Annotated in this window: 57 protein-coding genes (1 of these 57 cut by a window edge); 23 read left to right on the top strand and 34 right to left on the bottom strand. The window is 67.3% G+C overall.

Annotation, left to right across the window (positions count from 1 at the left end; genetic code table 11):
• Together AUL34_RS06835 and AUL34_RS06830 are read left to right on the top strand one after the other, a co-directional pair.
• A protein-coding gene (locus AUL34_RS06835) for a protein-disulfide reductase DsbD domain-containing protein (protein ID WP_192845705.1) crosses the window boundary here: on the top strand, positions 1-727 show its 3' portion. The gene continues 47 nt to the left of window position 1, outside the view; only the last 727 of its 774 coding nucleotides appear in the window; the start codon falls outside the window, past its left edge; the stop codon is at positions 725-727.
• A 42-nt stretch (positions 728-769) separates the two neighbouring features.
• Positions 770-1,255: a peroxiredoxin gene (locus AUL34_RS06830; RefSeq protein ID WP_061932550.1), complete on the top strand. Its 486-nt coding sequence runs from the start codon at positions 770-772 to the stop codon at positions 1,253-1,255.
• A 3-nt stretch (positions 1,256-1,258) separates the two neighbouring features.
• Here AUL34_RS06830 and rnhA read toward each other — a convergent pair whose 3' ends face one another.
• From rnhA to coxB, 10 genes are all read right to left on the bottom strand, one after another.
• Complete coding sequence (gene rnhA, locus AUL34_RS06825) at positions 1,259-1,726, bottom strand: ribonuclease HI (RefSeq protein WP_061932548.1); 468 nt, start codon at positions 1,724-1,726, stop codon at positions 1,259-1,261.
• Entirely contained in the window at positions 1,723-2,703 is a 981-nt protein-coding gene (locus tag AUL34_RS06820) for a homoserine kinase (protein WP_061932546.1), read from the bottom strand. The genes rnhA and AUL34_RS06820 overlap by 4 nt, the downstream gene beginning before the upstream one ends.
• A 1-nt stretch (position 2,704) precedes the next feature.
• Positions 2,705-3,736 (bottom strand): 4-hydroxy-3-methylbut-2-enyl diphosphate reductase, encoded by a 1,032-nt coding sequence (ispH, locus tag AUL34_RS06815; RefSeq protein WP_061932544.1) that lies wholly within the window; start codon positions 3,734-3,736, stop codon positions 2,705-2,707.
• 50 nt (positions 3,737-3,786) lie between these two features.
• Positions 3,787-4,575 carry an SURF1 family protein gene (locus AUL34_RS06810; RefSeq protein WP_082653203.1) on the bottom strand — a complete coding sequence of 263 codons (789 nt, stop codon included), beginning with the start codon at positions 4,573-4,575 and terminating at the stop codon, positions 3,787-3,789.
• A gap of 89 nt (positions 4,576-4,664) precedes the next feature.
• Positions 4,665-5,543 carry a cytochrome c oxidase subunit 3 gene (locus tag AUL34_RS06805; protein WP_061932542.1) on the bottom strand — a complete coding sequence of 293 codons (879 nt, stop codon included), beginning with the start codon at positions 5,541-5,543 and terminating at the stop codon, positions 4,665-4,667.
• 109 nt (positions 5,544-5,652) lie between these two features.
• Complete coding sequence (locus AUL34_RS06800) at positions 5,653-6,261, bottom strand: cytochrome c oxidase assembly protein (RefSeq protein ID WP_061932540.1); 609 nt, start codon at positions 6,259-6,261, stop codon at positions 5,653-5,655.
• Positions 6,258-6,413, bottom strand: coding sequence for a hypothetical protein (locus AUL34_RS06795; protein WP_061932538.1), 156 nt, complete (start codon positions 6,411-6,413; stop codon positions 6,258-6,260). Before AUL34_RS06795 ends, AUL34_RS06800 begins: the two co-directional genes overlap by 4 nt.
• The gene (locus AUL34_RS06790) at positions 6,403-7,353 is read right to left on the bottom strand and encodes a heme o synthase (protein WP_061932536.1); all 951 of its coding nucleotides are present in this window, start codon (positions 7,351-7,353) and stop codon (positions 6,403-6,405) included. The genes AUL34_RS06795 and AUL34_RS06790 overlap by 11 nt, the downstream gene beginning before the upstream one ends.
• A gap of 116 nt (positions 7,354-7,469) precedes the next feature.
• Positions 7,470-9,068 carry a cytochrome c oxidase subunit I gene (ctaD, locus tag AUL34_RS06785; protein ID WP_061932535.1) on the bottom strand — a complete coding sequence of 533 codons (1,599 nt, stop codon included), beginning with the start codon at positions 9,066-9,068 and terminating at the stop codon, positions 7,470-7,472.
• Between the two features lie 23 nt (positions 9,069-9,091).
• Positions 9,092-10,036: a cytochrome c oxidase subunit II gene (gene coxB, locus AUL34_RS06780; protein ID WP_370539028.1), complete on the bottom strand. Its 945-nt coding sequence runs from the start codon at positions 10,034-10,036 to the stop codon at positions 9,092-9,094.
• 316 nt (positions 10,037-10,352) lie between these two features.
• Between coxB and AUL34_RS06775 the strand changes: the two genes are divergently transcribed.
• Both AUL34_RS06775 and tldD read left to right on the top strand, forming a co-directional pair.
• Positions 10,353-10,850 (top strand): invasion associated locus B family protein, encoded by a 498-nt coding sequence (locus tag AUL34_RS06775; RefSeq protein ID WP_061932533.1) that lies wholly within the window; start codon positions 10,353-10,355, stop codon positions 10,848-10,850.
• A gap of 78 nt (positions 10,851-10,928) precedes the next feature.
• Entirely contained in the window at positions 10,929-12,344 is a 1,416-nt protein-coding gene (gene tldD / locus AUL34_RS06770; protein ID WP_061932622.1) for a metalloprotease TldD, read from the top strand.
• A gap of 15 nt (positions 12,345-12,359) precedes the next feature.
• On the opposite strand, the gene pdxH is transcribed toward tldD, so the two are convergent.
• Positions 12,360-12,977 (bottom strand): pyridoxamine 5'-phosphate oxidase, encoded by a 618-nt coding sequence (gene pdxH, locus AUL34_RS06765; RefSeq protein WP_061932531.1) that lies wholly within the window; start codon positions 12,975-12,977, stop codon positions 12,360-12,362.
• Between the two features lie 79 nt (positions 12,978-13,056).
• On the opposite strand from pdxH, the gene AUL34_RS06760 reads away from it, so the two are divergent.
• The 4 genes from AUL34_RS06760 to AUL34_RS06745 all read left to right on the top strand — a co-directional run bounded on the left by AUL34_RS06760 (position 13,057) and on the right by AUL34_RS06745 (position 16,098).
• A complete protein-coding gene (locus AUL34_RS06760; RefSeq protein WP_061932529.1) occupies positions 13,057-13,476 on the top strand; it encodes an RT0821/Lpp0805 family surface protein in 420 nt (139 codons plus the stop codon).
• Between the two features lie 139 nt (positions 13,477-13,615).
• Entirely contained in the window at positions 13,616-14,560 is a 945-nt protein-coding gene (locus AUL34_RS06755; RefSeq protein ID WP_061932527.1) for a DnaJ C-terminal domain-containing protein, read from the top strand.
• A gap of 108 nt (positions 14,561-14,668) precedes the next feature.
• On the top strand, positions 14,669-15,487 hold the full coding sequence (gene fabI, locus AUL34_RS06750) for an enoyl-ACP reductase FabI (RefSeq protein WP_061932525.1): 819 nt from the start codon (positions 14,669-14,671) through the stop codon (positions 15,485-15,487).
• Between the two features lie 14 nt (positions 15,488-15,501).
• Positions 15,502-16,098, top strand: a complete 597-nt coding sequence (locus AUL34_RS06745) for a histidine phosphatase family protein (protein ID WP_061932523.1) — start codon at positions 15,502-15,504, stop codon at positions 16,096-16,098.
• Here the strand turns inward: AUL34_RS06745 and AUL34_RS06740 are convergent.
• A complete protein-coding gene (locus tag AUL34_RS06740) occupies positions 16,095-16,319 on the bottom strand; it encodes a DUF1344 domain-containing protein (protein WP_061932521.1) in 225 nt (74 codons plus the stop codon). The genes AUL34_RS06745 and AUL34_RS06740 overlap by 4 nt on opposite strands.
• 190 nt (positions 16,320-16,509) lie before the next feature.
• Here AUL34_RS06740 and aroC point away from each other — a divergent pair, with 190 nt between their 5' ends.
• The 7 genes from aroC to AUL34_RS06705 all read left to right on the top strand — a co-directional run bounded on the left by aroC (position 16,510) and on the right by AUL34_RS06705 (position 23,515).
• A complete protein-coding gene (aroC, locus tag AUL34_RS06735; RefSeq protein WP_061932519.1) occupies positions 16,510-17,601 on the top strand; it encodes a chorismate synthase in 1,092 nt (363 codons plus the stop codon).
• A 53-nt stretch (positions 17,602-17,654) separates the two neighbouring features.
• Positions 17,655-18,581, top strand: a complete 927-nt coding sequence (locus AUL34_RS06730; protein WP_061932517.1) for a histone deacetylase family protein — start codon at positions 17,655-17,657, stop codon at positions 18,579-18,581.
• A gap of 33 nt (positions 18,582-18,614) precedes the next feature.
• Positions 18,615-18,884, top strand: a complete 270-nt coding sequence (locus tag AUL34_RS06725) for an exodeoxyribonuclease VII small subunit (protein ID WP_061932515.1) — start codon at positions 18,615-18,617, stop codon at positions 18,882-18,884.
• A 100-nt stretch (positions 18,885-18,984) separates the two neighbouring features.
• A complete protein-coding gene (gene dxs / locus AUL34_RS06720) occupies positions 18,985-20,901 on the top strand; it encodes a 1-deoxy-D-xylulose-5-phosphate synthase (protein ID WP_061932513.1) in 1,917 nt (638 codons plus the stop codon).
• A 10-nt stretch (positions 20,902-20,911) separates the two neighbouring features.
• Complete coding sequence (locus AUL34_RS06715) at positions 20,912-21,658, top strand: TlyA family RNA methyltransferase (protein ID WP_061932511.1); 747 nt, start codon at positions 20,912-20,914, stop codon at positions 21,656-21,658.
• Positions 21,655-22,881, top strand: coding sequence for a class I SAM-dependent RNA methyltransferase (locus AUL34_RS06710; protein ID WP_061932509.1), 1,227 nt, complete (start codon positions 21,655-21,657; stop codon positions 22,879-22,881). The genes AUL34_RS06715 and AUL34_RS06710 overlap by 4 nt, the downstream gene beginning before the upstream one ends.
• A gap of 10 nt (positions 22,882-22,891) precedes the next feature.
• A complete protein-coding gene (locus tag AUL34_RS06705) occupies positions 22,892-23,515 on the top strand; it encodes a DedA family protein (protein WP_061932507.1) in 624 nt (207 codons plus the stop codon).
• Here the strand turns inward: AUL34_RS06705 and AUL34_RS06700 are convergent.
• The 6 genes from AUL34_RS06700 to purD all read right to left on the bottom strand — a co-directional run bounded on the left by AUL34_RS06700 (position 23,512) and on the right by purD (position 33,185).
• Positions 23,512-24,252 carry a crotonase/enoyl-CoA hydratase family protein gene (locus AUL34_RS06700; protein WP_061932505.1) on the bottom strand — a complete coding sequence of 247 codons (741 nt, stop codon included), beginning with the start codon at positions 24,250-24,252 and terminating at the stop codon, positions 23,512-23,514. The two genes, AUL34_RS06705 and AUL34_RS06700, sit on opposite strands and share 4 nt — an antisense overlap.
• An 8-nt stretch (positions 24,253-24,260) precedes the next feature.
• Entirely contained in the window at positions 24,261-26,033 is a 1,773-nt protein-coding gene (locus AUL34_RS06695; protein WP_061932503.1) for an acyl-CoA dehydrogenase, read from the bottom strand.
• 80 nt (positions 26,034-26,113) lie between these two features.
• Positions 26,114-28,198: a 3-hydroxyacyl-CoA dehydrogenase NAD-binding domain-containing protein gene (locus AUL34_RS06690; RefSeq protein WP_061932501.1), complete on the bottom strand. Its 2,085-nt coding sequence runs from the start codon at positions 28,196-28,198 to the stop codon at positions 26,114-26,116.
• Between the two features lie 65 nt (positions 28,199-28,263).
• A complete protein-coding gene (locus AUL34_RS06685; RefSeq protein WP_061932499.1) occupies positions 28,264-29,547 on the bottom strand; it encodes an acetyl-CoA C-acetyltransferase in 1,284 nt (427 codons plus the stop codon).
• Positions 29,544-31,820, bottom strand: a complete 2,277-nt coding sequence (locus AUL34_RS06680) for an acyl-CoA dehydrogenase (RefSeq protein ID WP_061932497.1) — start codon at positions 31,818-31,820, stop codon at positions 29,544-29,546. Before AUL34_RS06680 ends, AUL34_RS06685 begins: the two co-directional genes overlap by 4 nt.
• A 105-nt stretch (positions 31,821-31,925) precedes the next feature.
• Positions 31,926-33,185 (bottom strand): phosphoribosylamine--glycine ligase, encoded by a 1,260-nt coding sequence (gene purD, locus AUL34_RS06675; RefSeq protein ID WP_061932620.1) that lies wholly within the window; start codon positions 33,183-33,185, stop codon positions 31,926-31,928.
• A 155-nt stretch (positions 33,186-33,340) separates the two neighbouring features.
• Here purD and ubiA point away from each other — a divergent pair, with 155 nt between their 5' ends.
• Complete coding sequence (ubiA, locus tag AUL34_RS06670) at positions 33,341-34,321, top strand: 4-hydroxybenzoate octaprenyltransferase (protein WP_244492472.1); 981 nt, start codon at positions 33,341-33,343, stop codon at positions 34,319-34,321.
• A gap of 4 nt (positions 34,322-34,325) precedes the next feature.
• Here ubiA and AUL34_RS06665 read toward each other — a convergent pair whose 3' ends face one another.
• From AUL34_RS06665 to AUL34_RS06640, 6 genes are all read right to left on the bottom strand, one after another.
• Positions 34,326-34,901, bottom strand: coding sequence for a DUF6101 family protein (locus AUL34_RS06665; protein WP_061932493.1), 576 nt, complete (start codon positions 34,899-34,901; stop codon positions 34,326-34,328).
• 175 nt (positions 34,902-35,076) lie between these two features.
• Positions 35,077-36,507, bottom strand: a complete 1,431-nt coding sequence (locus AUL34_RS06660) for an FAD-binding oxidoreductase (protein WP_061932491.1) — start codon at positions 36,505-36,507, stop codon at positions 35,077-35,079.
• A gap of 37 nt (positions 36,508-36,544) precedes the next feature.
• Complete coding sequence (locus AUL34_RS06655; RefSeq protein ID WP_061932489.1) at positions 36,545-37,510, bottom strand: L-threonylcarbamoyladenylate synthase; 966 nt, start codon at positions 37,508-37,510, stop codon at positions 36,545-36,547.
• 108 nt (positions 37,511-37,618) lie between these two features.
• On the bottom strand, positions 37,619-39,058 hold the full coding sequence (locus AUL34_RS22725; protein ID WP_244492471.1) for a glycoside hydrolase family 25 protein: 1,440 nt from the start codon (positions 39,056-39,058) through the stop codon (positions 37,619-37,621).
• Positions 39,059-39,412: 354 nt separating this feature from the next.
• Positions 39,413-41,536 (bottom strand): glycine--tRNA ligase subunit beta, encoded by a 2,124-nt coding sequence (gene glyS / locus AUL34_RS06645; RefSeq protein ID WP_061932485.1) that lies wholly within the window; start codon positions 41,534-41,536, stop codon positions 39,413-39,415.
• A gap of 93 nt (positions 41,537-41,629) precedes the next feature.
• Positions 41,630-42,517, bottom strand: coding sequence for a neutral zinc metallopeptidase (locus AUL34_RS06640; RefSeq protein WP_061932482.1), 888 nt, complete (start codon positions 42,515-42,517; stop codon positions 41,630-41,632).
• Positions 42,518-42,665: 148 nt separating this feature from the next.
• On the opposite strand from AUL34_RS06640, the gene AUL34_RS06635 reads away from it, so the two are divergent.
• Complete coding sequence (locus tag AUL34_RS06635; RefSeq protein ID WP_061932480.1) at positions 42,666-43,079, top strand: DUF4112 domain-containing protein; 414 nt, start codon at positions 42,666-42,668, stop codon at positions 43,077-43,079.
• Positions 43,080-43,082: 3 nt separating this feature from the next.
• On the opposite strand, the gene AUL34_RS06630 is transcribed toward AUL34_RS06635, so the two are convergent.
• The 3 genes from AUL34_RS06630 to AUL34_RS06620 form a co-directional block, all read right to left on the bottom strand.
• Positions 43,083-44,303 carry an alanine racemase gene (locus AUL34_RS06630; protein ID WP_061932478.1) on the bottom strand — a complete coding sequence of 407 codons (1,221 nt, stop codon included), beginning with the start codon at positions 44,301-44,303 and terminating at the stop codon, positions 43,083-43,085.
• Between the two features lie 373 nt (positions 44,304-44,676).
• Positions 44,677-45,579: a methylenetetrahydrofolate reductase [NAD(P)H] gene (gene metF / locus AUL34_RS06625; protein ID WP_061932476.1), complete on the bottom strand. Its 903-nt coding sequence runs from the start codon at positions 45,577-45,579 to the stop codon at positions 44,677-44,679.
• Positions 45,580-45,590: 11 nt separating this feature from the next.
• Positions 45,591-46,598, bottom strand: coding sequence for a metalloregulator ArsR/SmtB family transcription factor (locus tag AUL34_RS06620; RefSeq protein WP_061932473.1), 1,008 nt, complete (start codon positions 46,596-46,598; stop codon positions 45,591-45,593).
• Between the two features lie 78 nt (positions 46,599-46,676).
• On the opposite strand from AUL34_RS06620, the gene tsaA reads away from it, so the two are divergent.
• Both tsaA and AUL34_RS06610 read left to right on the top strand, forming a co-directional pair.
• Positions 46,677-47,180 (top strand): tRNA (N6-threonylcarbamoyladenosine(37)-N6)-methyltransferase TrmO, encoded by a 504-nt coding sequence (gene tsaA, locus AUL34_RS06615; protein WP_244492470.1) that lies wholly within the window; start codon positions 46,677-46,679, stop codon positions 47,178-47,180.
• Positions 47,181-47,558 carry a DUF2293 domain-containing protein gene (locus AUL34_RS06610; RefSeq protein ID WP_061932471.1) on the top strand — a complete coding sequence of 126 codons (378 nt, stop codon included), beginning with the start codon at positions 47,181-47,183 and terminating at the stop codon, positions 47,556-47,558.
• 7 nt (positions 47,559-47,565) lie between these two features.
• Here AUL34_RS06610 and AUL34_RS06605 read toward each other — a convergent pair whose 3' ends face one another.
• Both AUL34_RS06605 and AUL34_RS06600 read right to left on the bottom strand, forming a co-directional pair.
• Positions 47,566-48,156, bottom strand: coding sequence for an MOSC domain-containing protein (locus AUL34_RS06605; protein ID WP_061932469.1), 591 nt, complete (start codon positions 48,154-48,156; stop codon positions 47,566-47,568).
• Entirely contained in the window at positions 48,156-48,800 is a 645-nt protein-coding gene (locus AUL34_RS06600) for a DedA family protein (RefSeq protein WP_061932467.1), read from the bottom strand. Before AUL34_RS06600 ends, AUL34_RS06605 begins: the two co-directional genes overlap by 1 nt.
• A 297-nt stretch (positions 48,801-49,097) precedes the next feature.
• On the opposite strand from AUL34_RS06600, the gene AUL34_RS06595 reads away from it, so the two are divergent.
• Entirely contained in the window at positions 49,098-50,066 is a 969-nt protein-coding gene (locus AUL34_RS06595) for a magnesium and cobalt transport protein CorA (RefSeq protein ID WP_061932465.1), read from the top strand.
• Positions 50,067-50,306: 240 nt separating this feature from the next.
• On the opposite strand, the gene AUL34_RS22175 is transcribed toward AUL34_RS06595, so the two are convergent.
• Positions 50,307-50,468, bottom strand: coding sequence for a hypothetical protein (locus tag AUL34_RS22175; protein ID WP_156420819.1), 162 nt, complete (start codon positions 50,466-50,468; stop codon positions 50,307-50,309).
• Positions 50,469-50,919: 451 nt separating this feature from the next.
• Between AUL34_RS22175 and AUL34_RS06590 the strand changes: the two genes are divergently transcribed.
• Complete coding sequence (locus tag AUL34_RS06590; protein ID WP_061932462.1) at positions 50,920-51,669, top strand: Crp/Fnr family transcriptional regulator; 750 nt, start codon at positions 50,920-50,922, stop codon at positions 51,667-51,669.
• A gap of 69 nt (positions 51,670-51,738) precedes the next feature.
• Here AUL34_RS06590 and AUL34_RS06585 read toward each other — a convergent pair whose 3' ends face one another.
• From AUL34_RS06585 to AUL34_RS06575, 3 genes are all read right to left on the bottom strand, one after another.
• Positions 51,739-52,719, bottom strand: coding sequence for an asparaginase (locus AUL34_RS06585; protein ID WP_061932460.1), 981 nt, complete (start codon positions 52,717-52,719; stop codon positions 51,739-51,741).
• A 33-nt stretch (positions 52,720-52,752) separates the two neighbouring features.
• The gene (locus AUL34_RS06580) at positions 52,753-53,952 is read right to left on the bottom strand and encodes an MFS transporter (protein WP_061932615.1); all 1,200 of its coding nucleotides are present in this window, start codon (positions 53,950-53,952) and stop codon (positions 52,753-52,755) included.
• 221 nt (positions 53,953-54,173) lie between these two features.
• Positions 54,174-54,368: a hypothetical protein gene (locus tag AUL34_RS06575; protein ID WP_061932458.1), complete on the bottom strand. Its 195-nt coding sequence runs from the start codon at positions 54,366-54,368 to the stop codon at positions 54,174-54,176.
• Positions 54,369-54,519: 151 nt separating this feature from the next.
• Here AUL34_RS06575 and AUL34_RS06570 point away from each other — a divergent pair, with 151 nt between their 5' ends.
• Both AUL34_RS06570 and AUL34_RS22540 read left to right on the top strand, forming a co-directional pair.
• The gene (locus AUL34_RS06570; RefSeq protein WP_192845704.1) at positions 54,520-54,741 is read left to right on the top strand and encodes a hypothetical protein; all 222 of its coding nucleotides are present in this window, start codon (positions 54,520-54,522) and stop codon (positions 54,739-54,741) included.
• A complete protein-coding gene (locus AUL34_RS22540; RefSeq protein WP_192845703.1) occupies positions 54,738-54,914 on the top strand; it encodes a hypothetical protein in 177 nt (58 codons plus the stop codon). Before AUL34_RS06570 ends, AUL34_RS22540 begins: the two co-directional genes overlap by 4 nt.
• A 42-nt stretch (positions 54,915-54,956) precedes the next feature.
• Here AUL34_RS22540 and AUL34_RS06565 read toward each other — a convergent pair.
• Positions 54,957-55,906 (bottom strand): SDR family oxidoreductase (locus AUL34_RS06565; protein ID WP_061932455.1); only part of this gene is annotated, 950 nt, incomplete at its 5' end.

Here is a 55,906-nt window from a genome sequence, read left to right as displayed (position 1 = left end):
ATCGGACACCTATCGACAGGAGGGTGTGACCCTTCGCCTCGTGGCGCTTTCTCCGGACGCGGAGGGCCGCGTGCAGGCCGCGCTGGCCGTGGACCTCGACCCCGGCTGGAAGACCTATTGGATCGCCCCGGGGCCGGTCGGGCTCGCCCCCGCGCTGAATTTTTCCGCCAGCGTCGGCTTGGACGATCCCGCCGTCTCGTTACCCGTGCCGATCCGCTTTGCGGAGGGCGATGCACAGAGCGTCGGCTACGACGAACCGGTCGCGTTCGCCATCGACGCCCATGCGACCAGCCCGTCTCCCGTGCTTCGGTTGAGCGCGCTTCTCGGCGTCTGCCGTGAACTCTGCGTGCCCGTGCAGGCGTCGCTCGAAGCCGCACCGTCCAAAAGCTTGTCCGATCGTGCGCTGGTCGCGCGCGCGCAGTCGTCCGCCCCTCCCGTCGCCGGGTCGCTCGCCGTCGCCTCGGCGCGATGGAACGCCAAGGGAGACGCCCTGCTCATCGATGCGCCATCGGTTCGCGAGGAGACTTCGCTGGAGGCTTTCGTATCGGCCGGCGACGGATGGTCGTTCGGCCCGCCCCTCCTCGACGAAAAGGGCAGCAAACCTGTTCTGTCCCTGCCCGTCCTGTCCCGGCCTTCGACCGTGGCGGAGCTGCGATCGATCGATATCCTGTTGACGATCGGCGAGAGCGCCCAACTATCCCGCGCTGTACCGGTCGCGTCGCGCTGAGTCTCGGCGGGCGCCATCGGATGCGGCTCAAGGGATACCCACATGACCATTTCCATCGGCGAGCGCCTGCCGGACGCCTCCTTCCGCGTGCCCGGAGAGGACGGACCCAGCGTCATGACGACGCAGGACGTCTTCTCGGGCAAGCGGGTCGTGCTCTTCGCGGTGCCCGGCGCCTTCACGCCGACATGCTCGATGAACCACCTGCCGGGCTTTCTCGAACACAACGAGGCGCTGCGCGCCAAGGGCGTCGATACGATCGCTGTGGTCGCGGTCAACGACGTGCACGTCATGAAGGCTTGGCGGCAGTCGACCGGCGCGGGCGATCGCATCGTTTTCCTGTCGGACGGCAACGGCGAGTTCGCGAAAGCCGTCGGGCTCGACGCGGACCTTTCGGCCGGAGGACTGGGCGTCCGCTCGAAGCGCTACTCGATGCTGGTCGAGGACGGGGTCGTCCGGCAGCTCAACGTCGAGCCGTCTCCCGGACAGGCGGACACGTCGTCGGCCGAGACCATCCTCGGGCAGATCTGACGGTCAGCCGGTCACGGTCCGGCGAGCCTTCTTGAAGGGCTCCATGCCGGCGCGCGCCAGTGCGTCGGCCCTCTCGTTCTCCGCATGGCCGGCATGGCCGCGCACCCAGTGGAACGTCACCTCGTGCCGTTGACGCTCGGCGTCGAGACGCTGCCAGAGTTCGGCGTTCTTCACCGGCTTCTTGTCGGCGGTGCGCCAGCCGTTGCGTTTCCAGCCGTGGATCCACTTGGTGATGCCATCGCGCAGGTACTGCGAGTCGGAATGAAGATGCACCGAGCAACCGCGCTTGAGCGCGCCCAACCCCTCGATCGCGGCGAGAAGTTCCATGCGGTTGTTGGTCGTCAGCTGCTCGCCGCCGGACAGTTCCTTCTCCGTCTCACCGAAGCGCAGGATGGCGCCCCAGCCGCCGGGACCGGGGTTTCCGGAGCAGGCGCCGTCCGTGAAGATGTCGACCTTCGTCGTCTCGCTCATGCCGCACCTCCCCTGCGCTCGAACCCGTAATCCGCCACCGAGGCGACGCCGCGATGGAAGCGGTTCTTGCGCAGGTATTCACGCGGATCCTTCTTGGTGACGAAGGACGTCGCCGGGATGTGAATCCAGTCGTAGAGACGCGTCAGCAGGAAGCGCAGCGAAGCGCCTCGCGCCAGGATCGGCAGGGCCGCGAGTTCGGCCTCCGACAGTGGGCGCACGGCGTCGTAGCCTTCGATCATCGCCCGCCCCTTGGTGATGTTGAAGGCGCCATCATGTTCGAAGCACCACGCGCAGAGGCAGATCGCCAGGTCGTAGGCCAGAATGTCGTTGCAGGCGAAATAGAAATCGATCAGCCCGGACAGCTCGCCCGACAGGAAGAAAACGTTGTCGGGGAAGAGGTCCGCATGAATGACGCCACGCGGCAGGTCCGAGGGCCAGTGCGCCTCGAGGAACGCGAGCTCGGCGGCGATCTCGGCGCGAAGGCCATCCGACACCTCGTCGGCCCCCGCACCGCAACCGTCGAACAGCGGACGCCAGCCGTCGACGGAAAGCGCGTTGGCGCGGGTCAGCTCGAACTCGGCCGCCTTGGCATGAAGGTCCGCCAGCGCACGGCCGACGTCGCGGCAGTGATCGGCCGTCGGGCGCCGCGTCCACATGCCTTCGAGGAACGTGAACAACGCGCCCGGACGCCCCGCGAGCTCGCCGAGCGTCGCCCCTTCCACTGGCTTCACCGGCAGCGGGCAGGACAGGCCGCGCGCCGCCAGATGCTTCAGAAGGCCGATGAAGAACGGCAGGTCGTTCCGGTCTACACGCTTCTCGTACAGCGTCAGAATGAAGGTGCCGCCTTCCGTGCGAACCAGGAAATTGGAGTTCTCCACCCCTTCCGCGATCCCCTTGTAGCTGAGCAGACGACCGACGTCGTAGCGCGCGAGGAAAGCGGAAAGATCGCCCTCGGCGACTTCGGTATAGACGGCCATGTCAGTCCTGCCTCACGCCCGGCAGCGGCCGGTCGCCGTTCACGAAGGCCATGTCGGCCGATGTCAGGGGAACGTCGCGCAGCGCCCGCATCACGGGAAAATTCTCGTTCTCGATCGCGGTCTGGACCAACTCGATGCGCACGGCGAAGCGCTCACGCAAGGCGGCGAGGATCTCATCCGTCAGGACTTCGGGCGCTGATGCCCCTGCCGACATGCCGATGATCGAGCCCGGCGCGATCGCGTCGATCGGCACGTCCTGTTTCCCCTGAACCAGGAGCGCGCGCTGCGCACCGGCACGCTCGGCCACCTCGACCAGCCGGCGGGAGTTCGAGGAGTTCGGCGCGCCCACGATCAGGAACAGGTCCGCGCCCGCCGCCGAAGCCTTCACGGCGTCCTGGCGGTTGGTGGTGGCGTAGCAGATCGACTCGGACGATGGCGCCTGCATCTGCGGGAACTTGCGTTGCAGCGCCTCGATGATGCCGGCCGTATCCTCGACCGACAGCGTCGTCTGGGTGACGAAGCCAAGCGCCGCGGGATCGAGCGGCTCGAGGGCGGCGACCTCCTCCTCGGTCTCCACCAGGGTCACGGCGCCCTCCGGCAACTGCCCCATCGTGCCGATGACCTCCGGATGGCCGCGATGGCCGATCAAGAGAACCTGCCGCCCGAGCCGCATGTGGCGCATGGCCTGCTTGTGGACCTTCGAGACCAGCGGGCAGGTCGCATCGAGATAGAGGAGCTCGCGCCGCTTCGCCTCGGCCGGCACCGTCTTCGGCACGCCGTGCGCGGAGAATACGACCGGCTGCCCGTCGTCGGGGATGGCGTCGAGCTCCTTCACGAAGACGGCGCCCATCTCCCGCAGACCGTCCACCACGTACTTGTTGTGCACGATCTCGTGTCGCACATAGACCGGCGCGCCATAGCGCTTCAGCGCCAGGACCACGATCTGGATCGCGCGATCGACGCCGGCGCAGAACCCGCGCGGCTCGCACAGGCGGATCGTGAGAGGCGGCTTGTCCTCGATCGCTGTCAACATCGTCTCCGGGGAAGCATTCGGCGGGAATGAAGGGATCGCAGGCCCACGTGTCAACCCTGCGGGCCCCCCCGTCCTCGACGCCAGAGGTGGACGAGGAAGAGGACGAAGATCACGAAAAGCGCGAGTGCCAGGCTGAACCAGGTGATCGCGTATTCGAGATGGCTGTTGGGAATGTCGATAACCGTGGTGCCGCCGATCGGCGCATCCGGCCCCACCTGCCCTCCGCTTGCGTCGACAAGAAACGGGAGGAGACGACTGCCGGCGGGCAAGTCGAGCCCTTGCGCCATCTCCGGGACACTGCGCCAGAAGAAGGCGTTCTTCGCCGGGTCGTTATCGGGAACGAACGGGTTCGGCTTCGCTGTGGGTGCCGCGCGAGCGAGGCCGGTGATCGAGACCTCGCCTCCCGGATTGCCGGCGGCGCGAGTCGCGGGGTCCTTGCGCTCGTAGGGCACGAAGCCGCGATTGACGAACACCACAGAGCCGTCGCCAAGAATCAGCGGCGTCAGCACGTGCCAGCCTGCCGCCCCCTCCATCGTCGCCAGGAAGTAGCGCTCGCCCGAATGCAGGAAGCGGCCCGACGCCTGGACGGGTACGTAGTCGATGTCTTCCCCCGCCGCCTGTCTGCGCGCAATCTCGGCCAGGGGAACGGGAGCCGCATGGATGCGCGCGTCGATCGTCGCGATCAGCCCCTGCTTCCAGAAGAGCCGCTCCACCTGCCAGGTGCCGAGCGACAGGAGGATGCCGAGCGAGACGACGCAAAGCACGATGATCGCGACGATACGCCCGCGTGTCAGCGGCCGCGGCGGTTGATCCTCTGTCGTCCCCGGCGCATCGATCATGGTGTTCCGTCGTGTTCGCGGGCCATGCCCATCAACGAAAAAAGCGGCCGGGTCGCGGCCGCTTTCGTTCTCGAGTTCGGCGGCGGGCCTCAGCCCGCGTGGATCTCCGCGCCCCAACCGCCCCAGACGTAGACGGCGAAGAACAGGAAGAGCCAGACCACGTCGACGAAATGCCAGTACCAAGCCGCCGCCTCGAAGCCGAAGTGCTTGGACGGCGTGAAGTGACCGCGGATCGCGCGCAAAAGGCAGACGGCCAGGAAGATCACGCCGACGAAGACGTGGAAGCCGTGGAAGCCGGTCGCCATGAAGAAGGTCGCCCCGTAGATCGACCCGGAGAAGGCGAAAGGCGCGTGCGCGTATTCGTAGAACTGGACGTAGGAGAAGATCACGCCGAGCGCGACCGTCAGCGCGAGACCGGTGATCAGCGACTTGCGATCGTTCTCCAGCATCGCGTGGTGGGCCCAGGTCGCGGTGGTGCCGGACAGGAGCAGCGTGATCGTGTTGAACAGGGGCAGGTGCAGCGGGTCGATGACCGCGATGCCGACCGGCGGCCACTGACCACCGAGCGCCTGCACGCGCGCCGCCTGCACCGCCTCGTGCGGGAAGAGGCTCGCATCGAAGAAGGCCCAGAACCAGGCCACGAAGAACATCACCTCGGAGGCGATGAACATGATCATGCCGTAGCGCAGGTGCATCGACACGACCGGCGTGTGGAAGCCCTGCTGGCCCTCCTTGATCGCGTCCGACCACCAGGCGAACATGGTGTAGAGCACGATGGCGAGGCCGATCGCGAAGATCCAAGGCGTCGCAAGGTTCACGCCGAAGACGACGAACGGCGTGCCCGACACGTGGCGGAACAGAGCGACCGCGCCGAACAGCATGAAGAACGCGCCGACGGAGGCGACGAACGGCCAGGGGCTGGGCTCGATGACGTGGTAGTCGTGGTGCTTGGTATGCGTATCGGCCATGGTCCGTCCCACTTGTCCCGCATCGGCCCGGATTGGGCAGCCTATGCGGCTGGATGTCAAATTCCCGTTGTCGCCCGCCGCGCCGTCCCCCGACAGCCCGACGAGTTGGTCACAGTCCCTGCGCCGTTCCCGTTTCCTTCGCCGCGGCGACGGGCGTCTTCGGCTCCGCCACGGGGAAGAACGTGTAGGACAGGGTGATCGTCGGGACCTCCTTGAGGTCCGGGTCGTCGCGGATCGCCGGATCGACGAAGAACACGACCGGCATGTCGACCTCCTCGCCCGGCTGCAGCGTCTGCTCGGTGAAGCAGAAGCATTGCACCTTGTTGAAGTAGATGCCCGCCGTGAGCGGCGTGACGTTGAAGGTCGCTTGCGCGGTGACGGCCTTGTCCGAATTGTTGCGGACGCGATAGGCGGTCTGCCGTGTCTCGCCGAGGCTCAGCGTGATCTGGCGTTCCACCGGCTGGAAGCTCCAGGGAACATGGCCGGAAGCGTTGGCGTCGAAGCGCACGGTGACAGGCTGGTCCACGACCGTCGTCGAAGCCGTTTCGGCGCGCTGCGTCGTGCCGCCGTAGCCGGTGACCTGGCAGAACAGCTTGTAGAGCGGCACGGAGGCGTACGCCGCGCCGACCATGCCGAACACGAAGAGACCGCAACCGAGCGCGATCGTGCGGGCGCGGCGAGCCGCTTCTTCGGGCGAGCGGCGAAGCGAGGTCGTCATCCGATCCCTCCCCCGATCCGGAACAGGCTGACGACGTAGAACAGCACCACCAGCACGGCGAGGAACAGCCCGATGGCGAGCGACCGCCGGCGGCGGGCGCGCTGTTCGGCATCCGTCAGTTGCACGGTCTCGTTACGGGGTTCAGGCGACATGCAACCCCCAGCCGTGGCTCAGGACGCCTTCCGCCAGCAGCCATGCGAACAGCGCGAAGAGGTAGACGATCGAGAAGGCGAAGAGCTTCTTGGCCGGGACCATCGCCGTGTCGGCGTCGGCCATGCCCAGGACGCCGTAGGCGAGGCGCAGGAAGTTGAGACCCAGAAGCGCCGACACCACGCCGTAAATCGGGCTGGCGAACCCGAGGACGTAGGGCAGAACGCCGATCGGCGCGAGAACAAGCGAATAGGCGAAGATGTGGCGGCGCGTGGAACGCTCGCCGGCCACGTTCGGCAGCATCGGAATGCCGGCAGCGCCGTAGTCCTTCATCTTGAACAGCGCCAGCGCCCAGAAGTGCGGCGGCGTCCAGAGGAAGATGATGAGGAAGAGGACGAAGCCTTCCCACGACACGCCGCCCGTGACGGCCGCCCAGGCCACCATCGGCGGAAACGAGCCGGCGGCCCCACCGATCACAATGTTCTGTGCGGTCGAGCGCTTCAGCCACATCGTGTAGAACACGGCATAGAAGGCGATGGTGAAGGCGAGGAAGGCGGCCGCGAACCAGTTGGCCGCAAGTCCGAGCAGCATGACCGAGAAGATCGACAGCGCGAGGCCGAAGGCCAACGCGTTTTCCGGCGCGACGCGGCCCGCAGGCACGGGCCGCTTGGCCGTGCGGGTCATCACGCGGTCGATGTCGCGATCGTACCACATGTTGAGCGCGCCGGACCCGCCGGCTCCGAGCGCGATCGCGAGAAGCGATACGAAACCGAGCACCGGGTTCATGCCCGCGGGCGCGGCCAGAAGCCCCGTCGCGGCGGTGAGCACCACGAGCGACATGACGCGCGGCTTGAGGAGAGCGAAGTAGTCACGCGGTTCGGCCAGGCTGATGCCGGGACGGGCTTCGCTCGCAACGGGGAAATCGATGGCGCTCAACGTCATGCCTCTCGCGGTCCGATCGGCGTTCGCATCCCCTTCGTTCAGGCGACGCGAAACTCAGCCGATCGTTCAGACGGGTGATCCCGGCCGGAGCCGGGATCGATGTTCGTGGTCGCCGTTCAGCGGATGCGCGGCAGCTCTTCCCACTGGTGGAACGGCGGCGGGGACGACAGGTGCCATTCCAGGGTCGTGGCACCGACGCCCCAGGGATTGGCCCCGGCGAGACGCTTACGGGCGAAGGCCTCGTAGACGATGTAGAGGAACAGGATCACCGACAGGCCCGAAATGTAGGAGCCCATGGAGGAGACGAAGTTCCAGCCGGCGAACGCGTCGGGATAGTCGGCGTAGCGGCGCGGCATGCCGGCGGCACCGAGGAAATGCTGCGGGAAGAACACGAGGTTCACGCCCACAAACATGACCCAGAAGTGCACCTTGCCGAGCGTCTCGTTGTACATGTAGCCGCTCATCTTCGGGAACCAGTAGTACCAGCCCGCGAAGATCGCGAAGACCGCGCCGAGCGACAGCACGTAGTGGAAGTGCGCGACCACGTAGTAGGTGTCGTGCAGCACGCGGTCCATGCCGGCGTTGGCGAGCTTCACGCCCGTGACGCCGCCGACCGTGAACAGGAAGATGAAGCCGATGGACCACAGCATCGGCGTCGTGAAGCGGAGAGAGCCGCCCCACATCGTGGCGATCCAAGAGAAGATCTTGATGCCGGTCGGCACCGCGATCACCATCGTGGCGAACACGAAGTAGCGCTGCGTGTTGAGCGAGATGCCGCTCGTATACATGTGGTGCGCCCACACCACGAAGCCGACGACGCCGATGGCGACCATGGCGTAGGCCATGCCGAGGTAGCCGAACACCGGCTTGCGCGAGAAGGTCGAGATGATGTGCGAGACGATGCCGAAAGCCGGCAGGATCATGATGTAGACTTCGGGGTGACCGAAGAACCAGAACAGGTGCTGGTAGAGGATCGGATCACCGCCGCCTTCGGGCGCGAAGAAGGTCGTGCCGAAGTTGCGGTCGGTCAGCACCATCGTGATCGCGCCGGCCAGGACGGGCAGCGACAGGAGCAGCAGGAACGCGGTCACGAGCTGCGACCAGGCGAAGAGCGGCATCTTGTGCAGCGTCATGCCGGGGGCGCGCATGTTGAGGATCGTCGTGATCATGTTGATCGCGCCGAGGATCGACGAGGCGCCCGACAGGTGCAGCGCGAAGATCGCGAGATCCACGGCCGGACCCGGATGGCCCGCGGTCGACAGCGGCGGGTAGAGCGTCCAGCCCGTGCCGGCGCCGTTGGCGCCCGGCGCACCCTCGACGAACATCGACAGGATCAGGAGCAGCAGCGAGGGCGGCAGCAGCCAGAACGCGATGTTGTTGACGCGCGGGAAGGCGGTGTCCGGCGCACCGATCATGATCGGCACGAAGTAGTTGCCGAAGCCGCCGATCAGCGCCGGCATGACCATGAAGAACACCATCACCAGGCCGTGGGCCGTGGTGAAGACGTTGAAGATCTGCGGGTTGCCGAAGATCTGAAGACCCGGCTCCTGCAGCTCGGCGCGGATCGCGACCGAGAGCGAGCCACCGATCAGACCGGCCACGATCGCGAAGATCAGGTAGAGGATGCCGATGTCTTTGTGGTTGGTCGAGTTGACCCAGCGCACCCAACCCGTCGGATGGTGGGGATGCGCGTCGTGGGAAGCTGCATGAGCCATGGGGATGTTCCCTGGAAGGGGGTTCAGCGCTGCGCCACGACCGAGTTCGCGGAAGCGATCTCGGCGGTCAGCTGAGCGTTGGCGTTTTCGACATTGTCACGGGCAGCGGCAAGCCACGTCGCGAACTGCTCCTGGCTGACCACGCGCACGCCGATCGGCATGTTGTAGTGATCGCGGCCGCAGAGCTCGGAGCACTGGCCGTAGAAGATGCCTTCCCGGTTGGCCTCGAACCAGTACTCGTTGATGCGGCCAGGCACGGCGTCCACCTTCACGCCGAGCGACGGCATCGCGAAGGAATGGATCACGTCGCCGCCGGTGGTCAGGAGACGGACCACGGTGTTGACTGGCACCACCATCTCGTTGTCGACGGCGAGGAGGCGCGGATACGCCGCGCGATCTTCCTTGCCGGCGGCAGCGCGCGCGTCGTCGGCGATCGGATACGACAGGAACGACACCGGCTCGGCAGCCGGCTCGGCCGGGTTGGCCGCGGTGCCCGCAGCGGCGGATCCGGCAGCGGCGACGGTCTGCGCCGGCTGATACTCGTAGCCCCAGTACCACTGGTAGCCCGTGGCCTTGACCGTCAGCTCGGGCTCGCGCGGCGGATTGTACTGCGCGGTCAGGAGCTGGAACGAGGGGATCGCGAGGCACAGAAGGATCAGGACCGGCGCAAGGGTCCAGATGACCTCGATCACCGTGTTGTGGCTGGTGCGCGAGGGCGTCGGATTGCGCGCCTCGCTGTAGCGGAACGCTACCCAGGCCAGGAGCGCCGCGACGAGAATCACGACCGGGACCAGGAACCACAGCGTATAGTTGCTGAACCAGTGGATCTGCGCCTCGATCGGCGACAGGGCCTCCTGGAGATTGATCTGCCAGGGATGCGGCTGACCGGGATGCTGCACGCCTTCTTGCGCGTATGCCGCCATGGTCGAGCCGGCCAGCACGGCGGCTGCTAGGGCTGGTCTCTTCACGAATGCTCTCCCTCGTGGCAGGCTTTTCTTCCCACGGTCCGCTGCCCCGTCACGGGAGCGGATCGAGGCGCGCGGGCCGCAATATCGAATGCCGCTAATGTGCAGGTGCCTCGTGCGCTTCAACCATGAAACCGCCCATTTCGCAACAAGCCGACGACACGACGGCTTGCGACAAAGTGCGATTGTTGCTCGCCGTCCGCTCCGCGCGGGCAGCGTTGCGCGAACCTGTCGCGGCGGGCTCGACGCGGCCGGGGGCGTTGGTTAATTTCGCGCACGGAAACCGAGCCGACCGTCGCCCGGTCCCTGGAAAGAAACAATGAAGCTAGCTATCGCCTCGGCCCTCGCCGCTCTCCCGCTTCTCCTGGCCGCTCCGGCGCAGGCGCAAACCGGCACGGTGAAGTCGCAGCACGGGGCCTGGGCTGTGGTGTGCGATCAGCCGGCCGGCGCGGCCGGCGAGCAGTGCGCCCTCCTGCAGAACGTCGTGGCGGAGGATCGACCGGAGGTGGGGCTGTCGGTCCTGGCCCTCAAGACCGCCGACGGCAAGGCGCGCATTCTTCGTGTCCTCGCGCCGCTCGGCATCCTTCTGCCTAACGGCCTCGGCCTCTATGTCGATGGCAAGGACATCGGGCGCGCGCAGTTCGTGCGTTGCTTCGAGGACGGCTGCTATGCCGAGGTGATTCTTGAGGATACGCTGCGCGACACGTTGTCGACCGGCAAGTCCGCCACCTTCATCGTGTTCCAGACCCCGGAAGAGGGAATCGGCATTCCGGTCGATCTCGCCGGCTTCCGCGAGGGGTTCGACGCGCTTCCCTGAACAGCGCCCGCCCAACGTGACATCCCCTCCCCGCCCCCCTATGTCAGCGCGACACATCGAAGGCCAGCGGAGCGGATGATGACTTCTTCCCTGATCGACCTGTTCGACCTGTCGCGCGCGGAGGTCGAGGGGATCGTCTCGCAGACGCTGCACGGCGCGGATGACGGCGAACTCTTCTTGGAATATCGCGAACAGGAGTCGCTCCTGTTCGACAACGGTCGTCTGAAGGCCGGCGACTTCTCCACCGACCAGGGATTCGGCCTGCGCGCCGTCGCTGGCGAGGCCATTGGCTTCGCCCACTCCGGCGACCTGTCGGCGGGCTCGCTTCGCCGCGCGGCGGCCTCGGTCGGTGCCGTCCGATCCGGCCATTCCGGCGTTGCGGCCGATGGGCCGAAGGGAACCAACCGTCATCTCTACGGCGCGGAGAACCCGATCCCCGAACCCTCGTTCGAGGAAAAGGTGAGACTTCTCACCGAGATCGACGCCTATCTTCGCGGCGCGGACGAATCCGTGCGACAGGTCAGCGCGTCGCTCGCCTCGCAATGGCAGGTGGTCGAAATCCTGCGGGCCGATGGACGCCTCGTCCGCGACGTGCGCCCGCTGGTTCGTCTCAACGTGTCCGTGGTCGCTGGGCGCGGCGATCGCCAGGAGACGGGGTCGGGCGGCGCGGGCGGCCGGCACGGGTTCCTACAGCTCGCCGGCCGCGACAGCTGGCGCTCCATCGCCGACGAAGCCCTCCGGCAGGCGAAGCTGAACCTGGAAGCCGTCCCGGCGCCAGCCGGAACGTTCGACACCGTGCTTGCCGCGGGATGGCCAGGCGTGATGCTGCACGAGGCGGTCGGCCACGGGCTCGAGGGCGACTACAATCGCAAGAAGACCTCGGCCTTCTCCGGCCTCCTCGGCAGCCAGGTCGCCGCGCGCGGCGTCACCGTGGTCGACGACGGCACGATCGCCGAGCGGCGCGGATCGCTGTCGGTCGACGACGAGGGCACGCCGACCAACCGCACCGTCCTGATCGAGGACGGCAAGCTGGTGAACTACATGCAGGACCGGCAGAACGCGCGGCTGATGGGCATGAAAGCGACCGGCAACGGACGCCGCCAGTCCTATGCCCACGCGCCGATGCCGCGCATGACCAACACGATGATGCTGGACGGCGCCCATACGCCGGAAGAGATCCTCGCTTCGGTGAAGGACGGCATCTATGCGGTCTCGTTCAACGGCGGGCAGGTCGACATCACATCGGGCAAGTTCGTGTTCAACTGCACGGAGGCCTATCGCATCCGCGACGGCAAGGTGGCCGAGCCGGTGAAGGGCGCGATGCTGATCGGCAACGGGCCGGATGCGATGCATCGCGTCTCGATGGTCGGAAACGACGCCGCGTTGGATCTGGGCATCGGCAATTGCGGCAAGGCGGGCCAGTGGGTGCCGGTCGGCGTCGGCCAGCCCCATCTGCGCATGGATCGGATGACCGTGGGCGGCACGCAGGCGTGATGCCCGCCGCCGGCCTCAGGGATAGAGCCGCTGGATCGCCCATCCCCCGTTGCCGGCCGCACGCTCGAACCGGAATCGGTCGTGCAGTCGGAACTCGCCGTCCTGCCAGAACTCGATCTCGACCGGCATGATGCGAAAGCCCGACCAGTGCGGAGGGCGCGGCACCTGCTCCCCGTACCTGGCCTCGACGTCAGCCACCTGCCCTTCCAGGACCGCACGGCTGGCGAGCGGGCGGCTCTGCTGCGACGCCCATGCGCCGATGCGGCTGCCGTGGGGACGCCCGTCGAAATAGGCGTCTGCCTCGGCCTCGGTGACGATCTCCACCGGACCGCGCGCCCGGAACTGCCGCCGCCGGCTTTTCCAATGCATGCAAAGCGCGGCCTTGCGGTTGGCGAGGATCTGCTCCCCTTTCCGGCTTTCGAAATTGGTGTAGAAGACGAGGCCGCGTTCGTCGAACGCCTTCAGGAGAACCATCCGCACGTCGGGCAGTCCATCCTCGTCGACGCTGGCCAGGGCCATCGCCGTCGGGTCGTTGACTTCCGACTCTTCCGCGTCGCGAAGCCATGCGGTGAGGGCTTCGTATGGGTCCAGAGGCAACCCGCCTTCACCGAACGTTAAGGTCGACTTGTTCATTCTTGAATCCAATTTTTCGAATGATGTTCCCCCGGTACCTACGTCAGGTCCCACCGGTGGCAAAGGCCGAGTTTCGATCATGGAAGGAACCCGCCTCGCTTTCGTCTGTGTCCTCGCTGCTGGCTTGTCGGGCTGCACGGTAATCAGCGGCAAGGGCCTGGAAGACGTCGCAGTCGATCAGACCCTGACCACGGCATCGATCCCGCCGGTCGATCCGGCTTTCGCCGCCGAGACACTGTCCGACAGTCGCACGGTGCGCAATGCCGTGTCCGCCGCCAACATCGACAAGGTGGACACCGCTCCTCTCGCCTGGTCGAACGCCGACACGGGCGCCAGCGGCACGATCACCGCGATTAGCGAGACGCGGGCGGGCGACGCCGTGTGCCGCCAGTTCACGACGTCGCGCCAGCGGTTCGACGGGGTGGCGCTCTATGCGGGCGAAGCGTGCACGACCGGACAGGGGGAGTGGACGCTGACCCGCTTCTCGGAAGATCGATAGGCCGTTCAGCGCCCTCGGACCGTCCCACTTCAATTTGCGCGACGGGCTCGCCATATATGCGGCCGTCGCCCATTCTTGCGGCGATTCCCGCGGATGATCACGGGAGACTCACCTCCGACCACCAGGAAACCGATTCCGAATGCGCGACCCCTATACCGTTCTCGGCGTGGCCCGCACCGCCAGCGAGGCGGAGATCAAGTCCGCCTTCCGTAAGCTCGCCAAGAAGTATCATCCCGACGCGAACGGGGCCGACGCGAGCGCGAGCGCCCTCTTCAACGAGGCCAACCAGGCCTACGAGATCCTGGGCGACAAGGAAAAGCGCGGGCAGTTCGACCGGGGCGAGATCGATGCGGAAGGCAAGGTCAAGTTCCAGGGGTTCTCCGGTTTCGGCGGTGGGGGGGGCGGAAGCCCGTTCGGGGGACCGGGAGCGAGCAGCGGCTCCTTCGATTTCCGCAGCGGCGCGGGGGCGGACATCCCGGGCGCCGAGAACATCTTCGGCGATTTCTTCGAGCAGGCGTTCGGTGCCAAGCGCGGTGCGCGTTCCGGGTTCACGGCGGCCCGCAACACGCCCTCCAAGGGCGAAGACATCAACGCGACCCTGAAAGTGCGGCTCGAGGACGTCGTCTCGGACGAAAAGGTCGAGGCCATCTTCCCGAACGGGAAGCGGCTGGCGATTCGTCTTCCCGAAGGCGTGGAGGACGGGCAGGTCATTCGCCTGCGCGGCCAGGGTCAGCCGGCCGTGTTCAACGGCGGCCCCGCCGGCGATGCGCTCGTGACCATATCCTTTGCCGACCACGCACGTTTCAGCGTCACCGGCCGCGACCTCCTCCTGGAGCAGAACGTCGATCTGGAAACCGCGGTGCTCGGCGGCCGCGTCACAGTCGAGACGCTCGAAGGGCGTGTGGCGACGAAGATTCAGCCCTGGACGACGTCGGGCCGCACCCTTCGGCTCAAGGGCAAGGGCCTTACGCGCAAGGATGGAGGACGGGGCGACATCCTCGTGACGCTGTCGATCGCCCTCCCCGCGCAGCCCGATCCGGAGCTGACCGCGCTGTTCGAGAAACGGCGCGACGAACGCGGTTGAGGCTCGGCTTCCCCCGCGAAAGCTCGGGCCTGCTTGCTGGCCGGAGGAGGCTATGCCATACCGCCGCCCCAACAGGAAATTCAGAAACGATACGAGGGAGTTCAGGCCATGGTGGATTCGTTGGGCCTGATGAAGGGGAAGCGGGGCGTGATCCTCGGCGTCGCCAACAACCGCTCCATCGCCTACGGTATCGCCAAGGCCCTGGCCGCGCAGGGCGCCGAGATCGCCTTCACCTACCAGGGCGATGCCCTGCGCAAGCGCGTCGAGCCGCTCGCGGCCGAACTCGGCGCCTTCGTCTGTGGTCATTGCGACGTCGGCGATCCCGCGACCATCGATGCCTGCTTCAAGGCCCTGGAAGAAAAGTGGGGCAAGCTCGATTTTCTCGTCCACGCCATCGGCTTCTCGGACAAGGACGAGCTGACGGGCCGCTACGTCGACACGACCGAAGCGAACTTCACCAAGACCATGAACATCTCCGTCTATTCCTTCACGGCGGTCGCGCAGCGGGCCGAGAAGCTGATGACCGACGGCGGGTCGATGCTGACCCTGACCTACTACGGCGCCGAGAAGGTCATGCCGAACTACAACGTGATGGGCGTCGCCAAGGCGGCTCTGGAAGCGAGCGTGAAGTATCTGGCCGTCGATCTCGGCCCGAAGAATATCCGCGTCAACGCCATCTCGGCCGGCCCGATCAAGACGCTCGCAGCCTCGGGCATCGGCGACTTCCGCTACATCCTGAAGTGGAACGAATACAACGCCCCGCTGCGCCGCACGGTGACGATCGAGGAGGTTGGCGATGTCGGCCTCTACCTCCTGTCCGATCTGTCCCGCTCGGTGACGGGCGAGGTCCACCACGCGGATTCGGGCTACCACGTCGTCGGCATGAAGGCCGTGGACGCGCCCGACATTTCCGTCATCAAGGACTGACGAGCCCTTCCGACGTGAGCAGCCTTCCCCTGATCTACCTCTGCCGTCACGGGCAGACGGACTGGAACGCCGAAGCGCGCCTCCAGGGCCAGAGCGATATTCCGCTGAACCGCAGCGGCTTCGCGCAGGCACGCCGCAACGGCAGATACCTCGCCAACGTCCTCGGTAGCGAGGTCGCGAGCTTTGCCTACGTGTCCAGCCCGATGACGCGTGCGGCCGACACGATGCGCACGATCCGGACCGAGTCGGGGCTCGATCCCGATGCGTTCCGCCGCGACGAGCGGTTGAAGGAGATCCATTTCGGCGACTGGCAGGGCTACACCGTGCCGGAACTCGTCCAGCTGTATCCGGATCAGGCCGCCCGTCGCGATGCCGACAAATGGCACTTCCTGCCGCCGGGCGACGGCGCGGAAACCTATGCCGGACTCGCGGAACGCATCGCGCCGTTCTTTCGCGAGCTGGATGGTCCGAGCATCGTGGTCGCCCACGGCGGCATCACGCGGGCCTTCCTCCACGCCTTCGCCGGCCTTTCGCCGACCGAGGCATCGAAGACGGGCATTCCGCAGGACCGTATCCTGCGCGTCCGCGAAGGCCGTTTCGACTGGGTCTAGGCATGCGCCTCGTAGACGACCACGACTTCCATGCCTAGGCGAACGGCCGTGTAGTCGAAGGCTTCGGGCAGTTTGTAGGTCGCTCCGTCGGACAGCTTCAGCGACGCCTCGTCGCGGTCGATCGCCTCGATGGTCCCGCCCGTTTCCCGAGCAGCCGCCGGATAGGTGGCCGATACGCTGAGGAACGAACAGGCGAAGAAGGCGACGACCCGTCTCGTCATCGGGAGGCTCCGGCATGGGCGTGCGGCACGGACTGCCACGCGCGAGGATTCGACGGGGCGCAAGTTCCGGGATGATTATGGTTTTTTCGGGCGCCCATCGGCTTGCCCAACCGCGATTTTCCCTGCATCACCCCTGCCATATCGGCGACTTGCTCATGGGCGTGCGCGCCAACGGGATCGGCGGACCTTCATGTCACACAACAGTTTCGGCCACCTCTTCCGCGTGACCACCTGGGGTGAGAGCCACGGCGCGGCCATCGGCTGTGTGGTGGACGGGACGCCGCCGGGCCTGCGCTTCTCGGAAGCGCACATCCAGCGCTATCTCGACGAGCGCCGCCCCGGCCAGTCGCGCTACACGACGCAGCGGCAGGAGCCCGATCAGGCGCGCGTGCTTTCGGGTGTGATGCCGGGCGATGCCGAGGGCGAGCTCGTGTCCACCGGCACGCCGATCGCGCTCCACATCGACAACGTGGACCAGCGATCGAAAGACTATTCGGAGATCGCGCGGCGCTATCGGCCCGGCCATGCCGACATCACCTACGACATGAAGTATGGCGTGCGCGACTATCGCGGCGGCGGTCGCTCGTCAGCGCGCGAGACGGCGACGCGCGTGGCGGCCGGCGCCATCGCGCGGCTCGTCGTGCCCGGCCTCATGGTGCGCGGCGCGCTCGTGCAGATCGGCGACGTCGCCATCGATCGCACCCGCTTCGACTGGGAGGAAACCCGTCGCAACCCGTTCTTCTGCCCGGATGCCGAGACGGCCGAGCGCTGGGCCGAACTGCTCGACGGCGTGCGCAAGCGCGGCTCCTCCATCGGGGCCGTGGTGGAAGTCGTGGCGGAGGGCGTTCCCGCCGGGCTCGGCGCCCCACTCTACGGCAAGCTCGACGCCGACATCGCGGCCGGCCTCATGTCGATCAATGCCGTGAAGGGCGTCGAGATCGGCGACGGCTTCGCCTCCGCCACGCTGTCGGGCGAAGAGAACGCCGACGAAATCCGGATGGGCAACGACGGGCGGCCGCAGTTCCTGTCGAACCACGCCGGCGGCATCCTCGGCGGGATCGCCACGGGCCAGCCGATCGTCGCGCGTTTCGCGGTCAAGCCGACGTCCTCGATCCTCACGCCCCGCCGCTCGGTCGACGCCGACGGCCAGGAGGTGGACGTGATGACGAAGGGCCGGCACGACCCCTGCGTCGGCATTCGCGCCGTGCCCATCGGCGAGGCCATGGTCGCCTGCGCCATCGCCGACCACTATCTGCGCCATCGCGCGCAGACGGGTCGCTGACGTCCGGTGCCAAGCTCCGCCCTGCCCTGTCCTCGCTCCCGAGACGTTTGCCGATGATGACGCGTCTCTACCATCACCCGATCTTCGCCGAGCACCTGACGGGACCCGGCCATCCCGAGCGGCCCGAGCGCATGGCGGCCGTCGCCGCGGCGCTGGAGGCCGAGCCCTTCCAGAACCTCGACCGCGTGCTGGCGCCGGAAGGCTCCGTCGAAGCCGTCTATCGCTGCCACTCGGTGGAACACGTGCGCAAGATCGCACGCGCGACGCCGACGGAAGGGCTGGTTCGCATCGACGGCGACACGGTGGTAAGCCCGAAGAGCTTCGCCGCAGCGCTTCACTCGGTCGGTGCCGCCTGTGCGGCCGTCGATGACGTCGTGTCCGGCGATGCGCGCAACGTCTTCGTCGCCGCCCGCCCCCCCGGGCACCACGCCGAGCGCGAGACGGCGATGGGTTTCTGCCTGTTCAACCAGGCCGCGGTCGCCGCGCGCCATGCGCAGGCTGTGCACGGACTGGAACGCGTTGCGATCGTCGACTGGGACGTCCACCACGGCAATGGCACGCAGGACATCTTCTGGTCGGACCCTTCCGTCCTCTACGTTTCCACCCATCAGGCGCCGCTCTACCCCGGCACCGGCGCCGAATCGGAGACGGGTGCGGGCAACATCGTCAACGTACCGCTCGGCGAGGGCGACGGAACCGACGAATTCCGTGCCGCCTTCACCGCCAGGGTCATGCCGGCGCTCGACGCGTTCAGGCCCGACCTCGTCATCATTTCCGCCGGATTCGACGCGCATCACCGCGACCCACTGGCCGGGCTCAATCTCGTCGAAGGCGACTTCGACTGGGCGACCGGCAAGCTGCTCGAGGTCGCCTCCCGCCATGCCGGCAACCGTCTCGTGAGCGTGCTGGAGGGCGGCTACGACCTGATCGCGCTGGAGCGATCTGTCGCCGTTCACGTCCAGCGCCTGATGGTCGGCTGAAACGCGCGCTCCCGAGCGCCAAAAAGGTTCGCCATGTCCGATACAACCAACGCCCTTCCCGCCGACGACTCCGACATCCGCCGCATGAGCTTCGAGGAGGCCCTGTCGGCACTGGAGCGCATCGTGTCCGACCTCGAACGTGGCGACGTCGCGCTGGAGCATTCGATCCGCATCTACGAGCGCGGCGAAAAGCTGAAGTCGCACTGCGATCGGCTTCTGTCCGCGGCCGAGGACAAGGTCGAGAAGATCAAGCTTTCGCGTGGCGGCAAGCCCGTGGACGTCGAGCCGCTCGACCCCGCCTGACCGCCCGTCCGCCGATGGACAACGCGGCTTGAAACCGGTCTAAGAAGGCTAAAATGCAGGGTGCCGGTTTGGCCGCCGGCTCGCGCATCAGGAGAAGTTCTTGTCTCAGCGCCCACCCACTCCGCTTCTCGACCGCCTCGCCTCTCCGGCCGACCTGCGCCGGCTGCCCGAGGCGTCGCTGCGGCAGGTGGCGGACGAGTTGCGCATCGACCTGATCGACGCCGTATCGCGAACGGGCGGACACCTCGGCGCCGGTCTCGGCGTGGTGGAACTGACGGTCGCGATCCACGCGGTCTTCGATACGCCGAACGACCGCTTGATCTGGGACGTCGGCCATCAGGCCTATCCGCACAAGATCCTGACCGGTCGCCGCGAGGCGATGCGGACCGTGCGCCAGGAAGGCGGCCTGTCGGGCTTCGCCAAGCGCACGGAAAGCCCATACGATCCGTTCGGGGCCGGCCACTCGTCAACCTCCATTTCCGCCGGCCTCGGCATGGCGGTGGCAAGCGAGATGGACGGGCGACGCAACCACGTCGTCTCGGTCATCGGCGACGGTGCGATGACGGCCGGCATGGCCTACGAGGCGATGAACAACGCCGGGGCGCTCGGCGCCCGCCTCATCGTCATCCTGAACGACAACGACATGTCGATCGCCCCGCCGACCGGAGCACTCAGCGCCTATCTCGCCCGTCTCGTATCCGGCAAGACCTACCGAACGCTGCGCAACCGCGCCAAGACCGTGACGAGCCGGCTTCCGGACTTCGTGCGCGAGGGCGCCCGCAAGACCGAGGAGTTCACGCGCGGCTTCCTCACCGGCGGCACGATGTTCGAGGAGCTCGGCTTCTACTATGTCGGGCCGATCGACGGCCATGATCTCGACCACCTTCTCCCCGTCCTGAAGAACGTGCGCGATACCGGCGACGGGCCGGTGCTGATCCATGTCGTGACGCGCAAGGGCAAGGGCTATCCGCCGGCGGAGGCCAGCGCGGACAAGTATCACGGCGTCTCGAAGTTCGACGTCGTGACGGGCGCCCAGTCGAAGCCGAAGTCCAACGCGCCGAGCTACACCCGGGTCTTCGCCGAGACCTTGATTCAGGAAGCGCGCGAGGACGAGAAGATCGTCGCCATCAACGCCGCGATGCCGGACGGCACCGGGCTCGACCTCTTCGGGCAGGCCTTCCCGAAACGCACCTTCGACGTCGGAATCGCCGAGCAGCACGCCGTCACCTTCGCGGCGGGCCTGGCGACCGAGGGCTACAAGCCCTTCGTCGCAATCTACTCGACCTTCCTGCAGCGCGCCTACGACCAGATCGTCCACGACGTCGCGATCCAGCATCTGCCCGTCCGCTTCGCGATCGACCGGGCCGGGTTCGTCGGCGCCGACGGGCCGACGCATGCCGGTTCGTTCGACACCGGGTTCCTCTGCCCCCTGCCCGGCATGGTGGTGATGGCGGCTGCAGACGAAGCGGAGTTGCGCCACATGGTGCGCACGGCGGTAGAGCACGAGGACGGCCCGATCTCGTTCCGCTACCCCCGCGGCAACGGCACCGGCGTCGAGATGCCGGAACGGGGCCGGGCGCTCGAGATCGGCCGGGGGCGCGTCGTCCGCGAAGGCAGCAAGGTCGCCATCCTGTCGTTCGGCTCTCGCCTCGCCGAGGCGGTGGCGGCGGCCGAAGAGCTGGAAGGCTTCGGTCTCACGACCACCGTCGCTGATGCACGCTTCGCCAAGCCGCTCGACACCGACCTGATCCGGCAGCTGGCGCACAATCACGAGGTGCTCGTACTGATCGAGGAAGGCGCTTCAGGCGGCTTCGCAGCCCAGGTGTTGGAGTACATGGCACGTCATGGACTGATGGATCGGGGCCTCAAGGTGCGACCGATCACCATGCCGGACCGCTTTGTCGACCACGCCGCACCCGAGGCGATGATCAAGGCCTCCGGCCTCGACCGGACCGCGATCGTCGAGACCGTGTTTCGCGCGCTCGGCGACGCCGCGCAGCGCGTGATGCGGGCCTGAGCCGAACGGCATGAACGCGTCGCGCATCCGTCTCGATATGCTGGTCGCCGAACGACGGCTTCTCGATTCGCGCGCCCGAGCACGCGACGCGATCCTGCGCGGTCGGGTTCGGGTCGAGGGCGTCGTGGTGTCGAAGCCCGGTCAGGCCGTGGACGAGGACGCGCGGGTCGAGCTGGACGACCCGGCCGCCGCCTACGTATCGCGCGCCGCGCTCAAGCTTCTCGCGGGGCTCGATGCATTCGCCATCTCGCTGGACGGACTGAATGCGCTGGATATCGGCGCATCCACCGGGGGCTTCACGCAGGTTCTTCTGGAACGGGGCGCAAGGCATGTCGTCGCCGTCGATGTCGGCCACGACCAGTTGCACACGAGCTTGCGCGAGGATGCCCGCGTCACCAATCTCGAAAGCCTCAACGCCCGCGATCTCGAACGCGCCCATCTGGGCGGGCGTCGCATCGGGCTCGTCGTGTCGGACGTCAGCTTCATCTCGCTTCGGCTGGCGCTTCCGCCGGCGCTTGCCCTTGCCGAGCCCGGCGCGCATGCCGTGCTTCTCGTGAAGCCGCAGTTCGAAGCGGGACGCGAGGCGATCGGCAAGGGGGGGCTTCTGCGGGACCCAGCCCGGGGCCCTGAGATCGCAGGTGAACTGTCCACCTGGCTGGACGCCCAGCCGGGCTGGCGGTCGCTCGGCGTCCATCCCTCGCCGATAGCGGGCGGTGACGGCAATGCGGAATTTCTTCTGGCGGGAGTGAAGGCGTGAGCGAGCAGGTCGCGATCGATGCGCTGGGCACGCGCGGCGACGGGATCGCGCGCGAACCGACGACCGTCTTCGTGCCGTTCGCCCTGCCCGGCGAGCGGGTGACGATCGAGCGCCAGGGCGGCCGCGGCCAGCTCCTGTCGGTGGACGAACCCTCCCCCGAGCGCCAAGCGGCGCCCTGCCCGCACTTCGGCCGCTGCGGCGGCTGCGATCTGCAGCACCTCAGCGAAGGGCTCTATGCGGGCTTCAAGCGCGATCTCGTGGTCGACGCGCTGGCCCGCGAGGGTCTGTCGCCGCCGATCGCACCGCTAGTGCCCTGCGCCCCCGCCTCGCGCCGCCGCGCGGTCTTCACCGCCGTACGCGCCGGCCCCCGCATCCTCTTCGGCTTCCACGAGGCGCTCAGCCATCGCATCGCGCCGATCGACACCTGTCTTGTGGTAGTGCCCGAGATCGTCGCGCGGCTGAAGCGTTTCGAACGACTGGCGACGCTGCTCATCGACCGCAAGCGCGAGCTGCGGATGACGGTGACGCGCACACAGACCGGCCTCGACGTCGCCATCGAGCAGACGGCCAAGCTATCGGCTGAGCTGCGGCAGGCGACCATCGGCTGGGGCGCGGAGGACCAGGCTGTCGCGCGTCTCTCGGTCGACGGGGAGACGCTGATCGAGAACCGTATGCCGATGGTCGACGTGGCCGGCGTCCCCGTTCCCTTCCCGCCCGGCGCCTTCCTCCAGGCGGTAGCGAAGGCGGAAGACCACATGGCCGAGCTGGCGCTTGCCCATCTCGCCGATACGAAGACCGTCGCCGACCTCTTCTGTGGCTTCGGCGCCTTCACGCTGCGCCTCGCGCGCCGCCACGCCGTTCATGCGGCGGAGTTCGACGCGCCGGCGCTCGACGCCCTCGAGAGAGCCCGGCGTGGCGCAACGGGGCTCAAGCCGATCAAGGTCGAGCGCCGCGACCTGTACCGAAGGCCGCTGACCATCAAGGAACTGGCCAAATTCGACGGCGTGCTATTTGATCCGCCGCGCGCGGGCGCCGAGGCACAGGCGCGGGAACTGGCGGGATCGAGCGTCAGGCGGATCGCGGCGGTCTCCTGCAATCCGGTGACCCTTGCGCGTGACGCCGCCATTCTGGTCGCGGGCGGCTACCGGCTCCTGTCCGTGACCCCGATCGACCAGTTCCTCTGGTCGCATCATGTCGAGGCGGTGGCGCTCTTCGAGCGCTGAAGGCAGGGCCATGCTGGAGACGATCACCGGTTTTCTTCAGGACTACGGCTACGGCATCCTGTTCCTGTCGATCTTCCTGGAATCGACCGGCCTGCCCTTCCCCGGCGAGAGCATCCTCATCGCCGCCGGCATCATGGCCGGCCACGGCCAGCTCAACGTATGGGGCGTCTTCTTCTCCGCCTGGATCGGCGGAACGCTCGGCGACAACCTCGGATACTGGCTTGGCCATCGCTACGGGCGCCGCTTCGTCACGCGCTACGGTCACAAGATCGGGCTGACGGAGGAGAAGTATCGCTATGTCGAGGAGCGTTTCAAAACCGTTGGCCCGCCGATCGTCCTGATCGCACGGTTCATCCTGCTCCTGCGCCAGGTGTGCGGCTTCGCCGCCGGCACCCTCCGCTTCCCGTGGTGGTCGTTCCTCTTCTACAACGCGCTCGGCGCCGCGCTCTGGTCCGGCGCCTACGGGTTCGGCTCGTACATCCTCGGCGACAGGATCGACACCTACCTACACGGCAGCCCTTGGGCTTACGCCGCGATCGGCGCGGTCTTCCTGATCCTCAGCGGCGGGACCGTGCTCCAGTTCCGGCGCAAGCTGAAGGCGCAGCGCGCCACCGAAATCGAGAAGGCACCCTAGCCGCGCTTCAGGAACGCCGCGAAGGCGGCCTGCGCTTCCGGCGAGCGGAGACGATCGCGGAAGTGGTCCGCTTCCTCGGCGATCCGCTCGCGTACCGCGTCCGGCGCCGTGCGCAGAAGCGCCCGTCCGATCCTGACCGCTTGGCGCGGCTTGGCCGCAATCCGGCGTGCCGCAGTCTGTGCGTCGCCTTCGGCGCTCTCCCCGACCGCGTAGATCAAGCCTGCGGACAGCGCGGTATCCGCGTCCCAGGTCTCGCCCATGACCAGCAGCGCGAAGGCGCGCTGGTGCCCCATGGCGAGCGGACCGAGCAGGCTGGAGGCCGCTTCCGGCACGAGGCCAAGATCGGAAAACGGCGTGCGGAAGATCGAGCGCGGCGTGGCATAGACGAGGTCGCAATGGAGGAGCAGCGTCGTGCCGATGCCGATCGCAAGACCGTCCACGGCCGCGACCATGGGCTTTGCGACGGCCGCCAACGTCTCGAGGAAGTCCACGAGTTCCGCCATCGGCCGTTCGGCATCGGCGAAACCCGCGAAGTCGGCGATGTCGTTGCCGGCCGAGAAGGCGCCGGGCACGCCGGCAAACAGGATGCAGCCGACCGTCTCGTCCCCGTCCGCTTCATGCAGGGCAGCCGCCAGGGCGCCGTACATCGCGCGATCGATGGCGTTCTTCTTGTCGGCGCGTTGGAGGCGGATGCGGCAGACGCCGTCCGCCACCTCGACGGTCACATGCTCGCTCATCACCGTCCTCAGTTCAGCGCGATGGTTGCCGAGCGGAGGCTCTCGCCGCCCTCCAGCACTTGCGCCGTCAGCGCGTGGACATCGGGTAGCAGGGTCTCGGCCATGAAGTGGGCGAGCGCGGTGCGCGCGGGATCGTCGAGGTCCGCCAGGGCGCCTTTCGCGAGGTAGCAGTTGCCCACCGTCAGGGAGAACAGGCGCTGATAGGCGGTCGCGCCGGCCAGCGCATGGCTGGTCTCGCCCTTCGCTGTCCATTCCAGCAAGCGTTCCGTCGCCTCGCGAAGCGCCGCGATGGCGTTGTGAAGCCGGTCGGCGGTGCGGCCGAAGTCCGGCCGGTTGCTGCGCTCGACGGCGAGGGCGATCTCCTCGAGTTCCGCAATGAAGGCGCGCACGGTCTCGCCGCCCGACAATGGCAGCTTGCGCGTCACGAGATCGATCGCCTGGATGCCGTTGGTGCCCTCGTAGATCGGGGCGATGCGCGCATCGCGCAGGAGGCGCGCGGCCCCCGTCTCCTCGACGAAACCCATGCCGCCGTGAACCTGGATGCCGAGCGAGGCGACCTCGACGCCGACGTCGGTCGGGAAGCTTTTGGCCATCGGCGTCAGGAGGCTCGCACGCTCGGCCCAGAAGCGCTTGTCCTCCCCGCCCTGCCGCGAGCGGTCGATCGCGTGGCCGCAGGAATAGGCGATGGCGCGGGCCGAGCCGACAAGCGCCTTCATCGTCAGGAGCATTCGTGCGACGTCGGCATGCTCGACGATCGGCGCCATATCCGTCGCGCCCTTGACCGACGAACGGCCCTGGCGGCGCTCGCGGGCGAAATCCAGCGCCTTCTGGAAGGCGGCTTGCGCCACGCCGAGCCCCTGGATGCCGACGTAGAGACGAGCCGAGTTCATCATCGTGAACATGCAGGCGAGGCCCTGGTTCTCCTGGCCGACGAGCCAACCGACCGCACCGGCCTCGCCCGTCTCGCCGACACCGTCGCCGTAGACCATGGTGCAGGTCGGCGAGGCGTGGATGCCGAGCTTGTGCTCGATGGACTGGCAGAACACGTCGTTGCGAGCGCCCAGCGTGCCGTCGGCGTTGACGAGGCGCTTCGGCACCAGGAAGAGCGAGATGCCCTTCACCCCCGCCGGTGCGTCGGCAAGGCGCGCGAGGACGAGATGGACGATGTTGTCCGTTAGATCATGCTCGCCGAAGGTGATGAAGATCTTGGAGCCGAAGATCCGGTAGGTGCCGTCGTCGCGGCGTTCGGCCCGCGTGCGCAGGGCGGAAAGGTCCGACCCCGCCTGCGGCTCGGTGAGGTTCATCGTCCCCATCCACTCGCCGGAGACGAGCTTGTCGAGATAGGTGGCACGCAACGCCTCGGTCCCGTGCGCCTCCAACGCGTCGACGGCACCTAGCGTCAAGGTCGGGCCGATGCCGAAGGCCATGGATGCGCCGTTCCACATCTCGTAGATGGCCGCCGATAGCGAGGTCGGCAGTCCCTGCCCGCCATGGTCCACCGGGCCTGTAAGGCCATTCCAGCCGCCGTCCGTCCAACGGTGGTAGAGATCGCGCCACCCGGGCGGCATGGTGACCGCGCCATCGCGCCAGACCGCTCCGATCCTGTCGCCGGCCGCAGCCAGCGGAGCGATCTCGCTCTCGGCGAAACGCCCGGCTTCGTCGAGGATCGCGGCAAGGAGATCCGGCGTCAGGTCCCCCGCCGTTCCAGCCGCCATGGCCTCGCCCAGCCCAGCGACCTGTCGCAGCGTGAACCCGATCTCACTCACCGGTGCCCGATACATCCGTCGTCCTCCCGAACGAAAACCGTCGCCAGATCGCTACCGGATTTTGACGTGAACGTCAAAGTTTACGGCATGAAACGTTAGATGCGGTCCCACCCCGGATCCGGCCGGAAGCGTGGTCCATGCACCATTTCCAACTCGCGCAGCCGGGCGATCACGGCATCTACGCCGCGCTCACGCGCATAGCGGATCGGTCCGCCGCGGAAGGGCGCGAAGCCGGTGCCGAAGACCATCGCGCCGTCGGCGATCTCCTCGCTTTCGACGACGCCCTCGCGCAGGCATGCGACCACCGTGTTGACCATGGGCAGGATCAGGCGGTCGAGAAGATTGGGATCGTCGGCGGAGCCATCCGGCAGAGCGTCGACATGGATCTTCTTCGGCTTGCCCGCTTCGTCGTAGTCGTAGAGGCCGGAGCCCGTCTTCTGGCCGAGCTTTCCCTCGCGAACCATCTGGTGCAGCCAGCCCGGCATCTCGGGCAGCGGCATGCCGAGCCGTTCGGCCAGCGTCTGGGCGACTTCGACGGCGATGTCGAGGCCGACGCGGTCTGCCAACTCGACGGGCCCCATCGGCATGCCGAAGCTCTCAGCCCGCGCGTCGATCCGCTCCTTCGGCACGCCCTCGGCGACCATGAGGATGGCCTCGGCGATGTAGGGCGTCAGCGCGCGGTTTACGAGGAAACCGGCCGTTGGCTTCACCGGGGCCGGCAGGCGCGATAGCTCCGCGACGAAATTCGTGGCGCGACGCAGCGTCTCGGGCGAAAGGGCGTCGTGCTTCACCACCTCGACGAGCTGCATGCGCGAGACGGGATTGAAGAAGTGCACGCCGACGAAACGGGAGGGATCGGCAAGCACGCCGGCAAGATCCGGCAGCGGCAGGGCCGAAGTGTTTGTGGCCAGGATCGCCCCCGGCTTCATCCGCGCTTCGGCGTCCCGCAGGATCGACTGCTTGAGTTCCAGGCGCTCGGGCGCCGCTTCGATCACGAGATCCGCGCCCGCGATGCCGAGCCCGCCGGGATCGGGGACCAGTCGGTCGAGCGCGTCGCGCACCTTCAGCTTGTCCCGCAACGTCTTGTCCAGCATCGTCGCCGCCTTGCGCAGCGCCTGCCCGATCGGCTTGGCGTCGATGTCGGACAGCGAGACCCGAAAGCCCTCGCGCGCCGCCCAGGCGGCAATGTCGCCGCCCATTGCACCCGCACCGATGACGTGGACGCGCTTGATGTCGGACGGGCCGTCCTTCAACCCGCGCATGGCCTCACGCAGAAAGAACACCCGCACGAGATTGCGGGAGGTCGGCGTCTCGATCAGGTCGGAAAAGCTTTCGAGTTCGGCCGCGCGCATCCGCTCGGGGCTGCCGCCATGCTTCTCCCAAAGGTCGATGAGGCGGAACGGTGCCGGGTAGTTCTTGGGTTTGGCCGCCTTGGCCGCTTCCGCCCGCATGCGCCGGGCGACGAGGCTGCGCGCCGGACGAAGGGCGAAGGCGCGTCCCTTCCAGCCGCCCCGTGCTGGATGCAGTTCGCCGCCCACAGCGGCGCGCACGGCGTTGAGGACGTGCCGCTCCTCCACCACCGCGTCCACCAGACCGATCCGGCGCGCACGCTTGGCAGGTGCGGCCTTGCCGGTCAGCATCATCGTCATCGCCTCCAGAGGATCGGCGACGGCGAGGGAACGGAAAGTGCCGCCGAGTCCCGGATGAAGCCCCAGCATCACCTCGGGAAAGCCGAGCGACGCATTCGCGACGGCGATCCGGAAGCGGCACGCCAGCGCGAGCTCGAGGCCGGCGCCGAGGCAGTGCCCGTGGATCACCGCGATCGTCGGCACGGGGAGCGCCGCCAATCGGTCGAGCACGCGATGCCCCTCGCCCAGCATCGCGGCGATCTCGGCCGTCGCGGCATCGAGGAACTGCGCGATGTCGGCGCCGGCGGCAAAGCCGGAGGGCTTGGCGGAGCGGATCACGATGCCGCGGGGCGGCGCGGCCTCCGCCGCATCGAGGAGAAGGCTGAGGTCTTCGAGCACGCTGCGATCGATCGTGTTGACCGACTTGTCCGGCCGGTCGAGCACCCACCACGCTATGCCGTCCTCGTCGATGCCGCTGCGCCAGTTGCCCCGACGCTCGGCGTCCACGGCAACCGAAAGCTCGATCGCGTGATCGGCCAGCGTGTCGAGCATTCCGGCGAGTTCACGAATATCGGATTGCGGCACGGACGCCTCGGGATTTCGCAGGCGAGCGGCTTTCATGCGGCCTCCAGAAGCAGTGCACCGCCCTGCCCGCCGCCGACGCATTGGCTGGCGATGCCGAAGCGCGTGCCGCGCTTGCGCATGGCATTGGCAAGATGAAGCGTGATGCGGTTGCCCGAGGTGCCGACCGGATGGCCGAGCGCGATCGCGCCACCGTCGACGTTGAGCCGGTCCGGCGCGATCTCGCCCGCCGCCCCGTCGAACCCGAGCACCTCGCGCCCGACGCGCACGTCGGCGAGCGCTCGCACGCAGGCGAGGACCTGCGCGGCGAACGCCTCGTTGATCTCGAAGAGCCCGATCTCGTCGAGGGAAAGCGCGTTCTCCTTCAAAATGGCCGCGATCGCCACCACCGGGCCGAGGCCCATGATCGACGGATCGAGCGCGCCCCAGCGGCAGTCCACGATCCGTGCAAGGGGCGTCAGCCCATGGCGCGCCACGGCCTCTTCGGACGCGAGGATCGTCCAGCTTGCGCCATCGGTGATCTGCGAGGAGTTGCCGGCCGTGACGTTGCCGAAGGGCCGCTCGAAGACGGGTTTCAGATTGCCGAGCGTTCGCGCGCTGGAATCAGGCCGCACGCCATCGTCGCGATCGAACACCGCGCCGTCGCGCGCGAAGGCCGGCACGACCTCGCCCGCCAGCGTGCCGTCGTCCTGCGCGGCGGCAAGGCGGCGATGGCTCTCGGCGGCGTATTCATCGGCCTCGCGCCGGCTGACGCCGAAGAGATGGCCGACCTTTTCGGCTGTCTGACCCATGTTGAGATCGGTGATCGGATCGGTCAGCCCGCGCTCCAGGCCAATGACCGGCTTCAGGAAGCCGGGCTTGAGCCCCGACATCGCCTTCAGCCGCGCGCTCGTCGATCGCGCGCCGTTGAGGCGAGCGAACCACTGGACGGCATCGCCGCTCAGAACGAGCGGCGAATGGCTGAGCGCTTCCGCGCCGCCGGCCAGCGCGATGTCGGCCCGCCCATCCGAGACGGCCCGCATCGCGTCATCGATCGCCAGCATTCCGGAGCCGCAATTGATCTGAACGGTGTGAGCCGGCACCGTATCCGGCAGGCCGAGACGCAATGCGGCGACACGGGCCGGGTTCATCTCGTCCGCGATCACGTTGACGCAGCCAAGCACGACGAGGTCGATAAGAGCGGGATCGAAGCGTTGACGCATCAGGAGCGGGCGTCCGCACTGCACGGCCAGATCGACGGGCGTGAACGGGCCGGGCTTGCCGCGCGCCTTGATGAACGGCGTTCGGGCCCCGTCCACGAGATAGACGGCTCGGGTCATTCGGCGGCCTCCGCGCGGGTGTCTTGCTGGTGACGTTCGGTCGGCGGCTCGCGGTGCTGCGCGGCGATCGGTGAGACCATCTCCATCGGGAAGCTGTCCACCGCGATGGCGCGCGCCACCGCCGCTTCCGCGATCTCCAGTTCCCCGAATTCCTCGGCGGTGATGATGCCCCGCTCCAGAGCGGCCCTGGGGTCGCGCAGCTTCGCCTCGCGCATGCGCTTGGCGATCGCGGCGGTCTCGGTCACCCGAGCGAGAGCCTCTTCGAGGACGGCGACCGGATGGTCGGGCCGCCCTTCGCCGAGATAGAGATCCGGCGTCAGGCGGTCGCGCTGCGAGGACGGACGCATCAGGATCTCGGCGACTTCGGTCACCAGTTCGTCTGCCGGCGGGCGCAGCGGCACGCCGAGTGGGAAGGCGACGATCCGCGCGCCCATCGCGGCCCAGCGGGCCGGCAGGTTGGCGAAGACGCCCGAAAACGCGAGGCCCATTCGGTTGAAGCCACGCTGCATCACGAACTCGACGATCGGCTTGTCCATTTCGGGCCGCCCGTCCGTCTCGAAGCGCTTGAGCGTCGCGCCGAGAAGGTAGAGTTCCGACAGGATGTCGCCGAGCCGCGCGGAGATCATCTCCCGCCGCTTCAGGCTTCCGCCGAGCGTGAGAAGCGCAAGGTCCGCCAGCATCGAGAAGGTCGCGGCATAGCGCGACAGCTGGCGCCAGTGGCTGGTGAAGGCCGAGCCGCGCGGCGCCGGCGCGGCCAGACCGCCCGTCCAGCCGAACAGGAGGGTCCGCAGAAGGTTGGTGGAGGCGTGCCCGACATGCTTCCAGAAATGGCGGTCGAACTGCGCCAGCCCCTCCTCCCGGTCGGGATTGGAAAGCGCGCGCATCTCGTCGAGCATGTGCGGATGGGCGCGGATGGCGCCCTGGCCGAAGATCATCAGGTTGCGCGTCAGGATGTTGGCGCCCTCCACCGTGATGCCGATCGGCACGGACCGGTGGGACGAACCGATCGGGTTGGCGGGTCCGTCGATGATCGCCTTGCCGCCCATGATGTCCATCGCGTGGGCGACGGACTTGCGCATGAGCTCGGTGGCGTTGGACTTCATGATCGCCGAGACCACCGATGGGCGATGCCCCTCGTCGAGGGCCGCGACGGTGAGCCGGCGCGCGGCGTCGACCTGATAGGCGTTGGCGGCAAGCTCGGCCATGGGCTCCTGGATGCCCTCGAACAGGCCGATGGGCAGTCCGAACTGCTGGCGGATGCGGGCGTAGGCACCGGTCATGCGCGCCGTCATCGCCGTCGCGGAGGCGGCCTGCGAGGGCAGCGAGATGCCGCGGCCGGTCGCCAGCGCCTTCATCAGCATGGTCCAGCCTTCGCCGATCTGCGCCTCGCCGCCGAGGATCCAGTCCATTGGGATGAACACGTCGTCGCCGTAGAGCGGGCCGTTCTGGAAGAAGGTGAATTGCGGGATGTGCCGGTCGCCGTGCCGCACGCCGGGCGTCGTCGTCGGGATCAGCGCGACCGTGATGCCGAGTTCCTCGCCCCGGCCGAGATGGTTGTCGGGGTCGAAGAGCTTGAAGGCGAGCCCCATCACCGTCGCGACAGGGGCGAGCGTGATGTAGCGCTTGGCGAAGTTGAGGCGGATGCCGAGGACGCGTGCCCCTTCGAACTCGCCGTACTCCACGACGCCCCGGTCCGTCATCGCGGCGGCGTCGGAGCCGGCGCGGTCGGAGGTGAGACCGAAGCAGGGGATCTCGCGCCCATCGGCCAGGCGCGGCAGCCAATGGTCGCGCTGCGCCTGCGTGCCGAAATGCAGCATCAGTTCGCCGGGGCCGAGCGAGTTCGGCACCATCACCGTGACGCCGACCGCGACGCTTGCCGACGAGACCTTCCGTACGACCTCCGAATGGGCCGTGTTGGAGAAGCCGAGGCCGCCGTATTCCTTCGGAATGATCATCCCGAAGAACTTCTCGCGCTTCAGGAAATCCCACATCTCCGGCGGCAGATCACGGTCCTGCCACACGATCTTCCACTCGTCGATCATCGCGCAGAGTTCGACGACCGGGCCGTCGAGGAAGGCCTGCTCCTCGTCCGTCAGCCTGGCCGGCGGCATGGCGAGCAGTCGGTCCCAGTCGGGCGCGCCGCTGAACAGCTCGCCGTCCCACCAGACCGTTCCTGCGTCGATCGCCTTGCTCTCGGTATCCGAGATCGCCGGCATCGCGCCTTTCGCCCAGCGAAAGATCGGACGGGTCAACCTGTCCTTGCGAAACGACATGGTTCTCCTCCCATGGGTTCGTCGGCCGCGCGCACCGAAGCGCCCGTTCGTCAGATATGGTCGCGCCGGCGCTTTGCCACGCCGTTCACGCAAAGGTCGGTGGCGTCACCCGGCCGCGCGGTGCGCGATGTCGCGTCGGCAGAAGCCGTCCGGCCAGTCGATCCTGTCGACCAGTGCATAGGCCCGCGCGATGGCTTGGCCGACATCCGCATCCCTCGCCGTCGCATTGAGAACCCGTCCGCCGTTCGCGACGAGAACCCCGTCCTTCAGGGCCGTTCCGGCGTGGAACACGATCTCGCCGTCGCCGCTCGGCGGCAGCGCACCGATCGACGTGCCCTTTCGGACCGCGCCGGGATAACCCTTGGCGGCCAGCACCACGGTCACGGCGGGCTCGCTCGACCACCGCGGCTCGATGCCGTCGAGCGAACCCGTGGCGGCCTTCAGGAGAATCGGCACGAGATCGCTTTCCAGCCGCATCATCAGAACCTGCGCCTCAGGATCGCCGAAGCGCACGTTGTATTCGATGAGCTTAGGGCCCTCGGCGGTGAGCATCAGCCCGGCATAGAGCACGCCGCGGAACGGCGTTCCCATCTCGCGCATGCCCTCCAGCGTCGGACGGACGATCTCGCGCAGCGCGCGCTCGGTCATCTCGGGCGTCATCAGCCCCGAAGGCGAATAGGCTCCCATGCCGCCGGTGTTCGGCCCCTCGTCGCCGTCGTAGGCACGCTTGTGGTCCTCCGCAGTGCCGAAGGCGAGCGCCGTGTCGCCGTCGCACAGACAGAAGAGCGAGGCTTCGGGGCCCGTCATGCATTCCTCGACCACTACCTCGACGCCAACCTCCCCGCCGGCGAAGCAGTCGTCCACGGCGGACTGCGCCTCCTCGACGCTCGAAGCCACCGTCACGCCCTTGCCGGCCGCAAGCCCATCGGCCTTCACCACGATCGGCGCGCCTTGCGCGGCGATATAGGCCTTCGCCTGCACGGCATCGGAGAAGCGGCGGTAGCGGGCGGTCGGGATGCCCTTCTTCGCACACAGATCCTTGGTGAAGCCCTTGGAGCCTTCGAGGCGCGCGGCGGCCGCACTCGGCCCGAACACGGGAATGCCCGCCTCGCGCAGCGCGTCCGCGAGCCCCGCCACGAGCGGAACCTCCGGGCCGACGACGACGAGCCCGATCGCCTTCTCCCGGCAGAAGTCGACGACCGCCGCGTGATCGGCCGGGTCCAGTTCGACGAGGTCGGCAACCTCGGCGATGCCGGGATTGCCCGGCGCGGCGAACAGGCGCCCGAGTTCGGACGACTGACGCAGCTTCCAGGCCAGGGCATGCTCGCGGCCGCCGGAGCCGATCAGAAGAATGTCGAGTGCCATGATGATCCCGTGCCTCGTGCGCCCGAAGGCCATGGCGCGGCGATAGAGGCTCGGGGCTCGGGGGGTCAAGTGATTTGCCCGCGCGCCGGCCCGGGACTTGACGCGGCGGGCGGCACAAGGCTTTTCCCTTCGGCATGCGCTTGAGGGATGATTCAATGGGATCGCCGGCCGACCGGGTCGTGGACGCACCGTCCGAGAACTGGGTCTATCGGCTGCTGCCGCGAGGCCTTTGGCCCTACGCACAGCTCGCGCGCTGGGATCGGCCGATCGGCTGGCAGCTCCTGCTCTGGCCTTGCTGGTGGTCGGCGGCGCTCGCGCCCCAATGGGCGGCCCCCTCGGCAGTGCACACAGGCCTCCCCGACCTCTGGCACCTGATCCTCTTCCTGGTCGGCTCGATCGCGATGCGCGGCGCCGGTTGCACCTACAACGACCTCGTGGACCAGGACATAGACGCCAAGGTCGCGCGCACGCGGTCGCGTCCCCTGCCCTCCGGCCGGGTTTCGCCGACACGCGCGAAGGCGTTCCTGGTAATCCAGGCGCTCGTGGGCCTACTGGTTCTCGTCCAGTTCAACCTCTTCGCCATCCTCCTCGGCATCGGATCGCTCGCCGTCGTCGCGGTCTACCCGTTCCTGAAGCGGGTCACGGACTGGCCGCAGCTCGGCCTCGGCTTCGCCTTTTCCTGGGGCGCCCTGATGGGATGGGCCGGGTTCTGGGGCACGCTGTCCCTGAGCCCGCTGCTCCTCTATTTCGGCGCGGTGCTCTGGACGGTCGGATACGACACGATCTACGCGCATCAGGACCGGGAGGACGACGCGCTGGTCGGCGTCCGCTCCACGGCGCGGCTGTTCGGCCGACGCACCAAGACGGCGTTGCTCCTCCTGTACGGGGGAGCCATCATCCTGTTCGCGCTGTCCTATCGCGTGGCGGGCGGCGGAACCGCCGGCCCGGCGTGGCCCGCCTATGCCGGCCTCGCCCTCGGCGCGGTGCAGATGGCTTGGCAGATCCGCAACCTCGACATCGACGATCCCGACGACTGCCTCAAGCTGTTCAAGTCGAACACGCTGTTCGGCTGGATCATCTTCCTCGGGCTGGTCTTCTCGAGCCTTTGGATGCTGTCCTTCCCGCGCCTCTACTGATCGCTTAGTCGCGAGCGATGATCTCCTGGCCCTGAACGGTCAGGCGGACGCCGAGGCCACCCGGCTTGCGACGCGCCAGGAAGCGAGGGCGACGGCCGCGATGGGCGGTGCCGCGGCGCTCGATCGGCTCGTTGCGGCGAACCTGACCGAGCGTGTCCTCCAGCGCGGTCACGCTGCCGTCCGCTTCCACCATCAGCATGGGAAGACGGTAGAGTTCCGACCAGCCGCGCCAGTCGGCCGCCACGTCGTAGAGATCGGAGGCGACCAGGAGCGGCACCGACATGGTCGGGTCCTCGTGGTGAAGCTCCAGCGTCACCGTGATCTCGCCTTCGCCGTTTTCCATGGCTCGCGCGGCGACACCCCGGAACGAGCGGGCGGCCAGCGCGATGGAAACCGGGAGGCCGCTCTTCTCCAGCGTGCGCCGGATCACGGCGCCGCGGCGATCGATACGGTAGGAGACGACCTCACCGTCCTGGACCAGCTCGAAGCTCTGCTTGCGGTCGGCAAGCGCGGGATCGAGACGGATCGGCATGCTCGCCCACTCGGGCTTGGCCGGAGTCTGATGGTGAACAACGCTCATGTCGCGTCCTCGTCTGTTGATCAGGAGACCTCAGGAGGTCTTCCGTGCTCGGCCGATGTATCCCGGCCTTTGATGCTTGCAGACTATCGGTGGCGAGTTGCGCTCACGCTAAGAAGTTCAGTTAAGTGATCCTGACCAATATCAGGGTATCCAAACCGTAACCTTGAAGATAACTTTAAACGATCTTTCCGGGATTCAGGATCCCGTAAGGATCGAACAGCTGCTTGATCCCGCGCATGAGATCCATCTCGACGGCGGGCTTGGTGCGCGCCAGCTCGTTGCGTTTCAGCTGGCCGATCCCGTGCTCGGCCGCAAAGCTACCGCCGAGTTCGGCGACGATGCCGTGCACCAGGCCGTTGATCTCGCCCCACCGCTCCAGGAAGGCCTGTTTGTCCGCCCCGACGGGCTGCGACAGGTTGTAGTGGATGTTGCCGTCGCCGAGGTGCCCGAAGGAGACGATCCGGACGCCGGGGATCGCGGCCGTCACCGCCGCATCGGCGCGGCGCAGGAACTCGGGCACCAGCGCCACCGGGACGGACACGTCGTGCTTGATCGAGCCGCCTTCCGGCTTCTGCGCCCAGCTCATCTCCTCGCGCATGCGCCAGAACAGCGTGGCGTCGGCGTTCGACGGCGCGATGACGGCGTCCTCGATCTCCCCCGCCTCCAGCGCGGACGACAGAATGGATTCGAGCGTTACTCTCGCATCCTCCGGCGAACGGTTCGACGAGACCTCGAGCAGGACATACCAGGCATGCGGCGCGACCAGCGGATCCCGCGCCCCGCGCGTATGCTTCAGCGTGAACTCCATGGCGAGGCGCGGCATGATCTCGAAGGCGGTGAGCTGCGTGCCGGCCGCCCCTTGCGCGCGTGCCAGGAGCTTCAGCATGGCCTCCGGTCTGGCGAGGCCGGCATAGGCGACCTCGCGTCCTCGGGGTTTGGGCAAGAGCCGAAGCACGGCTCCTGTGATGACGCCAAGCGTGCCTTCCGAACCGATCAGGAGTTGGCGCAGGTCGTAGCCGCGATTGTCCTTCTTCAGGCGACGCAGCCCATGAAAGACCTCGCCGGATGCCAGCACCGCCTCGATGCCGAGGCAGAGCTCGCGGCTGTTGCCATAGGCGATGACGCCGGTGCCGCCGGCGTTGGAGGCGAGATTGCCGCCGATCTGGCAGGAGCCTTCCGAGCCGAGCGACAGCGGAAACAGGAGCCCCGCCGCGTCGGCGGCCTCCTGCACACGCTGGAGGACGACGCCCGCATCCACCGTGATCGTATGCCCGGCCGGATCGACATCTCGGATCCGATCCAGCCGCGACAGCGACAGGACGATCTCGCCATCCGAGCGCGGCATCTGCCCGCCCACATGCCCGGTGTTTCCACCCTGCGGCACGATGGGCGTGCGGGTCTCCGACGCCAGCCGCAGAATGGCCGAGACCTCGTCCACGGTCCCCGGACGCAGCACGAGCCGTGATCGACCGGGGAAGAGGTCGCGAGACTCCTTGAGATAGGGCGCGAGGTCCTCGGCCTGCGTCAGCGCGTGCCCGCGCGGAACCAGAGCGGCGAATCGGTCGCGAAGAGCGTCGGACAGGGGAGCGATGGTCGGCTGGGTCATCGCCGAGGTTTAGGCTCGTCCCCGCGCCCCGTCGAGATCAGCGATCCGCGGCCGCGCGAGCCAGACGATCGTTGATCGCTTCGCCGAGCCCTTCCATGGGGATCGGCGCGACCGCGATGCGATCGATGTCGGGGGCGTCGAAGGTGCTCAACGCCTCGAACAGGCGGCTCGCCGCTTCGCGGAGGTCACCCCGCTCGCTGAGCTGGAACACGGCTCGGGGGCCGCTTGGCGAAGCGTCGGGCACCGGGCCGAAGGCGATGTAATGTTCGTCCGCGTCGGGTTGCGAGACACCGAGCCGCACCCGGCCATGCGGCGCATAGTGCGAGCGCATCTGCCCGGGTGCGAGGATCGTGGACCCGTCGTGTCGGCGAACCGGAAGCCCGATCGCCGCCTCGATCTCGCTCGCCGTGACCGCTCCGGGGCGAAGCAGCATGACATGGTCGCCGCGTGGCTGCACGATGGTGGATTCGATCCCATGGGTCGCCGCCCCTCCGTCGGCCACGGCGTCGATACGCCCGTCCAGCGTCCGCAGGACATGCGCCGCCGTGGTCGGGCTCACGCGACCGGAACGGTTGGCGCTGGGTGCGGCGACGGCGCGGCCGAGATGCGCCAGAACGCGCGGCAAGCTGCCCTGCGCAGACCGAAGCGCGACGGTCGGCAGGCCGGCGGTCACGAGCGGATGAAGCGGAGCGTCGCCCCGAAGCGGCAGAACGAGGGTTAGCGGGCCGGGCCAGAACCGCTCGATCAGGCGACCCGCCAGCGGATCGACCTCGGCGTATCGTTCCGCCATGTCTCGGCCGGTCACATGGGCGATCAGCGGATTGAAGCGTGGCCGCCCCTTGGCCTCGAAGATGCCGGCGACGGCAGCGCCGTTGGCGGCATCCGCCGCAAGGCCGTAGACGGTTTCGGTGGGCACGGCGACGAGTTCGCCGCGCGACAGGCGCTCGGCCACCTGCCGTTCGGCGGCGTCGTCGACGAGCGGAATGATGCGCGTTTCGATCATGCCCCTGGTCTAGAACCTGCCCGCACCGCGCGCAAAGCATTCCCGGCCATATTCGCGCAAGGCAGAGCGCCGAGAATCAGGATGCGAGATCACCAAGGGTGGCAGGCGTCAGCGCGTCGCCCGGAACGCGGAAGCGATGCGCCGCTCGGGCGCCGCGAAGCCGGACAGGAGAGTCCAGCCGCCACGCGGCGCCGACAGTTCGGCGCGCTCCTCGCCCTTCCCGTCCTCGACCGGCTTCTCGCTCGGCACACCCTGAACGGCGGCTTCCGCGGCTTTCATCAGTTCGAGGATGCGCGACTTCAATTCCGCGCCCTTGACCGGGGAGGTCGTCGCGGCAGGCATCTTCATGTCCGCGCCGCCGTCGACCTTCTCGTCGCTGAGGATCTCGCGGACCGCCTGCATCTCGTCGCGCAGCTGGCCGATCGTTCCGATCGCCTGGGTGTTCGCCGCGGGCTGATCGGCGGGCGGCGCCGGCTCCGTCTTCGGCCCCTGCGTGACGGCGGCAAGCACGGGCATCGGATGCTCCGCCGCGCGCTTCTCCTCCAAGGCCGTCTCGGTCAGGAGCTTCAGCGGATCGACGGGGGCATGGACGGCCGGGCCATAGGCCGCCGCGAGCGTTCCGGGAACGGTCTCGCCCCCGGCTTGCACTTCCTTCGGCTCCACCAGCGCGGCGACATCCTTGCCGATCTCGGCGACCGCATCGCGGGCTTCCTCGCCGATCTTGGCGATCAGCGCACCGGCATCGGGCAGCGGCTCGGGTTCGGGGGCAACAAGACCGTCGAAGGGCCATGCTTTCCGCAGATCCTCGACATTCATCGAGGCGACGTTGACGTCGATGTCGTCCTTGGCGCCAGACACCCGGTACGGGCAGGCGCGCTTGTTGCAGTTGTGCATGGAGGAGAACTGCCACAGGGCGTACTTGTCCCAATGGCCCTCGGGAAACACGCCCGTCAGGTCGTCGCGGTAGCGCGCGTACCAGAGCTGGAGACGCGACAGGAGCGGATAGGTCTCCTTGTTCTGCGCAATGAAGGCGGCGGTCGAACCGTTGGTGTAGAGCACCGGATACCGGTCGAGCCGGATCTTGATCTGGCGGGCGAACTCCTCGGCCTCGGCCAGCGACATCCACTGGGTCGGGTCGTTATCCTCGATGTCGAGGGCGATCAGCTCGTCGGCCTCAGGCTTGGCGAAATCGATGAAATGGTCGGCCTGCTCGCGCGGATTGCCGGGGCGGCCGAGATGATAGGCACCCCACTTCAGACCCAGCGTCTTCGCCATCTCGCGGCGGGTCATGTAGAGTTCCTGCGTGACGGAATATTTCCACCAGCGGTTCTTGCACAGGTTCTGATCGTCGCCGGACAGGCCGCGGCAGGACCAGGCCGGCGGCATGCCGTCCGACGCCTTGTTGATGAAGGCGCCGATCCGCTTGTCGCTCGTCAACTGCTTCCAGTTGATCGGATTGAACTCGTAGGCATCGATCACGAGGGCACGTGTCTCGTCGCGCCAGGGGCGGTCCCATTCGGCTTTCGCCGGGCTGAGGCCAACCATCATCGTTCCTGCTGCGATTGCGCAAACCCAGCGCATGGCAACCGCACAGGCGGCGCGCATTCTCGGCATTCGGGCGTCCCCTCGTCGGGCTCGCGGGTCTTGGGCGACGCGCGAGCGAGATCAGGTCAGTCGAAACGAAGCCGTGCCCTGTCGGCAGGCCCCACCCCTCCGTGGAAGACCGAAAACCCCCTCGGGCTTTTCGATCGCGGCGATCTATCCCCCGCTAATTCGGCGGGTTCCGGGCGGCGCGATCACGAATTGTTTCAAAAACGTAGGTTTCGCTCGCAACGCCAAGCCTCGATCCTGCCGGTCGGGGCTTGCGCAGGCCTTGGAGCGAATCGCTGAATTCGCGAACCGTCAGCCGACGACGCGGGACAGATCGGCCAGGCGGGCGGCCGCCGAGCGGATGCGTGACAGGAGCGCGAGGCGATTGGCGCGGACCCCGGCGTCGTCGGCATTCACCAGCACCTTCTCGAAAAAGGCGTCGGCGGGCTGGCGAAGCGTGGCAAGAGCGGCCGTGGCACGGGTGTAGTCCTCCGCACGCATGGCCGCGTCGAGTTCACCCTCGGTGGTTTCGATCGCCGATAGCAGCGCCCGCTCCTCCTCCACCTCGAACCGCGCGGGATCGACCGACGCGGCAACGGTCGTGCCCTTCTTCTCCTCGGCGGCCAGGATGTTGGCGGCGCGGCGATAGGCGGCCAAAAGGTTCACCCCGTCGTCGGTCTCGAGAAGCCGTCCGAGCTCGGCGACGCGGCACGAAACGTCGAGAAGGTCGTCCTTCCCCTCACCCGCTCCGCCGAGCACCGCGTCCACAAGATCATGACGCGCGCCCTGCTCGCGAAGCTGCACCTTCAACCGGTCGTGGAAGAAGGACAGGAGGTCGCCCGAGGTCAGGAGCGTGCCGAGACGCAGGCGCAACTCGTTGTCGAGGATGATGCGGATGACGCCGAGTGCGGCGCGGCGCAACGCATACGGGTCCTTCGAGCCCGTCGGCTTCTCGTCGATCGACCAGAACCCGACCAGCGTATCGAGCTTGTCGGCGAGCGCGACCGTGATCGCGACCGGATCGGACGGCACGGTGTCGCCCGGCCCCTGGGGCTTGTAGTGATCGACGAGGGCGCGCTGCACGGAGACCGCCTCGCCCTGCAAGGCAGCATATTTCTGCCCCATCAGGCCCTGGAGCTCGGGGAACTCGCCGACCGCCTCGGTGGTGAGATCGGCCTTGGCGAGCACGGCGGCGCGTCGGGCGCTTGCGGCATCCGCTCCGACCATGGGCGCCAGCACCTCGGCGAGATCGGCAATGCGGCGCACGCGCTGCCCTTGCGTGCCGAGCTTGGCGTGGAAGGTCACGCCGAGCGCATCGAGCTTGGCCATGCGCTGATCGAGCGGCTTGCCAAGGTCGAGGCCGAAGCGTGCGGCCGAGGCTTCGAGGCCGGCCATGTCCGGCAGCGTTCCCTGGTCCGTCTTCCAGAAGTAGAGTGCATCCGAAAGGCGGGCGCGCACCACCTTGCCGTTGCCGCGCGCGATCTCGGCGCCGTGGTCGGCGGCTTCGATATTGGCAACCATCAGGAAGCGGTTGGACAGGCCCTCGGAGTCGCGGCGTCGTGTGACGAAGCACTTCTGGTTGGTGCGGATGGTGAGCTGGATCATCTCCGGCGGAATGGCGAGGAAGGTCTCCTCGAACTCACCGACGAGGACCACCGGCCATTCCACGAGGCCGGACACCTCCTCCAGCAGACCCTCGTCCGCCACGACCTCCAGCCCTTGCGCGAAGGCGAGGTTGTCGGCGTCGGTGCGGATGATCTCCTTCCGCCGCTCGGCGTCGAGCACGACATAAGCCTTCTCGAGCTGGCCGATGTAGTCCTCGAAGCGACGGACCTTGAACTCGGCCGGTGCATGGAAGCGGTGGCCGACCGTGCGATCGCCGGAGCGGATGCCCGCCACCTCGAAATCGATCACGGCCGTCTCGCCGTTCTCCGGCCCGAAGACGCAGAGGATCGACTGCAACGGACGGACCCAGCGCAGCGAACCGGGCTCGCGTGAGGCGGCACCCCAGCGCATGGACTTCGGCCAGGGGAAATCGCGGATGATGCCGGGCATGGCGTCGGCGACGATCTCTTCGGCCGGGCGGCCGGGCTTCTCGATCACCGCGATGAAGAACTCGCCCTTCTTGCCGTCGCTGCGGCGCTCGGCCTCGTCGATCGACGAGAGGCCGGCGCCTTTCAGGAAACCTTCGATGGCCTTTTCCGGGGCGTCCGTGCGCGGGCCCTTGCGCTCTTCGCGCGTGTCCTTCGACCGTGCGTCGAGGCCGCGGATGTCGAGCGCGATGCGTCGCGGCGTCCAGTACTCGCGCGCGCCCTCGTAGGTCAGCCCTGCCGCGACCAGCGCGTCCGTCACCGCCTTCTTCAGGTCGCCCGCCGCCTTGCGCTGCATGCGGGCGGGGATCTCTTCGGAACGAAGCTCGAGAAGCAGGTCGGGCATGGGCTGTCACACGTCGCGGCTGGAGGCAATCGCGAGGGGTCTCACCATGCCGCCGGCCGGATTGCAAGCACCGGCCGGCCTTCCAGGACGAGGTCAGAGCCGACCCTGGAACGTGTCGCACTGCTTCATGTCGCCCGACGTCAGGCCACGACGGAACCAGTCGACGCGCTGGGCCGACGTGCCGTGGGTAAAGCTGTCGGGCACCACGGTTCCCTGGCTGCGCTCCTGCAGCGTGTCGTCGCCGATCTGGCTGGCGGCGTTGAGCGCCTCTTCCACGTCGCCGTCCTCGACGAAACCGGCCTGTTGCGTGTCGTGCGCCCAGATGCCGGCATAACAGTCCGCCTGCAGCTCGACCTGCACGGAGACGGCGTTGGCGTCGGCTTCCGAGGACTGCTGGCGGATCTGCGTCGTGCGCTGGAGCGTGCCCATCAGGTTCTGGACGTGATGGCCCACCTCATGCGCGACGACATAGGCCTGCGCGAAGTCGCCGGGCGAGTTGAGCTGGCCCTGCAGCTGCCGGAAGAAGGCGAGATCGATGTAGAGCTTCTGGTCGTTCGGGCAGTAGAACGGGCCGGAAGCCGAGGTGGCATTGCCGCAGGCCGAACCGACCTGCCGGTCGAAGAGGACGAGGGTCGGCTCGCGATAGGTCTGCCCCATCTGCTGGAACCGCGCGTTCCAGACGTCCTCCGTATCGCCCAGCACGACGGCGACGAAGTTGTCGGTCTCGTCCGCCGTGCCCGAGACGCCTGGGCCGGAGCGGGACGAGGTCTGCGTCGTGCCGGTGCCGTCGTCCATTCCAATGACCGACAGCGGGTTAATGCCGAAACCGATCCACAGGATGGCAAGAATGATGATGAGGCCTATGCCGCCTCCGCCGCCGGCTCGGATCGGGATGCGCATGCCCCCGCCGCCGAAGCCGCCACCCCCGCTGCCGCGACGATCCTCGATGTTACTGCTTTCCCGCCGACCGCGCCATTCCATGGCAGTTCTCCGCCCGATATCCCTTGGCGTCGCACATAGGGGGGCACGCGCATCAGGGAATGACGAAATCGTGCTCGCAACGCGATCGGGTGCTCACCACATGTGTTTCGCAGCCTTTGGTCGGGCTGCGATAGGAGATCGAAAGACAATGGTTGCTGCCTTCGCCGACACTGGAACGGCCTGGGTCGAGACCCGCGAACGCCGCATCGCACGCCTCAACGCGCTCGCGCGGCTGATGGACACGGCGATCCGCGTTCCCGGCACCGACATCCGCTTCGGCGCTGACGCCATGCTCGGCCTCGTCCCCGGCATCGGTGACGCCGGCGGTGCCCTCATCGGCCTCTACATCGTCAACGAAGCGCGCCGCCTCGGCCTGCCCAAGCGCAAGCTTGCACGCATGGTCGGCAATCTGGGCGTCGATGCGATGTTCGGCGCCGTGCCGCTCGCCGGCGACCTCTTCGACGTCTACTTCAAGGCGCACAAGCGCAACATCCAGGTCATTCTCGACCATTTCGACATGGAACGATCCGACCTGAAGGACATCACGCCGAAGCGCCGCTGAGGCTTAGTCGGCCATCGTCTCCAGACTGGCGAACCCTTCGGCGCGCTCGCCGGCGTCGAAGGGCGTCGTCACCTCCACGAACGTATCGGGATAGAAGCCGTTGAAGCGGGTGCGGAGCGACAGCGAGTAGGCGCCGATGTGGCCGATCTCGATCCAGTCGCCGGTGTCGACCGTCTCGGGCAGCCAGAACGGGCGCGACAGGATGTCGACCGAGTCGCACGTCGCCCCGCAGACCCGGAAGGCGCTGATGATCTCCGGGTTGCCGTTGCGCGCGACGCGCGCCGGGTCCGGGATGAAACGGGCGGGCAGCGTGATCTTGCCGGTCCATGAATCCGACAGCGACGCCCAGATGCCGTCGTTGATGTAGAGCCTTCGCCCTTTTCGCAGGAGCACCCGCACGATCAGCGAGAAGGCCCGCGCCACCACGACGCGTCCCGGCTCCGCCACGAGAGGCATGTCGGAGAACCCGTATTCGGAGAGATCGGACCGAAGCCGGGTCATGATCTCGTCATTGCCGGGCATGTCGCGCTTCTTGCGGCGCGGGTCGTGACCGTACTCGGCGGGAAAGCCGCCACCGACGTCCAGCCCCGCCAGCGGCACGTCGGCCCGGTTGCGCACCCAGTCGGCCGAGGCGAGCGCGCGCTCATACGTTTCCGGGTCCTCGATCTGAGAGCCCACGTGGAAGCAGAGCCCGACCTTGAACCCGATCTTGTGGCAGCGCTGCAGGAGTTCGACCGCATGAGCCGGCGCCGCGCCGAACTTCTTGGAAAGCTCGTAGGCGGCTGACCCCTTGGTCTGCAGACGGACGAAGATGGTGATTCCGCCGGGATCGAGATCGAGTGCGCGAACGATGCGCAGGATCTTGGCGACCTCGTCCTCGTGGTCGAGCGCCAGCACCCGGATGCCGTAGCGCTCCAACGCCAGACGGATGTCGGATTGCGCCTTGATCGGATGCATGTAGAGCATCTCGGCCTTCGGAGCGACCGCGCGTACCGCCTCGAACTCGCCGGGCGAGGCCACGTCGAACGTCTTCACCCCTGCCTGCGCCAAGGCTTCCAGAACGAGCGGCTCGCCGTTGGTCTTCACCGCATAGGCGGTCTCGCCCGGAAACGCGTCCATGAACCGCCGGGCGTCCGCCTTCAGGACGTCGGGCCGGAAGCAGTAGACCGGCACGTCGGGGCGAAGCGCCATCGCGGCGTCCTTGGCGGTCTCGAATCGTTGCAATGCATCTCTCCGCGGCGGTGAACTGCGGGGAATAGTCCGGCTGCGTGTCAGGAGGAAGACTGATTCCGATAGGCCGTGGCCGGCGAGTTTTTCGCCAATGCGACAATCGGAAGACGTTTTTGCTCCGCCACCCAAGCGTCACCGCAACGAAACGGCTTTCACGAAGTTGAAGGTTTGATTAACATCCGTAACAACACGTGACGGGGAGGCTGGACTTGGAACTCACACGGTCGGTGAACGTCCTCATGATCTGCGCGGCCTTCGTCTTCATCGCCGCCATGGTGACGGGCTTCATCTCCTGACGGGAAGTTCGTAGCGCGAATGAATCGAAAAAGGCCGGGTCTCGCGACCCGGCCTTTTTTGTTGTCGCCGCCTAAGCTGCCGCTTCCTGCGCTACGGGCGCATTCTCGCGCAGGCCGAGGATGTGACAGATGGAGTAGACGAGGTCCGCCCGGTTCATCGTGTAGAAGTGGAAGTCCGACACACCGCGGTCGACGAGATCCAGAACCTGCTCCGCACAGACCGCCGCCGCCACGTGACTGCGGGTCTGCGCGTCGTTCTCCAGGCCCTCGAACCGTTCGGCCAGCCACAACGGGATCGAGGTCCCCGTGGAGGCCGAAAAGCGGGCGATCTTCGAGAAATCGTGGATCGGCACGATGCCCGGCACGATCGGCACGTAGATGCCGGCGCGGCGCGCCCGCTCGACGTACCGCTCGTAGAGATCGTTGTCGAAGAAGAACTGGGTGATGGCGCGCGTCGCGCCGTTGTCGACCTTGCGCTTCAAAAGGTCGATGTCGGTCGCGAAGTCCGGGCTTTCCGGGTGTTTCTCCGGATAGGCCGAGACCGATACCTCGATACCGGCATCGATCGCCTTGATGCCGGCCGCAAGCTCGGCGCCGTTGCGATAGCCCTCGGCATGGGGGACGTAGGCGCTTCCGGCCCCGCCCTGCCCGTCGCCGCGCAGGGCGACGAAATGCTTCACGCCCGTCGCACGGTACTGGCGCACGACGTCGTCCACCTCGGCGCGGCTGGCATCGACGCAGGTCAGGTGCGCCGCAGGGCTGAGGTCGGTTTCCCGGAGGATGCGCTCGACCGTGTGGTGCGTGCGCTCGCGCGTCGAGCCGCCCGCGCCGTAGGTGACCGACACGAAATCCGGGCGCAGAGGCGCCAGGCGCTGGATTGCGGTCCAGAGCGTCTCTTCCATCGCGGGAGTCTTGGGTGGGAAGAATTCGAACGAGACCCGGATCGGAGGGCGCGTGTCGCGGCGTTGGATCATGGGTTCCTCCTTCAGGCGACGGCAAGTGCGGACGCGATGTCCGCAGGTTCATGTTGGTCTGCGGACGGTCGTCGGCCGACGATCACGGTCACCGTCAACCGTCCCGCTTCGCCGTCGTGCGGCGGCAGGCTCTGGAGGCTTTCCACCTCGAGACCACTCGCACGCATCAGCTGGCTGAGCGTCGCCTCGCTGAACCCGAGGCGCAGATGCGCGTGTTCGGCTCGCAGGAATTCCAGCGTATGAGGCGCGAAATCGACCACCGCCAGGCGACCGCCCGGACGCAGCGCGCCGGCGCATTCGCGAATCGCCGCCGCTGGATCGTCGAGATAGTGCAGCACCTGATGCAGCGTCACGAGATCGAAGCCCCCGCGCGGCCCGGGAAGGCGGTAGACGTCCCCCTGGCGCACCGTGGCCTGCGTCACGCCTGCCGCGTCGAGCTTCGCGCGGGCGATCGCCAGCATCTCGCGCGAGGCGTCGATGCCGATGGCGCGGCTGCAGAGGGGGGCCAGAAGCTCTAACATCCGCCCCGTGCCCGTTCCCACATCGAGATGCGCGGCGAAACGCATGGTGGGTCCCAGTGCGGTGAGCAGAGCATCCTCGACGTCCACGTCCGGCACGTGCAGCGAGCGGATGCGGTCCCATTGCGCGGCGTTGCGGGCGAAGTAGCTGGCGGCCCTTTCGGCGCGCTCGCGGCGCACCTCGGCGAGACGTTCGGCGTCGCGGGCGAGCGCGCCGTCTTCGTCGCGCACGCTCTCCCTCAAGGCCTGGACGAGCCGTGCGGCCAGCGGTTCATCGGACAGGCGGAAGTAGGCCCAAGACCCTTCCTGATGCCGCTCCACCGCCCCGGCCTCGACCAGAAGCTTGAGATGACGCGAGATCCGGGGTTGCGACTGGCCGAGAATGGCGGTCAAATCCGAGACGGTCAGGTCCTGTGCGGAGACGAGGAGTACGAGGCGGAACCGCGTGGGTTCGGCCAAGGCCTTCAGCATTTCCACGGCGACGTCGAAGGAGGCATGCATGCGTTGCCCCTTTCTCGAAGCCCGAACGATATAAAGATATCCTTATATGTGTTTTCCCGCAGCGGCAAGACCGATCGCATGACGCCGGATACGATGCCCGGGGCGCAACCTTCTCGATCCGGCGAGGTCGTGCTGTCGCCCGACCCCTCGACGCTCCATCACGCCACCCTCGCCTTCATCGGGCGCATCCGCTCGCCTTGGGCGAATCGCGGCGAATGCCCACGCAACGTCCGCGAAGCCCGTGAGCGGGGCGGCGATGCCAGCATCGAATTCGACGCGGCGTATCGGCCCGCCCTCGCCGGTCTCCGTCCCGGCGACCACGTGCATCTCCTGTCCTGGCTGCACGACAGCCGCCGCGACCTCGCGCTGCAGATGCCGCGGCATGCCGAGACGGCCAAGGGCACGTTCGCGCTCCGCTCGCCGGTCCGCCCCAACCCGATCGGGCTCCATCTCGTGCGCATACTTTCGCTCGACGCTGCAAGCGGTGTCGTGCGGATCGACGCGATCGACGTTCTCGACGGAACGCCGCTTCTCGACATCAAACCCTATCTTCCGACCGTGGACCGCCCGCCGGAGACGTGATTGCCGACTGAACGCCAGAAATCCATCGCGCGGCAGCTGACGCTACTCATCCCGCGCGTGCCCTATATCGACGCGGAGGCGATCCGGGATGCGGCGGGCTCGCGCCACATGCGCGATCTGCCGACCGCAAGCGCCCTGTGGCTCGCGACCCTTGCCCATGTGCGCCACCAGCACACGGACTACGACGCCCTGCGCGACGAGGGCTACGATCGGGACGAGGCCCTCTTCTTCGTCATCGACGAGGTCAACGCGGTGCTCGACAACTGGGGTGCGACGCGGCGGCTGACCTCGGAACCCGGCGCGGACGAGGACGAAACCGATCCCGCCCTCGAGGATCGCCTCCCTCCCGGCCGCCGCCCCAGGCCGGACGCCGACTGAGCAACGTTCATTCGTAGATCCACTGCTCGGGCAAGCGGAGTTCGACGCTCGCGCCGAGCGCGATGCGGCCGGGCTTTTCGACCCAGGCGACGAGCCCGCGCCGATGCTGCGCATGACGTACGAAGGCGCGTTCCAGATCGGGCCGATCCTCGAACTGGCGGACGATAGCCCGCCCCGAGGCGCGGCAAGGACTGTTGTCGCCGTCCACCTTCAGCGTCGCGCCGCCCTCGAAGAACATCAGCGTGCGCGGTGGCAGCCAACTGAGCCGCTCGATGCCGGCAAGCGTCATGTTCGCGCCGATCGATTCGGGCTCCAGCCGATCGATCGCCATGTCGCTGGCGACCGCGGCCAGTTCGTCGCGCGAGACGATCGACATCTGCCGCTCGTTGCGGATTTCGGTGCGCCTGACATACCAGGGCTCGCGTCCGCCCGTCCGGCGCGTGGCACCGCCGTGCCGGTCCCCCGCAAGCCCCTCGAAGGCGAGGTCCAGCGCCTCCACGGCCCGTGTCTCGAAACTCGCGCCCGCCCCGGCGAACAGGCCGTCGACGCGCGCCACGAGCGTGCGCGCCGGAACCCGCTTCGGAGCCTTGTCCGCCATCAAAGCCCGGCGTCGTCGCCGGACTTCAGATCGACCGGACGGCTGCGCGTCGAAGGTTTGAACGTCACGACGCGGTAGACGTAGATCAGCACCACGATCGCGATCACGGCGTTGGAAACCGGCCCGATGTACTGGTCCACCAGCTCGTACTGCTGAGCCAAGAGATAGCCGGCCAAGGCAAGACCCGTCGTCCAGACCAGCGTGCCGATCGCGGAAAACAGGAGAAACGTCCCCATCGGCATCCGGGCGAGGCCGGCGGGAACCGAGATCAGGGTGCGCACGGTCGGGATCAGGCGCCCGAAGAGAACGGCCCAAAGCCCGTACTTGCGAAACCAGCGGTCGGCAGCCTCGACATCGTCCGCCGTCATGGTCATCCAGCGCCCGAAGCGGTCGGCCAGCCGGATGATGCGCTCCTCGCCGAACCAGAGGCCGAGATAGTACCACGGCAGGATGCCGAGAATGGAACCGAACGTCCCGGCGAGCACGACGGCGAGAAACGAATGGTTGCCGGTCGCCGCCTGATAGCCCGCGAGCGGCATGATGATCTCGGACGGGATCGGCGGGAAGATGTTCTCCAGAAACATCAGGAAGGCGATGCCGGCAACGCCGTAGTCCTGCATCAGAGTCTGAACGAACGTATCCATCGGCAATTCGGCCTTGTGCGAGGGTCCGCGAACGGGGTTCGAGGTCGGCGATTTCGGTAGCACGGGACGACGGGCGATGAAACGCGCAGACCCGGGTTGCAGCGGAACACCTCCCCTCGCAGCTGACCGTTGTCGAACCAGCGGTTCACGCTAATGGAAAGCCCCGACCCGTCGTCTGCAGCGGCAAGGCGGCACAAGGATTTCAACACGAAAACGTGCGAAACCGGTGCTGAAGCGAGCACCGCGCCGTGCGACGCCGTTGCCCACACCGTCCGCCGTCATCCGTGAGGGTCGAACATGACCGTCGTTGCTGCCTATCTCTACCGCCACGGTCGGCGCGTGCGCGAAATCTCGATCCACGAGAAGGTCGACTGCCCCGCCGATCGGTCCGAGTTCGTATGGATCGGCATTTGCGACCCGACGCACGAGGAGATGCAGATTCTGAAGGAGCACTACGGGCTCCATCCTTTGGCGGTCGAAGACGCGTTGGACTCGCGCCAGCTCCCCAAGGTGGACGTGTACGGCGACCAGCTCTTCGTGATCGCACGCACTGCGGCTCTCGATGGCGACCGCATCGACTACGGCGAAACCGCGATCTTCCTCGGCCATAGCCACATCATCAGTGTTCGTCATGGGTCGGCACGCTCCCACACTGCTCTTCGCGAGCATCTGGAGGCAGCGCCGACGCTGCTCGTCCACGGCGTCGACTACGTGCTCCACGCCATCCTCGACTACATCGTCGATGGCTACCTGCCGATGGTGGAAGCGATCGAGGACAGCGTCCTCGAGATGGAGCAGCGCTCCCTCGACAGCTTTCTCGGCCGTGACGAGATCACCCGCATCTTCACGCTCCGCCGTCAGCTTACCAAGTTCCAGCGCGTGCTCGGGCCGATGGCAGAGGTCGCCGGAAAGCTCGTGCGTCTCGACCTGCCCTGCATCGATGCCGATACCCGCCCCTATTTCAGCGACGTCCTGGATCATGTCCGCCGGGTTCAGACCTTGGTCGACGGCCTGATCCAGATCGTGATCTCGGTGTTCGAGTTCAGCAATCTCCTTGAGCAGCAGCGCACCGGCGCGATCACCCGCCAGCTCGCGGCCTGGGCCGCCATTCTCGCCGTTCCGACAGCGATCGCCGGCATCTACGGCATGAACTTCGAGTACATGCCCGAGTTGAAGTCGCACTACGGTTATTTCGTCGTGCTAGCCGTGATCGCCATCGTCTGCGCGTTCCTGTACGTCCGGTTCAAACGCGCGCACTGGCTCTGACGACGGGACCGCGGAAAGCTGCGACAGCGCCGGGCCGAACCGCCGGCGGCGAGCGGCATGAGCCCGTTGCACCACCGCATCCTTCAGGCGCACGCGACAGATACGTTTCCGATCCGCCGCCCAGCTGGCCATTGCCAGCGTCGTGTTCGCCTGACGGCATGAGACGGAATGCGGACATGTCCGTTCATCCGCAGATGCTTCAAAACGCCGTCCCCATTCCGCTGGCTCGTCGTAGCCGTTTCAAAACGCCAGCCAGACGACAAACAGCCCGAGCCAGAAGATGGCCGAGAGAGCGAGGCCGACGAACAGCCCTCGCGCGCCCCGCATCTCTTCCCGCAACGGAGGACGTTCAGCCTTGGCATTCTGAGTGTGGTTCGCGACGGACGATGCTTCGGTTTCCATGGGTAGAACTCCCTACCCAATATAACTAATGGTTGCAGACGGATCGACGAGATCAACCAGCACGTTTTTACGCAGGCTTAGCGGTTTCGATAAGCGGCGGTCGAAACGACAGGACCCTCCGCGATGTCAGCGCAGGCGTCGGGCTGCCGTCGCGTGAAAGAACACGAAGCGCTGCCGCATCGGCGTGGACGCTTGCAACGACCCGTCGGCCTTCAGATCCGTAGTGGTCTCTGAGCTGAAGGGTGCGCGGCCTGGCTGACATCCGCTGGCCGTCAGCCTCCGCCGGGCCACCGTTGGGCCCCTGCGACGAAACGCCATGAGCGTCAGAATCGTACGGTAGCTGCCTATATATGGAGCAAACTGGTCTCATCCCTCATAAACCACTGTTGGGCTGCGATTTCGAAGCGGATGGCAACTGGATAAGGCTGTCACGTAAGGAGAGCGAACGTCGATGCTGGCCAGCATGCAGTCCCGCATACGCAACCGCCTGCTTGCCGCCGTTTCCGCGGAGAGTTTTGCCCGTCTCGCCCCGCATCTGCAGCCAGTGGATCTACCGATTCGCCGCCTCCTGGTCGAAGAACGGGTGGCGGTCCACGATGTACATTTCATCGAAACCGGACTGGCCTCGATGGTTGCCGCAAGCAGGGACGGGGTCGAAGAGATCGAGGTCGGGCATATTGGCCCGGAGGGCATGACAGGCTTTTATATCCTGCATGGCGTCGACCACTCGCCGCATCGGACCTTCATGCAGACCAGCGGCACCGCACTGCGCATCCCCGCCGTCACACTGATGGAGATTGCGGAACAGGACGACGCGTTGCGGCAGCTCCTGCTTCGCTACATTCATTGCTATGAGGTGCAGCTGTCTCACTCGGCGCTGGCCAACGGTCGATACAACATCAACGAACGCCTTGCGCGCTGGCTCCTCATGTCGCAGGACCGCCTGGAATCCGACGACCTGCCGCTGACGCACGAGTTCCTGGCCCTGATGCTGGGCGTCCGTCGCTCGGGCGTCACCAACGAAATTCATGTCCTCGAGGGCGCTCACCTCATCAGGGCGACGCGCGGACGCATCCAGATCCTCGATCGCGGCGGATTGGAGACGATCGCAGCCGGTTGCTACGGGATACCCGAGGAAGAGTACGACCGTCTGATCCCGGGGCCGGCGACGCGGCCGAGTGCGGCAGCACAAAGCCGCTGAACACCCCCTGCGCAATCCCTGCGACGTCACACGGACGGCCACGAAGGCGCGCCGAGCCTGCTGGACAGCTCAGCCGCCGAGTTCGGCAAACACGGCGCGAACGTCCACCTCCTCGCAGCCCAGCGCCACGGCGGCGAGGATGCGCGCCTTGGCCCCTGTAAGGTCGCCTGCGAAGATCGCGCCGGCCCGTTCCAGATCCTTGCCGCCGCCGTTTCCGTAGACCGGCTTCACGCGGCCTTCCGGGCACCGCGAGGTGACGATCACCGGTATGCCCCCGGCCATAATCTCCGCTGCTGCCGCTGCAACGGGCGGCGGTGTGTTGCCGCGTCCGAACCCTTCCACTACGATCGCTCTGGCACCGTCGCCCGCCAAGAAGCGCAGCACGCGATCCGACGCCCCCATCGCCATGCGCACGAGTTCGACATTCGTTTCTATGCGCTTTGCCGCGAACGTCCGTCGCAGCACCGGACGCCGGTGGATGCGCACGACCGTGCCGTCCACCTCCCCGAGCTTGCCGTGTTCGCCGGAGCGGAACGTGTCCGTTCGAGCCGTGTGGGTCTTGGTGACGTCACGCGCGGCGTGGAAATCACCCTCGAACAGGATCATCGCGCCGAGGCCGGCGGCTTCGGGCGTCGCCGCCAACCGCACGCTGTCCGCGATGTTGCGCGGGCCGTCCGTATCCGGCGCATCGGCGCTGCGCTGCGCGCCGGTGAAGACGACGGGCTTGTTCGACGACACGACGAGGTCGGCGAGCCAGGCGCTTTCCTCCATCGTGTCCGTGCCGTGCGTCACGACCACGCCGTCGCATGTTGGATCGGCCAGATGCTCGTCGATGCGCTTTGCGAGCGCGAAGGCGAGCGGCAGGTCGATGGAGAACGAGTTGACGCTGCAGAAGTCGTCCACCGCGATCTCGATCCCATCCAGCCGGTCGTGCAGCCCCGCACGCAGCGCCTCGCCCCGAACGGAGGCGACGACGTCGGCGTTTGCCTGCGCGCTTTCCGCCCGCGAGGCGATTGTGCCGCCGGTGGTCACGAGCTGGATGCGCGGCATGATAGATTCCCCTGGATCGTTGAGCGAACCTGCTCAGCGCAGCGTCGGCAGCCTGGGCAGGAGGATCGTGGCGAGGCCGAGAAGCGGCAGGTACGAGACCGTGCGATACACGAACTCGATGCCCGACGTATCGGCGAAATCGCCGAGGAAGGCCGCGCCGAGCCCGCCCGCGCCGAAGGCGAAGCCGAAGAACATGCCGGCCACCAGCCCGACCCGCCCCGGCAGGAGTTCCTGCGCGAACACCACGATCGCGGGGAAGGCCGAGGCCAGCACGAAGCCGATGATCACTGTCAGCACCGCCGTCAGCGGCAGGTTGGCGTAGGGAAGCGCCAGCGCGAAGGGGATGACGCCGAGGATGGAGAACCAGATCACGAAGCGCGCACCGTACCGGTCGCCGATCGGCCCGCCGAGGAAGGTGCCGGCGGCGGCCGCGCCGAGGAACAGGAACAGCATGAGCTGCGCCTCCCGGACACTCAGCGCGAAGCGATCGATGACGTAGAACGTGTAGTAGCTCGAGAAGCTCGCCATGTAGACGTTCTTGGTCGCCGTCAGCAGGACCAGGATCGCGATCGCCCAGACCACCGTGTTGCGCGGCAGCGGCAGCGCGCGGCTCTGGGGCGGCCGCCCGACGTGCGCCCGTCGGTGCCCCGCAAACCAGTTGCCCGCCCAGGTCAGGATGGCGATGCCGAGGAACGCGATACCGGCGAACCAGGCGATGCTGTGCTGCCCGTAGGGGAGAACGATGAATGCGGCGAGCAGTGGGCCCAGCGCCGTGCCGGCATTGCCGCCGAGCTGGAAGAGCGACTGCGCGAAGCCGTGCCGCCCGCCGGACGCCGCCCGCGCCACGCGCGAGGCCTCCGGGTGGAACACGGCCGAGCCGAAGCCGATCAGGCTTGCCGCGACCAGCAGCATCGGGAAGCTTGCCGCCGACGACAGGAGCAGCAGTCCGACCAGCGTCGAGGCCATGCCGACGGGAAGCGAATAGGGCATCGGCCAGCGGTCGGTGACGATGCCGACGCCGGGCTGCAGGAGCGATGCCGTGACCTGGAACGTCATCGTCAGCAGCCCGATCTGGACGAAATCGAGCGCGTAATTGGTCTTGAGCAGCGGATAGAGGGACGCGAGCAGCGACTGCATCACGTCATTCAGCATGTGGCAGGCGCTCATCGCGAAGAGGACGGAGAGCGTGGTCTTCTCGCGCAGCGGCGCGGATGCGGTTGATATGGTCGACATGTCGAACGAACCCCGGCCCTTGGCCACCCGTTCTCCGCTTCGCCGCCAAACCGTAAGGCGCGCGAACGGATCGTCGAGCCCTCTACCACGCCGCCCAAGGGTTTGTCGCGTGCCGCGACGCCGTCCCCTGCGGAATACCGGAGTTCGACGAAGGAAGTTTTCGTGGATCTACACCCAAGCGCCGGTTCGAATGGGGGCGCCGAAGCTGAAGGGTCGTGCCGTTACTGCGGCGGTGTGGCGGAGCCGGGTGCGGGCGAAGCGCCAGTGGTCACCGTGCCGCCCGTGGTCGAGCCGGGACGCTCACCCTCGCGGCTCGAGAAGAACATGAAGTAGAGGACGGCGAGAACGAAGACGGCCGTCACGATCGCCCATAGGGACCCACGCTTGCGGTTCAGGGGCTTGTCGAACTTGGCCAAGGGTCATGCTCCGCTTCGGGATCGTCCACGGCATATGGGGCGATGGCATCGCTTGTCAGGCCAACGGCCACGTTCGAGGGAGCGACCGTGCTTCCCGCGCGTTTGCATCTCAACGACATCGCACCGTGGAGGCGACTAAATGAACCCCGATATGTCGACGAAACCCGAACCCACCACCGAAGACGAGGAAGCGCGGCAGATCGAGGCCCAGTTCGCCGGGCTCGACAACGATCTTGTCGAGGTCGAGGCGGCCGATGGAAAACCCGAGGCGCGAGACGAGGCCCTGAACGCCGAGGACGTCGACGAAACGAGCGCTGGCGGGCTTGACTACCCGCCCGATGTCGCGACCAGCAAGTCGGGGCAGGGTCGATGACCGTCGAAGACAGCATCCGCGAAGCGATCGTGGCCGAGCTGCAGCGTCAGGTCGAGATCAGCGACGGCCGGCTGAAAGTGTCCGAGACCGAAGACGGCATCACGGTCGACGGTCCCATCAATCTCGACGATCTCGTGATGGTCGTCATGGGGTCAGTCGCCGGAGGTCCGTGAAGAAGGGCCGCCGCCGCGAACGGGGCGGCGGCCCTTCGACGTTCAGCGATGGCGGCGACCGAGCGCGGCGGCGAGGCCGAGGACGCCCGCCCCGATCAGGCCGAGAACGGCGACGTCGCGATGCCGGCTGGTCAGGAACGTGTGGCGCGAGCCGAGCACGCGATCGGTGAACGGCCCGTCGATGCGCGCGGCCCCCGGCCCCGGCTCGAACAGGTTTCCGTCGATCCGGGGGATCGTCTCGTCCGACAGCTGGCCGTCCCAGCCGCTTTGCGATTGCGCGTCTCCCGCATTTGGCCAGACCCGCTGAAGGACGCTGGCGAGCCACGTGGTACGCCCGACCCAGATGTCGCGGCGCGGGTGGGTGGCCCCGAAATGGATCGCATTGGCGCAGAGCCGTGCGTCGTAGACCGGATCCGGCGCGATCTGTCGCTTGCCCATCTTGTTGCGCGCCCAGCCGTCGAACTGCGGCGTGTTCACCGCCGGCAGGAACACGGTGACGAGTTGCACCCGGCTGCCGAGATGGCCAAGTTCGCCGCGCAAGGCGTTGGTGAAGCCGAGCGCGGCAGCTTTCGCCCCGTCATAGGCCGACTGAAGCGGAAAGGCGCGGATGCCGAGGACCGAATTGACCTGAACCACGGTGCCGCGATTGCGGCCGCGCATGCGTTTCAGCGCCGCCTGCGTCCCGAAGACCTGACCGTGGTACGTGACGTCGGTCACCCGGCGGAACTCGTCCGGCGATATGCGATCGGCGGGAGCGACCACGGTCGCCATCGCGTTGTTGACCCAGACCTCGATGGGACCGAGTTCGCGCTCGAAGCGCTCCGCCGCGGCCTCCACCGCGTCTGCGTCCGCCACATCGGTCGGGATGCCGAGCGCCTTCACGCCGAGCGCGCGCAGGCGCTCCTCCACCTCGCGCAGCCGGTCCTCGCCGCGCGCCAGGATGCCGACGTTCCAGCCGTCACGAGCGAATTTCTCGGCGGTGGCGAGCCCGA

It is taken from the genome of Aureimonas sp. AU22 (assembly GCF_001463745.1).
Classification (GTDB): domain Bacteria; phylum Pseudomonadota; class Alphaproteobacteria; order Rhizobiales; family Rhizobiaceae; genus Aureimonas.
This window is presented reverse-complemented; position numbering and strand designations above follow the sequence as displayed.

Coding starts and splice junctions, on each gene's coding strand:
- AUL34_RS06830 (WP_061932550.1), top strand. CDS start 770: ATGACCATTTCCATCGGCGAGCGCCTGCCGGACGCCTCCTTCCGCGTG.
- rnhA (WP_061932548.1), bottom strand. CDS start 1,726: ATGAGCGAGACGACGAAGGTCGACATCTTCACGGACGGCGCCTGCTCC.
- AUL34_RS06820 (WP_061932546.1), bottom strand. CDS start 2,703: ATGGCCGTCTATACCGAAGTCGCCGAGGGCGATCTTTCCGCTTTCCTC.
- ispH (WP_061932544.1), bottom strand. CDS start 3,736: ATGTTGACAGCGATCGAGGACAAGCCGCCTCTCACGATCCGCCTGTGC.
- AUL34_RS06810 (WP_082653203.1), bottom strand. CDS start 4,575: ATGATCGATGCGCCGGGGACGACAGAGGATCAACCGCCGCGGCCGCTG.
- AUL34_RS06805 (WP_061932542.1), bottom strand. CDS start 5,543: ATGGCCGATACGCATACCAAGCACCACGACTACCACGTCATCGAGCCC.
- AUL34_RS06800 (WP_061932540.1), bottom strand. CDS start 6,261: ATGACGACCTCGCTTCGCCGCTCGCCCGAAGAAGCGGCTCGCCGCGCC.
- AUL34_RS06795 (WP_061932538.1), bottom strand. CDS start 6,413: ATGTCGCCTGAACCCCGTAACGAGACCGTGCAACTGACGGATGCCGAA.
- AUL34_RS06790 (WP_061932536.1), bottom strand. CDS start 7,353: ATGACGTTGAGCGCCATCGATTTCCCCGTTGCGAGCGAAGCCCGTCCC.
- ctaD (WP_061932535.1), bottom strand. CDS start 9,068: ATGGCTCATGCAGCTTCCCACGACGCGCATCCCCACCATCCGACGGGT.
- AUL34_RS06775 (WP_061932533.1), top strand. CDS start 10,353: ATGAAGCTAGCTATCGCCTCGGCCCTCGCCGCTCTCCCGCTTCTCCTG.
- tldD (WP_061932622.1), top strand. CDS start 10,929: ATGACTTCTTCCCTGATCGACCTGTTCGACCTGTCGCGCGCGGAGGTC.
- pdxH (WP_061932531.1), bottom strand. CDS start 12,977: ATGAACAAGTCGACCTTAACGTTCGGTGAAGGCGGGTTGCCTCTGGAC.
- AUL34_RS06760 (WP_061932529.1), top strand. CDS start 13,057: ATGGAAGGAACCCGCCTCGCTTTCGTCTGTGTCCTCGCTGCTGGCTTG.
- AUL34_RS06755 (WP_061932527.1), top strand. CDS start 13,616: ATGCGCGACCCCTATACCGTTCTCGGCGTGGCCCGCACCGCCAGCGAG.
- fabI (WP_061932525.1), top strand. CDS start 14,669: ATGGTGGATTCGTTGGGCCTGATGAAGGGGAAGCGGGGCGTGATCCTC.
- AUL34_RS06740 (WP_061932521.1), bottom strand. CDS start 16,319: ATGACGAGACGGGTCGTCGCCTTCTTCGCCTGTTCGTTCCTCAGCGTA.
- aroC (WP_061932519.1), top strand. CDS start 16,510: ATGTCACACAACAGTTTCGGCCACCTCTTCCGCGTGACCACCTGGGGT.
- AUL34_RS06730 (WP_061932517.1), top strand. CDS start 17,655: ATGATGACGCGTCTCTACCATCACCCGATCTTCGCCGAGCACCTGACG.
- AUL34_RS06725 (WP_061932515.1), top strand. CDS start 18,615: ATGTCCGATACAACCAACGCCCTTCCCGCCGACGACTCCGACATCCGC.
- AUL34_RS06715 (WP_061932511.1), top strand. CDS start 20,912: ATGAACGCGTCGCGCATCCGTCTCGATATGCTGGTCGCCGAACGACGG.
- AUL34_RS06705 (WP_061932507.1), top strand. CDS start 22,892: ATGCTGGAGACGATCACCGGTTTTCTTCAGGACTACGGCTACGGCATC.
- AUL34_RS06700 (WP_061932505.1), bottom strand. CDS start 24,252: ATGAGCGAGCATGTGACCGTCGAGGTGGCGGACGGCGTCTGCCGCATC.
- AUL34_RS06695 (WP_061932503.1), bottom strand. CDS start 26,033: ATGTATCGGGCACCGGTGAGTGAGATCGGGTTCACGCTGCGACAGGTC.
- AUL34_RS06690 (WP_061932501.1), bottom strand. CDS start 28,198: ATGCTCGACACGCTGGCCGATCACGCGATCGAGCTTTCGGTTGCCGTG.
- AUL34_RS06685 (WP_061932499.1), bottom strand. CDS start 29,547: ATGACCCGAGCCGTCTATCTCGTGGACGGGGCCCGAACGCCGTTCATC.
- AUL34_RS06680 (WP_061932497.1), bottom strand. CDS start 31,820: ATGTCGTTTCGCAAGGACAGGTTGACCCGTCCGATCTTTCGCTGGGCG.
- purD (WP_061932620.1), bottom strand. CDS start 33,185: ATGGCACTCGACATTCTTCTGATCGGCTCCGGCGGCCGCGAGCATGCC.
- ubiA (WP_244492472.1), top strand. CDS start 33,341: ATGGGATCGCCGGCCGACCGGGTCGTGGACGCACCGTCCGAGAACTGG.
- AUL34_RS06665 (WP_061932493.1), bottom strand. CDS start 34,901: ATGAGCGTTGTTCACCATCAGACTCCGGCCAAGCCCGAGTGGGCGAGC.
- AUL34_RS06660 (WP_061932491.1), bottom strand. CDS start 36,507: ATGACCCAGCCGACCATCGCTCCCCTGTCCGACGCTCTTCGCGACCGA.
- AUL34_RS06655 (WP_061932489.1), bottom strand. CDS start 37,510: ATGATCGAAACGCGCATCATTCCGCTCGTCGACGACGCCGCCGAACGG.
- AUL34_RS22725 (WP_244492471.1), bottom strand. CDS start 39,058: ATGATGGTTGGCCTCAGCCCGGCGAAAGCCGAATGGGACCGCCCCTGG.
- glyS (WP_061932485.1), bottom strand. CDS start 41,536: ATGCCCGACCTGCTTCTCGAGCTTCGTTCCGAAGAGATCCCCGCCCGC.
- AUL34_RS06640 (WP_061932482.1), bottom strand. CDS start 42,517: ATGGAATGGCGCGGTCGGCGGGAAAGCAGTAACATCGAGGATCGTCGC.
- AUL34_RS06635 (WP_061932480.1), top strand. CDS start 42,666: ATGGTTGCTGCCTTCGCCGACACTGGAACGGCCTGGGTCGAGACCCGC.
- metF (WP_061932476.1), bottom strand. CDS start 45,579: ATGATCCAACGCCGCGACACGCGCCCTCCGATCCGGGTCTCGTTCGAA.
- AUL34_RS06620 (WP_061932473.1), bottom strand. CDS start 46,598: ATGCATGCCTCCTTCGACGTCGCCGTGGAAATGCTGAAGGCCTTGGCC.
- tsaA (WP_244492470.1), top strand. CDS start 46,677: ATGACGCCGGATACGATGCCCGGGGCGCAACCTTCTCGATCCGGCGAG.
- AUL34_RS06605 (WP_061932469.1), bottom strand. CDS start 48,156: ATGGCGGACAAGGCTCCGAAGCGGGTTCCGGCGCGCACGCTCGTGGCG.
- AUL34_RS06600 (WP_061932467.1), bottom strand. CDS start 48,800: ATGGATACGTTCGTTCAGACTCTGATGCAGGACTACGGCGTTGCCGGC.
- AUL34_RS06595 (WP_061932465.1), top strand. CDS start 49,098: ATGACCGTCGTTGCTGCCTATCTCTACCGCCACGGTCGGCGCGTGCGC.
- AUL34_RS22175 (WP_156420819.1), bottom strand. CDS start 50,468: ATGGAAACCGAAGCATCGTCCGTCGCGAACCACACTCAGAATGCCAAG.
- AUL34_RS06590 (WP_061932462.1), top strand. CDS start 50,920: ATGCTGGCCAGCATGCAGTCCCGCATACGCAACCGCCTGCTTGCCGCC.
- AUL34_RS06585 (WP_061932460.1), bottom strand. CDS start 52,719: ATGCCGCGCATCCAGCTCGTGACCACCGGCGGCACAATCGCCTCGCGG.
- AUL34_RS06580 (WP_061932615.1), bottom strand. CDS start 53,952: ATGTCGACCATATCAACCGCATCCGCGCCGCTGCGCGAGAAGACCACG.
- AUL34_RS06570 (WP_192845704.1), top strand. CDS start 54,520: ATGTCGACGAAACCCGAACCCACCACCGAAGACGAGGAAGCGCGGCAG.
- AUL34_RS22540 (WP_192845703.1), top strand. CDS start 54,738: ATGACCGTCGAAGACAGCATCCGCGAAGCGATCGTGGCCGAGCTGCAG.